Below are 57671 nucleotides of genomic sequence, written 5' to 3'. Positions count from 1 at the left end.
CGTCATTCCGACCGTCCCTGGCTTCCGGCGATGCTGTGCCCTGGGTTCAGAAAAGCATCCGTCCCGGCGCGGCCGGGGCCGAACAGCGGATTTCACTCGAACAGCCCAGCACCGGCGGCCCGGTTCGGGCGTGCGCGTGGCACAGTTCCGGCTGTGTCGTCGGACGATCTCCCGGACTGGTTGCCCGCCTGGTGCCTGGACCGGCTGGGCGGCGAACCCGCGGACGTGCTGTTCCACCGGCACGGGATGTCGACAGTGTTCGGCCTCCGATTGATCGGCGGCCGGGAGGTCGTGGTCAAGGCACGCGCCGATGACGGCCGCGCCGCATCATGTGTCGCTGCACAAGCCTGGCTGGCCGGGCGCGGGTTTCCTTGCCCTCGGCCGTTGACGCCAGTGGTCGGTGCCGGTTCGCTGGCGGTGCACGCCGAGGAGTTCCGGCCCGGCGGCGAGGTGCTGCGAGGGGACTCGCCGGAGGTGGCGGTCGGCTACGCCCGGGTTTTCGCCCGGCTGATGGCCGGACTGGCCGACCTGACGGTGGTCCCGCCGCTGCCCAATCCCCGCTGGATCCGGTGGGACCACTCGGATCCCGGGCTGTGGCCGTCGATCGGCTTCCTCGACGAACGGGACCAGGGCGCCGTGCCCGCGTACGTCGTGGACACCGCCGCCCGGGTCCGCGAGCGGCTGCTGGCCGCACGCCTGCCCTGCGTGCTGGGGCACGCCGACTTCGAGGCGCAGAACCTCCGATGGCACGGCCGGGAAGTGTGGGCGGTGCACGACTGGGACAGCCTGGCGTGGCAGCCGGAGGCGGCGCTGGCAGGAGCGGCGAGCGGCACGTTCGCGAGCGCCGGGCCGCCCACGCTGGCGCCGATCGCCGGCTCCGAGGCGTTCCTGCGGTCCTATCAGGACATCCGGGGGCGCCGGTTCACGGCCGCGGAGCTGGAGGTCGCGTGGGCGGCGGGCCTGTGGGTGGCGGCGCACAATGCCCGATGGGAAGCGCTGCACGGAGACCGTCCGGTGACCGGTGACGCGCTCAAGGTGCAAGCTGACGAACGCCTCCGCCGAGCACACTGCTAGTGCCGAGCGCGGCGAGGTAGCCCGATACCGCCGAGAAGTCGCCCGTGTCGGAGATCAGCGCGACGTATCCGTCGGGGCGGATGAGCACGAGGGTGTGCTCGCCCGCGCCGTAGGCATCGGCCAGGTGGCCCTCGGTGTCGGCGACGTCGTTCGGGCCGGCCGGTCGTCCGACGACCCGGAACGTCCGGAGACCGGACGGCAAGGCTTCGGCCGCAGGTGCGGCCCCGAAGTCCAGCAGCGAGAAGCGGCCGCCGCGCGTCAGGTCGAACAGCCGGCATGAACCGTCCACAGTGGTCAGTTCGGGTGCGTCGGGGGCGCGGTCACCGGCACGGAGCGAGGCTGTCTCGTCGCGGTCGTCGCGCGCCAAGGCGGAGTCGCGATAGCCGATGCCGAGCTGCAGCGTGCTCGTGTCGCGACGGGATGGGAAGCCCTTGTCCTCGGTCGTCTGCTTGAGGCGCGCGTTCGAGAGTGCGAGTACGCCGGCCGCGACCGGTCGCCGCTCGGCGCCGTAGCTGTCGAGCAGCGCCGGCGAGGCGCCGTGCACCACCGCCGCCAGCTTCCAGCCGAGGTTGTGCGCGTCCTGGATGCCGGTGTTCATCCCCTGCCCACCGGCGGGTGAGTGGATGTGCGCCGCGTCGCCGGCCAGGAGGACGCGGCCCTCGCGATAGCGGTCGACGAGGCGGATGTTGGCGCGCCACAACGAAAGCCAGGCCGGTTCGTGGAGCCGGAGGTCGGTGCGGCCGGTGCGCCGTTCGAGGATCGCCTGCAGGTTCGCGAGGCCGGGGCTGGGATCCTGGCCCGGTGCGATACTGGCCTGGTACTGGAAGACGCCGGTGGAGGGCAGCGGGCAGAGGCTGAAGAAACCCTCGTGGTGCCGCCACATGTGCCAGGCGTCGCGATCGAGTCCGTCGACCTCGACATCGGCGACGATCATCCGTATCTCTTCACGGGTCTCGCCCACGAACGCGATTCCGGCCTGCTTGCGGACGACGCTGTGCCCGCCGTCGCAGCCGACCAGCCAGCGCGCGGTGACCGTCTCGGCCACGCCGTCCTTGACGACGACCGCCGACACAGCCTCGGCCGACTGCGTGAAGCTTTCCAGCCGTGTGCCGAATTCGAGCGTGCCGCCGAGCTCCGCCAGTCGCAGCCGCAGCGCCTCCTCGATCCGCCATTCGGGGGTGAGCAGGCTGGCCGGATAAGGGATGTCGGGGCGGCCGCGGAGCGGCTCGGCGGCGTCCAGCGTCTCCTGGCCGTCGCGAGCGACCGACCGGATCGGCATGGACATCCGGCCATGGGCGAGCACCCGGTCGACGAGGCCGAGGTCGTCGAACACCTCGAGGGTGCGCGGCTGGATGCCCTTGCCGCGTGAGCCGGGCTGCGGGCCGGGGGAGGCCTCGGCCAGGCGGAAGGAGACCCCGCTGCGGGCGAGTTCGCAGGCCAGCGTCAGCCCGGTCGGCCCGGCGCCGATGATCAGCACCTCCGGCACGTCCCCTGGTGACGGCCGGCCCGGGTTCGTCGTCTCGGTCATCGTCTCGTTCCCCCTGATTCAAGAAAGTGATTCCTTTCTATCAAAGCTAAGCGCGCTTGCTAAGAAAGGCAAGTCTCTCTATCGTGCAGGGGTGGCCACTGAACCAGTCCGACGGCGCCGGCACGGCGAGCAGCTCGAGTCCGAACTGCTCGCCGCGGGGTGGGACGAGCTGGCCGAGGCCGGTTACGCCCGCCTGACGATGGAGTCGGTCGCCGCGCGCGCCCGCACCGGGAGCGCGGTGCTGTACCGCCGCTGGGCCAACAAGGACGAGCTGGTGCTCGCCGCCATCCGGTACCACCGGAAGACCAACCCGGTCGCCGTCCCCGACACCGGCAGCCTGCGCGGGGACCTGATCGCCCACCTGACGGCGGTGGGCGAAGCACTCGCCGGCTTCTTCGCCATCGCCGCGGCCGCCGCCTTTTCGGGGCTGCTGGCCAACACCGGCCTCAGTCCCGCGCAGGCTCGCGAGCTGGTCATGGACGCCCGGCCGCTCCCGGACGTCCGGATCGCCTACCAGCGCTCCCACGACCGCGGGGAGATCGACCTCGGCCGCGTGCCGCCGGCCGTGCTCGCCCTGCCGTTCGACCTGGTGCGCCACGACCTGCTCATGGACCTCAAGCCACTGAAGCGCGCCCGGGTCGAGTCGATCGTCGACGAGCTGTTCTGGCCGCTTCTGCGGAACTACCAGGACTCAACAGTCAAGTACCAAACTATCAACGAGCTGTTCCGCTCGATCATGTCGACGCAGCGCAAGGCGGCCGAGGAGTGGGCGCGCTCCCGCGACCTCACCTTCGAGCAGGCCATGGTGCTCGGGTTCCTGGAACGGCAGCCGGGTGCCATCCAGCGTGACGTCGCGGCGATGAGCCACACGACCGCGTCGAACGTCTCACTGCTGCTCAAGGGACTCGAGCGCCGCGGACTCGTCGAGCGCCGCACCGAAAACGGAAACGAGCGCAGCAAACGGGTTTACGCCAGTCCGGCGGGCAGCCGGCTCATCGCCGGACTGGACGCCGCGATGGCAGAGGTCGACAAAGCGGTTTTCGCCCCGCTGGACGAAGCCGAGCAGGCCGGCCTCGAAGCGCTGCTCGGCAAGGTCAACGCGCGGCTCCCGTAGCCGTCGCGGTCCGGGGCTACGCTGAGAAGGTCTTCTTCGCCGGCCGGGTGGACAGGGCGTCCTGGTTGAAGGTCACGGTCACGCCGCGTCCCCGCAGCCGGGAGGCGCGCTGGTCGAGCTTCCAGCCGTCGACGCGCACCCCGATTTCGTCCGCCCGCGGCGGGGTACCCAGCCGGACGGTGGCCGTGGCCGACTCGCCGCCGGCCAGGTTCAGGTAGTTGTCGCTGAACGTCGCCGGCAGGATCCGCTCGCCGGTGCGGGTGTTGTACGCCTGGAGGTGCACCATCAGCGCCATGGCGTGGCCGGTGTTCTCGACCTCCACCGCGAGACCGAGGCCGTCCCGCCCGCGCTGCGCGGTGGCCGTGACGGAGACCGCGGCCGGAGCCAGGTCGTCCAGGCCGGCGAATCCCTTGGCCCGGGCCGGGTTCTCGGCCCAGTAGAAGTTGCGGACCAGCTCCGTGCCCTGGGGATCGGTGAAGGACAGGCGGGCGAAGGCGACGTCGCCGGGCGCGGTGTTCAGCTGTGCGGCGACGTTGCCGATCACCGTGTGGCCGGACGGCCCCGCTTCGTTGACGCGTAAGGAAGTGCTGGCGAACGCGGTCCCGTCGAGGCCGTACAGCGTGATGGCGACGGTGCCCTGCAGCGCCGCCCGGGTGTGGTTGGCCACGACCACGTCGAACGTCTTGCTGTCGAGGATCACGTTGACCCGCCGGCACGCGTGCTGGACCGCGTAGAACGACGAATGCGCCTCGAGGTCGTGGCTGTACATCTGCCAGACGAAGCTGGGCTGCGCGGGATTGGTCATCCACATGATCACACCGGTGCGGGGGTACGGCCGGCCCGGCGCGGCGCCGGTCATGCTCGCGGCGTGCGACTCGAAGATCGACTTGATGCACTCGTAGTTCATCAGCTGGGACTTGCGGGCGAAGTCCGCGAGGTTCCGCACCTCGCCGTACCGCTGCGCGGTCAGCTTGAGATAGCCGGCGCCGCCGCCGTTGCCCCCGTTGCCGTTGACGTCCCGGTCGGCCCAGAAGTCGTCCGGGTGCTCCCACGACGCCTCGGGCAGCATCTTGCGGACGAATTCCAGCGTCGGGATCGAGTACGAGCCGACCTCGTTGTGGAACGGCGGCCAGTGCGTGCCGTCGTTGGTGCCGAAATGGGTGGCCGGGGTGACCCAGTGGTACGGCCCGCCCGAGGTGTAGCCGTTGATCGGGTCCTGGCCGGTGTCGCCGGCCGAGCTGGTCAGCACCGCGCGCTGCGGGTCCAGCTCGGCGACCAGCGCGTCCAGGCCGTCGATGATCGGCTGCGGCGGCGGGCCCTCGTTGCCGCCGCACCAGAGCAGGATCGACGGGTGGTTGCGGAACCGCACGATGCAGTCCCGGATGTCGTCGAGGTCGCGGGCGGCGTTCGCCGGCCCGGGGCCTTCGGTCGAGCTGAAGAAGTCCTGCCAGACCAGGATGCCGTGTTCGTCGCAGGCCTCGAAGAAGTCCTCGCTGCTGCTCTGGCCGTTCCAGTTCCGGATCAGGTTGAGGTTGGCGTCGCGGTGCATCCGCACCTGCTCGCGCAGCCGTTCGGCCGAGTTCCGCTTGAGCGCCTCGTCCAGGCCCCAGTTGCCGCCCATCACCAGGATCGGCTGGTTGTTGACGGTGATCGCCAGTCCGTTCACCGCGGCGCCGGACGGGTCCGTGAACGGCTTGCTGTACTCGATCCGCCGGACGCCGAAGTCCACCGTGCGCTCGTCGCCGACCTGCCCGCCGGACTCGACGCCGATCGTGAGCCGGTAGCGGTGGGGTTCGCCGTAACCGTTGGGCCACCACAGTTTCGGCCGGTTCAGCCGCAGGGCGGGGAGGTCCTTCGCGGTCAGCGTGATCGTGGACGCCCCGGCCGGCGCGGTGACGGCCTTGGTGAACTCGCGGCCGTCGAGGGCGCCTCTGACCACGATGGACTTCGCCGACGCGCTGTCGAGCGCGAGGTCGACGGTGATGTCGGCCGTGCCCAGGTCCGCCGACAGCACCGGGTCGACGCGCACGTCGGCCAGCCGGACCGGGCCGGTCGTGGACCAGGTGACCGGCTGCCAGATGCCGAGGTCCCGGTCGGGGATGGTCGGGAGCCAGTCCCAGCCGGCCGTGCAGAAGAACGTCGGCCCGTTCTCGAGCGTGATCCCGGTCGGGCCGCCGTTGCGCCCGCCGCGCGTCACGCCGCTGGTGTAGCTCGGCTTCAGCGGGCCCTCGGAGTAATCGAGCTTGCCGATCAGGACCGCGAGGTGAGCAGTGCCGTCCGCCTTCGCGACGATGTCCGTGACCTCGAAGACACCGCGTTTGAACGCGCCCTCGATGGTGCCGATTTCCGTGCCGTTGAGCCAGATGGTCGCCAGGTAGTTGATACCCGCGAACTCCAGCCAGAACCGCTGGCCGGGGATCAGCCGGGGTACGCCGAACGCGACCCGGTACCAGTAGTCCGTGTCCTTCAGGGTGTCCGGGACGGTGTCGGTGACGATGTGGCCGTACAGCGGATCGGGGTACTCGCCGTTGGCGATCATGCTCGTGAGCGGAGTGCCGGGCACCACGGCCGGCTTCAGCCCGTCGACGGCTTGCGCGCCGGACAGCTGGTTGCCGGACAGGTTCCCGGCCGCCGTGTAGGTCCAGCCGCGGGTGATCTCGCGGCCGTCGGTGTGCAGCGCCGGGGCGCCCGCGGCGTTCGCGGTGCCGGACAGGGCGAAGACGCCGAGAGCGCCGCCACCGGCGATGGCGATTCCGCTGGACAGAAACCGCCTGCGGTTCAACTGGGTCACGTCGCTCCCGATGACATCGTTGTCAGCCTGCCTGCGAATCTATGATCGGCGGGTCCGGATCCCTTTGTCAAGCGGTCCCGGCGCAGGTCTGTCCACTTCGGACGGACCAGGGCCGGACGTGGGCCGCCTCCCGGGAGAGACGGCCCACGCGAGGTGTCAGCCCTGAGCCGCGGCCGGCGGCATCAGCTTCGGGTACTCCTTCTGGAAGTTCGCGATCATCGTGGCGGACGGGACGATCCGGTTCGGGTTGCCCTGGCTCGTCGCCTGCTTCTCGCCCCACGCGCCCGCGGCCTTGCGCTGGTCGGGGGTGCCGTGGCTGTGGAAGCAGTCGCCGATGGAGGCGTCGAGGTAGGTGGCCTCCTGCTGGGCGCGGGCGTCCCACGCGTCGCCCTTGGCGTGCGCGACGAAGTAGCCGCCGTACGCGTCGGGGCCCATCTCGGACGACTCGTTGCGCGGGTAGTTGTCGTGCGCGAAGTCGACCTGGTGGCCGTACTCGTGGCCGACCACGGACTCGACCGAAACGTCGTCGAAGCCGAGGGTGTTGACGACGTCGAGCAGGCCGTCACCGAGCGCCACTCGCTTGCCGCCGAGGCTGTCGGCCGGGGCGGAGAACGCGTTGAGGGTGAGCAGCGGGTTGCGCCCGCCCTGCAGCGCCGGCACCTCGTAGAGCACCTTGGTGGCGAGCGCGGCGGCGGCCTGCACCCGCGCCGGCGCGAGGCCGAGGCTGAAGGTCTGGGCCATCTTCGCCTGGCTGCCCAGGTCGGTGCCCTTCCAGGCGACGAGCTGGACGTTCCAGCTTTCGATGTCCCAGAACCCGCGCAGCTTGGCGATCGTGGCGGTGGCGCGCGGGGTGTACTGGCCGTCGGTGCCGAAGACCTGCGGCGTCTTGTCGGTCGCGACGCCCTGGGTGTAGAGCGAGCTGAGCCCGGAAAGCACGCCCATGGCCTCGTTCTCGAGCGGGGTCAGCTTCGACGCGAGATTGTTCGCGTACGTCAGCAGCGATCCCTCGGTGCAGCCCGGGATCGGGCCCTGCGCGGCGCGGCTCTGACGGCCGGTCTGCGGGATCGGCGACTCGATGAGCGGGTCGACGTTCTTCAGCGCGCTCGCGGGCAGCCCGGCGTACAGGTCGTTGACGTCCTGGGTCAGCTGCGCTACGTCCTGCTCGACAGTCGACGGCGTGTCCGCGGACGCCGGCACGGCCAGCGCGAGCCCGAGCGCCGCCACGGTGCCCGCCGCGGCGAGCGTTCTGCCGAGGAATCTGGTCCGGTTGTGCAAGGTGGTTCCCCTCTTCGATTCCGGTTTCAAGATCACGAAGAATCGCCACATTAGGACGGCGGCCAGGCCGGAAACCGGTGCCGGGACAAGAACCCCGGGATGGCTCACGTCTTTCGGAGGGTTCTCACCGTGCGGGCATCGGCCGAAAGTACTAGAGGGCGCCCCTGCTCTGCCGAGGTGTGTCCGGTCCGCTCGTAGTGAGTACTCACCGCGAAACCGGGCAGGTCTCGACTGGTGCGATGGGTGACGGCTCCCCTCAAGGTGGCGCGGTTTCGGCCACGAGCACGGCCTTTCCGGGACACGCCGGCCGCGGCGAGGGTCGTTTGACCCCCGCCGCGGCCGGTCGTGGACGGTCGGGTGTTCAGGCGCCGGTCGTCGTCGTGACCGACACCGGTGCGCCCACGCCGACGCCGGTCACCGCCGCGATGGTGAAGGTGTAGCCGGTGGTGGGCTTGAGCCCGGCGACGACCCGGGTCATGCCCTTCGCGGTCGGCTGGCCCACCAGCGCGTCACGGCCGGTGACCGCGATCGTCCGGCCGTCGGAGACCGTGATGCGGTAGCCGATCACCGGGGTGTCGCCCATGGCCGTGGGCGGGGTCCAGTGCAGGCTCACGGCATCGGCGGCCGGCAGGGCCTTCGCGCCGGTCGGTGCGTCGGCGGTGCGGGTGCCCGGCGAGCCCGCCGTCACGGCGGCCGACGGCAGCGACGAGAGGCCGGTGCCCAATGCGCTGCGCGCGGCCACTGTCACGGTGTACGCCGTGCCGTCGGTGAGCCCGGGCACCTCCGCGTAACCCGTCTGCTGGAACTGCGTGGCGGGGATCGTGGTGGTGACCTGGTGCCCGCCGCCGGTCGCGGTGAGCACGTACGACGTCAGCGGGGAGCCGTTCTCCGCGACCGTGGGATTCCAGGTGGCGTAAAGCTTTCCGGCCACGGCGAAGGTGCCCACGCGGGACGGTGCCTCGGGTGCCGACCGGCCGTCGACCGGACGGTGCAGCACCCAGCGGAACCCCGGTTCGACGCCGGCCGCGTCGACGATCGACGCGGGGGCCGCGGAGGGACTGGTCAGCAGGTGGTTGCCGGTGGTCACGACGCCCTTGTTGTTGCCGTCGCGATCGCCCTGCTCCCAGTAGTTGCCCTGGATCAGCGTGGGGTCGTTGTTGCCGAGGCCGTCGCGGTAGTCCACGTGCGTGCTGCCGACGTTGGCGTACGCGGCGTGGTACAAAACGTTGCCGGACACCGTTTCGTAGGTGTTCCCGTTGTCGGTGTACACGGATTTGCCCAGGCCCCACTGGTCGTGGATCACGTTGCCGGTGACCTTCTCGCCGTCGGCGAGCGAGGTGCCGGTGATGCCCTGGGTGTAGATGCCGCCGCCGTCGTCCAGCGACAGCATGTAGTCGTGGATCAGGTTGTCCGAGACCACGTTGTCGTGGGAGATGTTCGGCGTGGCCGGCTTCTTGATCTTGTCCGGCCAGCCGCCCCAGCCGACCGAGATCCCGGAGTAGGCCACGTGGTCGATCTGGTTGTGGGCGATGGTGTCGTGCTGCGTGTAGCCGTTCACGATCGGCACGCCGCCGTGGAACTCGCGCGGCAGCCCGTAGAGGTGGTTGTCGACGACCCGCACCCCGCTGGTCACGTCGCCGCCGGCCGGCTGGCCGACCCCGCCGACCTCGACGCCGTTGCCGGAGATGTCGGTGAACACGTCGCCGGCCACCGTGGTGTCCTTCGCCCCGTCACCGAGTTCGAGGCCCGCGGCCCCGAGGTGGGCGAACACGTCGCTGCTGAACTCGACCCGCTGGGCATGGGAGACGGACACGTTGCCCGGTTCCTTCGTCCAGTCGGCGTACGGGCACGTGCCGCCGGGCACGAACTGGCACAGGCCCTGGGTGGCGTAGCCCTTCGGGCCGGTGATCGTGTAGCCGGCCTGGATCTCGGAGAACCCCTCGGGTGACGACGGTATCAGCCAAGTCGCGTAGGAGAACTGGATGCCGCGGAAGGCGACGTCGTGGATCGGCGCGGCGGCGCTGCCCTGGCCGTCGACCAGCTTTTCCAGCGCGGGCATCTCGACGTCGGCGTGGCGCAGGTCCTCGCCCGGGCGCGGTTGGTAGTAGACCGTGCGGGCGGCGCGGTCGAGGTACCACTCGCCCGGGGTGTCGAGGAGCTCGAACGCGTTGTCCACATAGGACGGCTGACGGTCGTTGGTGAGGTCGCCCGGGCCGACCATGTTCACCGTGCGCCCGGGATGTCCGGGAAGACGACCCGCCGGGTGGAGTTGTCCCAGCACGGCTGCGCCATGGTCACGGTCGTGCCGGAGACCGAGCCGATCGGGCAGCGCGGCTCGGTCCACTGGCCCAGCCCGGCCCGCTCGACGTTCCACAGCGCTTCACCGGCGGTGTACACCATTTCGATGTCGCCCGGGTTCCGCCAATGGGCGAGGGTGTCGGCGGACGCCGTGTACCCGGTCGAGGTGGCCTTGAGCGAGACCGGCAGCGGTCCCTGGGCCCGCTGCTCCCGCACGCCGTTGACGTAGAGCTGCCGGGTGTTGTCCGAACCGGCCGGTTCGGGGGCCGAGTAGAGGCCGGGCCGGCCCGGGACCGGGCGCCAGCCGGTGACCTGCCGCCCGCCGCTGAGCACCGTCTGGCCTGAGCCCTGCCAGATGATCCGGTGCCCGTTCGCGCCGGAGTCTCGCGCGTCGAGTGTCAGGGGCCGGTCGAGCCGGAAAACGCCGGGGGCCAGGTGCACCGTGAGGTCGGACGTCAGCCGGGGAGCGCGTTGGCGGACCAGCTCCTGCGCCCGTTCGACGGTGCGGACCGGCCGCGCCTGCGTGCCCGGCGCGCTGTCGGAACCGCGGGGCGTGACGTAGACGTCCTGGCGGGATCCGCCCTGCTGGTCCGCGACGGCGCTGCCGGTCCCCAGCAGTGCCGTCGCCAGGAACGCCGCGCCCCCGAGTGCGAAGGCCCGCCGGCCCCGGGTCCGTCTTGATGGTGCTGGCATACCGACCTCCGTGTGATCCCCAGTGATCGCCGGTCGACTCGGCGCGAGTCAGGCAGGCTCAAACATAGGATCTCTGGCGCTGGTTGTCGATAGCAAGGAAGGCTTCTTTACTTGTCCGTTCAGCGGGCTGACAAGGGGATACTCGTACCGTCGACCGGGACTTCGGTGGTCGCATCGGTTAAGTAGCGAAGATTCCTGCGCAGACCTGGTGTTTGATCGGAGTATTCATCCGATGAATCGTTGACGGCCGGTGAGCCGCGGGCGTACAAAGGCAACGGTTTCCACCGGTGCGGCAGTGGGGCCGCCCGGGCAGGTGAGAGGGCGGTCCGGCATGACCAGAGCACAGCGGAAGAGATACCTGGGAGCCGCGTTCACGGCACTGACGGCGCTGGCCGCCGTGGTGCCGGGGACGGCGGCAGCGGCTCCGGGGGGCCACGGCCGGCCCGTCGTCGCCGCGACGCCGCCGATGGGGTGGAGCAGCTGGAGTTCGTTGCACGGCAACATCAGCGAGCAGGTGATCGAGGCCCAGGCGAAGGTCATGCACGACTCGCTGGCCCGCTACGGCTACCGGTACGTCAACATCGACGCCGGCTGGTCGGACCACGTCGACGCCTACGGCCGCAACGCGGAGAACACCGCCAAGTTCCCGCACGGCATCGCGGCGGTGGCCCGGTACGTCCACGGACTCGGCCTCAAGTTCGGCATCTACCTCGTGCCGGGCGTCCCGGCGGCGGCGGTCAAGGCCGACTCGGCGATCAAGGGAACTCCTTACCACGTCAGCGATATCCTCGTGCCGGGGGCGAAGGGCAACACCGCGGACGACGGCTCCGGCCTGATCGACTTCGGCAAACCCGGCGCGGACGCGTACGTGCGCTCGCAGGCCGAGCTGCTCGCGTCGTGGGGCGTCGACTACATCAAGATGGACTTCGTCGGCCCCGGCGGCGGCCGCGTCCCGGCCGACAACCGCGCGGACGTCCAGCACTGGCAGGCGGCCCTGCGCGCGACCGGACGGCCGATCCACCTGGAGCTGTCCAACTCGCTGAGCTTCCCCGACGCCGCCACCTGGCAGCGTTACAGCAACGGCTGGCGGATCGAAGGCGACATCGAGTGTTACAGCCACTGCGTCGGCCTCACCAACTGGGATGTGCGGGTGAAGCAGCGGTTCACCGACGTGCCGAAGTGGATTCCCTTCGCCGGTCCCGGGCACTGGAACGACCTCGACTCGGTCGAGGTCGGCAACGGCGACGCCGACGGCATCTCCCCGGACGAGCGGCAGAGCATGATCACGCTGTGGGCGGCCGAAGCCGCGCCGCTGCTGCTCGGGACCGACCTGACCAAGCTCGACCCGGCGGACCTCGCGCTGCTGACCAACCGCGAGGTGCTGGCGGTGGACCAGGCGGGCAGGCCCGCGCACCCGCTGTCGCAGGCGACGCCGCAGCAGGTCTGGGTGAGCGAGGACGGCCACGGCGGCTACACCGTCGCGCTGTTCAACCTCGGCGCGGACACCGCGAAGGTCACTGCGAACTTCGGCGACCTGGGGTTCCGCGGGCCGGCCGCGGTGCGGGACCTGTGGAGCCATCGTGACCTCGGGGTCGAGCGCACCGCGTTCAGCGCCTCGCTGGCCCCGCACGCTTCCCGGCTCCTGCACGTCGAGCGACTGGGCTGAACGCGGCATCGGGCCGTCCGAAGTGGACGGCCCGATGCACGGTCCGGTCAAGGCAGCCGATCAGCCTCCGGTCAGCGCGATCCGGAGGATCTTGTTGTCGAGCTTGCCGGGGGTGCCGCTCTTGTCGCCGTTGGTGGTGGTCAGCCAGAGACTGCCGTCGGGGGCCGCGACGATCGTGCGCAGCCGGCCGTATTCGCCGGTGAAGTATGTCTTCGCGGTGGGCAGCGAGTCACCGGAGATCGGCATCCGCTGCACTTCCTGGCCGGTCAGCTCCGACATGAACAGCACGTCGCCGACGATCGCCAGGCCGCTGGGGGAGTGCTTGGCGGTCGGCGAGAACGTCCGTTTCGGCGCGATGAAGCCGGGCTGGCCGCAGCTGCCGGTGGTGCCTTCGCAGGCGGGCCAGCCGTAGTTGCCGCCCTTGACGATCAGGTTGACCTCGTCCTGCTTCGAGTCGCCCAGCTCGGACTCCCACAGCCGGCCCTTCGAGTCCCACGCCAGCCCCTGGACGTTGCGGTGCCCGTAGCTCCAGAAGTACTTGCCGGACTGGGGATTGTCCGCGGGCACGCTGCCGTCCGGGTTCAGCCGGAGGATCTTTCCGTTGAGGGAGTTGAGGTTCTGCGCGTTGTCGCCGTTCTGCGCGTCGCCGGTGGTGGCGTAGAGCTTGCCGTCCGGGCCGAACGCCAGCCGGCCGCCGTTGTGGTAGCGGTTGCGGGCGATCCCGGTGAGCAGGACCTGCTCGCCGCTGATCTTGTCGTTGACGTACTGGAATCGCACGATCCGGTTGTCCGACGAGCTGGTGTGGAACACGTACAGCCAGTGGTCGGTGGCGAAGTCCTTCGACACCGCCAAGCCGAGCAGGCCGCCCTCGCCGCCGGTCGTGTCGACGCCGGGCACCTTGCCGACCACGGTCTTCTTGCCCGCCGGGGTGATCCGGACCAGCTGGAAGGTGTCCCGTTCGGAGACCAGGGCCGACCCGTCGGGCAGGAACGCCAGCCCCCACGGGATGTCGGAGTCGGTGGTGATCTGGGTGACCTCGCCGGGATTCGTGCCACCGCCGCCGTTCCCGCCGGTGGTCGTGACGGCCACGGCCTTGCTGGGATCGGAGGCGTTGCCGGCCGCGTCCTTCGCCCGCACGGTGAAGGTGTACGCGGTCGCGGGGGCCAGGCCGTCGATGGTGCCCGAGGTGTCAGGGAAGGTGCCGGCCTTGGCGGTGCCGTTGTAGACGTCGTAGCCGACGACCCCGACGTTGTCCGTGGACGCGCTCCACGCCAGCGAAACGGTGTTGGCGGTGACCGCGGTCGTGTGCGGATCGGCGGGCGCGGTCGGCGGCTGGGTGTCGTTGGACGCGGCGGTCTTCACCGGCAGCTCCGCCGACGGCGGGGAAATGCCGCCGGAACCGTCCTCGGCGAAGATCGTGAAGTAGTACTGCGTGTTCGGCGTCAGGCCGGTCGCCTGGTAGGACAGCGTCTTCCCGTCCACGGTCGCGATCTGCGAACCGTGCTGGAACACGTCGTACTTGGTGACGGCGCCGCTGCTGCCCGCGGTGGCGGCGTCCCAGGCCAGCGACACCGCGGTGTCGGTGACCGCGGTGGTGCGCAGGTTGGTCGGCGCGGCCGGAGTCGTGCCCGTGGTGAGGTGGCCGGTGACCTGGAACTCCCACAGCGAGTAACCGTAGGAGGTGCCGCGGGCGGTGCCGTAGAGCCGGACGTAGCGGCCGGACGCGCCCGTGGTGGTCGCCGTTTCGGTGCCGCCCTTGCCGTTCTTCGTGGAGTACACGGTGTTCCAGGTGGTGTTGTCCGCCGAGACCTGGATCTCGTACGACTTCGCGTACGCGGCCTCCCAGTTCAGCACCACCTTGCTGATCTGCGCGGTCGAGCCGAGGTCGACGCTGAGCCACTGCGGGTCGGCGCCCTCCTTGCTGGCCCAGCGGGTGGTGGTCTTGCCGTCGACCGCGTCCGCCGCCGCATAGGCGGAGCTCTCCGTGGACGAGGCGGTGGCGGGTTTTCCCTTCGACAGCAGGGTATCGGCGGCGGGCTGGGCCAGCGACGGCGGCGCGATCAGCGCCATCGCCATGACCAGTGCCGCGGCGCCGCTGCCGGCCGTGCACCATCGTTTGAAGCGGGTCACTGCTTCCTCCCAGACGACTCGGGGTTCGGGCGTGGGCATGGGGACGGCGGACCCAAGTAAAGAAACTTTCCTAACAGCGAAGGTGATTACAGCACCGGCCACGGTGGGGTGTCAATCGCCCCTGCCCGCCCAGTGGAAGCGCTTTCTCGCGCGACGCCGAAACGCCCCTCGTCCGGGTGTGGACGAGGGGCGCTGCGACGCGGGGTACCGGTCAGCGGGGGATCTGGGCGCAGTTGTCCGGCGCGGCCTTCCCGGCGAACCGGCCGTCCAGCCAGGTCAGGGCGAGCGGGAGCCAGGCGGCGGCCGTGCCCACGTGCGAAAGGAGGTTGTACTGGTTGTACTGCACCGTGGTCCCGTCGGCGCAGAACTGCCGGGCGAGCGCCCGCACGTCCGCGGTGACCATGACGCCGTCACCGGCGCCGATGCCGGGCTTGTTGCCCGGGGTGCCTTCGAGGATGCCGTTCGCGCCCTGGCCGATGAGCATCGGCACGGTGGGGGAGGCGGCGCCCAGCATGGTGATCTTCTTGATGGTGTCGACGAAGACCGGGATGCTTTCCGGGCTGGAGGCGTATTCGGGCTTGACGAGCTTCTGCCAGGTGATGCCCGAGGTCTGCGGCAGCGCGTCGATGATCGAAGAGTTCTGGAGCTTGTTGTACAGCGCCAATCCCTGGCTGTTGAGGTACGGCGTTAGGTCGATGTCGTACGCGCGGCCGGCGCCGATCAGGGCCATCGCGAGCGCGCCGGCCCACACCGGGGTCCCGCTGACGTAGTCGAGGTTCTTGCGCGGGTTGGCCAGCACCCCGCCCTCGGCCGCGCCGACCAGGTTGCGGTTGACGTCGGGGGCGTAGGCCGGGGCGAGCTGCGCGGCCCAGCCGGTGGCGATCGCGCCGCCGGAGTAGCCGATCGCGCCGACCTTCGTGTCCTTGGTGAGGCCCGTGGCCGGCGACTGGTCCGCGGCCCGGATCGAGTCGAGGGTGTTCATCCCGTATTCGGGCCCGGCGGCGAAGTCCGCGGTCTGGCCTTCGGTGTCGGGGAACAGCACGGTGTAGCCCTGCGTCAGCCACGGCACGAGGAAGACGCTCTCGAAGTTGGCGATCAGCCCGGGGATCCGGACGTCACCGGCGATGGCCCGCGACGGCCCGTCCTCCGGGTTCAGCGAGTCGTAGAACGATTGGTAGCTCACGGCTTTGGGCGTGGCCGGGGCGACGGGCGGCTTCACCACCGAGGTGACGTTCGCGGTCGGCTGTCCGAGCGGGCCGGTGGAGCGGTAGAGCAGCTGCACCACCTGGAGCGGCAGCGGGATTCCGACGACGTGGTACGGAATGGTGCGCGTCTTCAGCACCGCGCCCGGCGCGAACGAGGACAATGGGGCGCTGCCGGAATAGGCGTAGAACGGATCGCTCCCGGCCGAGGCCGCGCTCGCCGCCGGGTTTCCGGCCAGTGAAGCCAGGATCAGCGTGATCACGGCAGCGAGAACAGAACGTGGTTTGACCTTCATCGGGTGCCCCCAGAGAGAGACGTCGTCGTCACCTACTGGCGAGTAGCATGCACCGGGGCGGGGGAGATATCAAGGGTTCGAACGCTCGGCCGGGTCCATGATCGGTCAAGCCCGCGGTCAGCGGCCAAACGCGCGGCCGCGGTTAGGGTGACCGATATGGACACTCACGACCCGGCGGCGCCGGGCGAGGCGGTGCTCGGCTGGGTCTCGGGTTTGCTGCAGGGCCATGGCGGACTGCTGGACGGTGTGGCGGTGCGCCCGCGGGTCCGGGCGGACGGCCAGGTGTGGCTGAGCTGGCCCGGCGGCCCGGCGGCCGACGCGGTCGCGACGGCGCTGCTTACGCTGCGAGACCCGGACTTCCCGGTCGAACCGGTGCCCAGCAGCCAGTTCTGGCAGGCCCGGCTGCGCGTCGGCGGGGTCCTGGTCGTGCTGGACACCCCGGACCGGGCCCACGGATAGCGGTGGGCGAGTCGTCTTTCCCGGGCTGTGGTATTCATGGCGGCGCCGGATTTTCCCGGTACCGGTGAAAGGACCGTCGATGACTCAGCTCGGCCATTCCGGAATCGAGGTCTTCCCGCTGGCGCTCGGCGGGAACACGTTCGGCTGGACCAGTGACGAGGCGGCCTCGCACCGGGTGCTGGACGCGTTCGTCGCGGGTGGCGGCAATTTCATCGACACCGCCGACGGGTATTCCGCTTTCGTGCCAGGCAATTCCGGTGGTGAGTCGGAGGCGATCATCGCCTCGTGGCTGGCCGCTCGCAAGAACCGCGACGCCGTGGTGATCGGCACGAAGGTGAGCACGCACCCCCAGTTCAAGGGGCTGGCCCCGGCCAACGTCGCGGCGGCCCTCGATGCCTCGCTGAAGCGGCTGGGCACCGACTACGTCGACGTGTACTACGCCCACTTCGACGACCCCAAGACGCCGCTCGCCGAAACCGCCGACGCGTTCAACACACAGCGCAAGGCCGGCAAGATCCGCGCGGTCGCGCTTTCCAACTACACCGGCGCCCGGATCGCCGAATGGCTGGAGATCTGCCGCCGCGAGGGGTTCGAGCTGCCGGCTGTCGTGCAGCCGCACTACAACCTCGTGGCGCGTCAGCCGTACGAGCGCGAGATCGCCCCCGTCCTCGCGGAAGCGGGCATCGCCTCGGTGCCGTATCTGGCGCTGGCCAGCGGGTTCCTCACCGGGAACTACCGCAAGATCGGGCTGTCCCGCAAGGTCGCGCCGTACCTCTCGGTGGTCGGCGGGCTCCTGACCGGCAAGCACCGCACGAAAAAGCAGGAATTCGGCCGGGGCCCGCGGCAGATCCTCGCCTCCCGGTACTTCACCGCGGCCGGGCTGGCGGTGGTCGACGTGGTCGAGCGGATCGCCGCCGCCCGCGGCGTCGAAATGGCCACGGTGGCGATCGCCTGGCTGCGCGAACGGCCGGGGGTGACCGCGCCGCTGGCGAGCGCTCGCACGGCCGAGCAGCTTCCGGCGTTGCTGGCCGGCGCGGAGCTGAAGCTCACCGCGGAGGAAACCGCCGCGCTGGACGAGGTTTCCGCCCGCGTCGGGTAAGGCTCAGCCGCCGATCCGGACCAGGGGCAGGTACACCTCGTCGACGATTTCGACGATCGCCGCGTCGTCGACCGGTGCGCCGTAGAGCAGGAACTGGTTGCGGATCAGGTCGGTGGCCACCAGGGCGCGCCGGGAGCCGGGGATCCGGGGCTCGACCTCGCCGCGTTCGACGGCCCGGGCCAGGATGGCGCCGATCGCGGTCGGACCCGCGGTGTGGATGCGCTCCCGCACCAGCCGGGCGAACTCCTCGTCGCGGGTCAGCTCGGCGAGCAGGCCGCGCAGGACGCCGCCGAGCGGGCTGTCCATCTTCGCCGCCATCTGCCGCAGCAGGGCGAGCACGTCCGCCCGCAGCTCCCCGGTGTCGGGCACCTCCAGCGTGGTCAAGCCCTGCGTGCGGCACGCCTCGATGACCAGGTCGGCGCGGCTGGGCCACCGGCGGTAGAGCGCGGCCTTGCTGGTGCGGGCCCGGGCGGCGATCCGGTCCATGGTCAGCGCGCTGTAGCCCGTTTCGGTGAGTTCCTCGAGCGCCGCCTTCAGGATGGCGTGCTCCAGCTCCTCGCCGCGCCGACGTGGCCCTTTGCGGTGGTCGACGGGTGAGTCGAGGGTCTGCTCGACGTTCGGTGACAGATCGACTCCTGAGAGTTTACTGAGAGTTCGGTGCGTTCTCTGGAGCATACCCCAGTCCGGAGTTAGAGTACTGACAGTTCTTTAAACGCCCAGCGCTTCGCTGGCTGAAGACTCGAGGGGATCGATGACCGAGACTGCTCTGACACCGCAGACCGAAGACGCCCCGGCCTTTCCGGACGACCGCACCTGCCCGTACCAGCTGCCCGGCGGATACGTCCGGCTGCGCGACGAGGAGGGCGCGCTGCGCAAGGTGAAGCTCTTCGACGGGCGCGAGGCCTGGGTGGTGACCAAGCACGGGGCGGCGCGCCGGCTGCTGGGCGACCCCCGTCTGTCCTCGGACCGCAGCCGCGAGGACTTCCCGGCCGCTTCCCCGCGGTTCAAGGGGTTCCGCAACGGACCGAAGGCGTTCATCAGCATGGACCCGCCGGAGCACGGGCCGCGGCGGCGGATGGTGCTCGGCGACTTCACCGTCAAGCACGTCAAGGGGATGCGCGGCGACATCGAGCGGATCGTCCACGGCTTCATCGACGACCTGCTCGCGGCCGGCCCGACCGCCGACCTGGTCAGCCAGTTCGCCCTGGCCGTGCCGTCGATGGTGATCTGCCAGCTGCTCGGCGTGCCCTACGCCGACCACGAATTCTTCCAGGACGCCAGCAAACGGCTCGTGCAGGCGATGGACGCCGAAGGGCTCATCGCCGCGCGCAAGGACCTGACCGGCTACCTGGACGGGCTGATCACCCGGCTGCAGGCCGAGCCGGGACCCGGCCTGCTCGGCGGTCTGGTGGCCGGCCGGCTGGCGAACGGGGAGATCGAGCGGGAGGAGCTGGTCGCGTCCGCGATCCTGCTGCTCGTCGCCGGGCACGAGACGACGGCGTCGATGACCTCGCTGGGCGTGATCACCCTGCTGGAGCACCCCGATCAGCTGGCGGCCCTGCGCGCCGACCCCGGCCTCGTCCCGGGCGCGGTCGAGGAGCTGTTGCGCTATCTCGCCATCGCCGACCTCGCGGGCAGCCGCATCGCGACGGCCGACATCGAGATCGCCGGTGAGGTCATCCGGGCCGGCGAGGGCGTCATCGTGCCCAACTCGATCGCCAACCGCGACGGCTCGGTGTTCGAGGACCCGGACCGGTTCGCCGTGCGCCGCTCGGCCCGGCACCACATCGCGTTCGGCTACGGCGTGCACCAGTGCCTCGGCCAGAACCTGGCCCGGCTGGAGCTGGAGGTGATCATCACCGCGCTGTTCGACCGGATCCCCACGCTGCGCCTCGCCGTTCCGGTGGAGGAGCTGACCCTGCGGCCGGGCACCACGATCCAGGGGGTGAACGAGCTTCCCGTCACCTGGTGACCGCTCAGCCCTGCCGGGCCGGCCGGATGGTGATGTCGCCGATCTCCACGTCGTCGGGCTGCTCGATGGCGAACGCGATGGCGCGCGCGACGGCGTCGGGGCTGATGCCGAGCGCCGCCATCGTCCGCTGGGCCTGCTGGCGTTCCGCGGCGTCGTCGAGGTAGTCGACGAGCTCGGTGCGGACGAACCCGGGGGACACCGACGTCGTGCGCAGGACCCCGTCGGTGGACTCCTGGCGCAGGGCTTCGAGCAGGGTGCGCACGGCGTTCTTGGTGCCCGCGTAGACGGCCTGGGTCGGGACGATCTTGAGGCCCGAGGTCGAGACGGTGGTGACGAAGTGGCCGCGGCCCTGCTCGCGGAACACGGGCAGGGCCGCGGCGATGCCGTTGAGGACACCGCGCAGATTGACGTCGATCATCGCGTCCCAAGCGTCGACGTCGAGGTCGGCCATGGGCGCGATCCGGGCGACCCCGGCGTTCGCCACCAGGACGTCGAGGCGCCCGAACCGGTCGACGGCCCGGGCCACCAGCCGGTCGAGATCGGCGCGCCGGGTGACGTCCGTTTCCACTGTCTCCGCGCGGCCGCCGCTGTCCCGGATCCGCGCCGCGAGCGAGTCGAGCCGGTCGGTGCGCCGGGCGCCCAGCACGACGGCCGCGCCGCGGTCCGCCAGCTCCAGCGCGGTGGCCTCGCCGATGCCGCTGCTGGCTCCGGTGACGGCCACGACTTTGCTGTCCAGCGTGCTCATCGGTAGGTCTCCTGTTCTAAACTGACAAGTGTCCGCTTGCCGTTTCCACGGTACCGGACACTTGTCCGTTTGGCTACGCAGGAGGGAGGCGGCGTGATGACGAGCCGTGAGCGCAGGTCGGACGCGGTCGCCAACCGGGACCGCATCGTCGAGGCCGCGCGGGCGGAGCTGAGCGAGTCCAACGGCGCCGCGGCCGAGCTGAAGCTGCACCGGGTCGCCAAGTCGGCGGGGGTCGGGCAGGGCACCCTTTACCGGCACTTCCCGACCCGCGAGCACCTGCTGGCGGAGGTGTACCGGTACGAGCTGACCCAGCTCGTCGACGCCGTGCCGCCGCTGCTGGCGGAGTTCCCCCCGCTACGGGCGCTGACCGGCTGGTTCGAGCGGCTGGTCGAGTACGCGCGGGTCAAGCGCGGGGTCATGGCGGCGATCGAGGCCTCGGCGTGGCACGACCTCTACGCCGGCCACCACCACCGGCTCGACGAGGCCCTCGGGATGCTGCTCGGCCGGGGCAAAGACGCCGGCGAGATACGTGCGGACGTCGACGCCACGGACGTCATCCTGCTCCTGGGCGCGTTGTCGCGGATCCCCGAAGCCGAGTGGGACGCGCGGGCGCGGACCGTCGTGGCGGTCATTGTGGACGGTCTGCGCCCGCGCTGAGCCGGTCCGCGGCCGGGGCTCGCTCGTCTTCGGCGGCCGGAGTCTTGAGGACCGCCAGCGTGATCAGCAGCGCCAGCACGGCGAACACGGTGCTGGCGACGAACCCGTGCCGCATGCCCAGCGCGATGGCGTCGTGGCTGAGCTCCACCGCCGACTGCGAGTCCGCAGTGGACGCGTAGATCGCGGACAGCACGGCGATGCCCAGTGCGGAGCCGGTCATCATGGTGGTCTGGAGGACGCCCGACGCGGCGCCGGCGTCGGACGGGTCCACAGTGGACATGACGGCCAGGTTGATCGGCACGATGATCAGCCCCAGGGCGAGGCCGACCAGCAGCATCGGCCCGAAGACGCCGCCGAAGTACGTCGTCGACGCGCTGATCGTGACGAGCCAGCCGGCGCCGGCGGCCAGCAGGACCAGGCCCGCCGCCGCGGTCGGCTTGCCGCCGTAACGGCCGAGCACCTTGATCGCGGTGCGCGAGGTGATCAGCAGGCCGATCGCCATCGGCAGGAACGCCAGACCCGCCCGCAGCGGCGAAAAGCCCAGTACCAGCTGCAGGAACTGGATGATCAGGAACTGGAAGCCCATCGTCACCATCGGCACCAGCAGCATGTTCGTGAACCCGGCCGCGCGGGCCCGGCCGGCGAACAGGCCCAGCGGCATGATCGGCTGCGCGGCCCGGCGCTCGATGGCTGCGAAGACGGCCAGCAGCACCACACCGGCGGCCAGGATCACGAGCGTGACCGGGTCGCCCCAGCCGTGGTCGGCGGTCCGTGCCAGCGCGAAAACCACGGCCAGCACACCGATCGCGGACGTCAGCGCGCCGGCGAGGTCGAAGCGGCCGCTGTGGCGCGGCGACTCGGCCACGTGCTTCGGCGCCAGCAGCAGCACGAGCAGGCCGATCGGCACGTTGATCAGCAGCACCCAGCGCCAGTTCGCCAGCGTGGTGATGATCCCGCCGAGGATCAGGCCGAGCGTCATCGCCGAGGCGGTCACCGACGAGTACACGCTCAGCGCCCGGCCCTGCCGGTCACCGGTGAAGTTGGTGGTGAGCAGCGCCAGCGTGCTCGGCCCGGCCAGCGCCGCGCCCGCCCCCTGCAGCGCGCGGGCGGCGATCAGCCACGCGGGGTTCTGCGCGACCCCGGCCAGCAGCGAAGCCGCGGTGAACACCGCGACGCCGACCAGGAACGCCCGGCGGCGGCCGAGGATGTCCCCGGCCCGCCCGCCCAGCAGGAGCAGGCCGCCGAAGGCGAGCAGGAACGAGTTGGTCACCCAGGACAGCCCGCCCGGGCTGAACCCGAGGCCCTGGCCGATCATCGGCAGCGCGACGTTCATGATGGTGCTGTCGAGCATCAGCATGAGCTCGCCGGAGACGATGATCGCCAAGGTGAGCGCGGTGACGCGGGCGGGCGGCTGCGGCGGACTCGACATGGGAACTCCCCGGGTACGGTGGGGCATGAACGGGTGTAGTGAACGGTACCGTACACTATGCAGGCTGGTCGTCACGCGGGCAATGGGGCGCACCCGGTCGAACGCGGAGGAGGGACCATGACGGAGGCGGCCGCGCCGCGCAAGACCCGGCGCCGGGGCGAAGACCTGGTGCACGCCGTCTACACCGCGACCGTGGAGCAGCTCTGCTCGGTGGGCTACGCCCGGCTGAGCATGGAGGGCATCGCCGCGGCGGCGGGCACCGGCAAGGCGGCGCTGTACCGGCGATGGAGCTCGCTGGACGAGCTGGTCCGCGACACGCTGGGTGACATGCTGCCTTCGCCGCCGGAAGTGGCCGGGGAGACCACTTTGCGCGCGGGCATGATCGAGCTGGTGTCGTATCTGAACGCCGCGCTGTTCGACTCCAAGCGGGCGGCGTTCCAGGCGGTCGCCGCGCACAGCGGCGAGGACACCTCGATGCTGCGCGAGCTGTTCCGGGAGCGGGTGCTCGACCCGTGCCAGGATCGCTTGCTGGAACTGATGAAACGCCGCGGTGTGGACGCCGGCCCCCGCAACGCGCGCATCGCTTCGGTCGCCCCGGCGATGGTGATGTACGACTGCACCCTGGGCCGTCCGATGCTCACCGCCGCCGAGCTGGAGTCCATAGTGGACGACGTGCTGCTGCCGCTGGCCGGCGGTGGCGTGACCACCGTCAGGTGATCAGCGCGATCCTGGGGAAGCCGCGTGCGGTGCTGGGCGGCATCAGCGTGGCCCGGGCCGGACCAGGCCGGCTTCAACCGACAGTTCCGTGACCTGGCCGCCCACTACGCCGAACCGACGGCTCGCAGGGGCGCGCCGAAGCGCGGTGCCCGGCCTGGGGAACCCGGCACCGCGCCAGACGGTGGAGAACCGCTCAGCCGACGGTGAACCGCTGGCGGAGGTTGCTCTGGTCGGGAGGCATCGTCCGGTAGGTGCCGTTGGCCTCCTGCTCGAGGTTGCGGTGGGTCTGCGCGTTGACGATCCAGGGCGTGCCGCCCGAGGGCAGGTGGACCTGCCACACCTGGTAGAAGCTGCTGGAATTGCACGGGAGGGCGTAGACGTCGCCCTTGTCGTTGCTGTCGAGGCAGCGGCCGGAGGCGAGGTTCACCAGCTTGGTGTTGCCGTTGAAGACGCCGGACCAGGTCCAGAACTGCAGGCGGAGCGAGGTGCTGCAGGCTCGGGGGTAGAGGTTCGCGTTCGCGGCGTCGCCCTGGATGCACTGCTGGTAGGTCCAGTTCGCGAAGCGCTGCGACTTGGACTCGACGGTGGCGCTCGCCGTTGCCGTGCCGGACAGCAGGGCCGCGACGGCCAGTACGGCCCCGGCGCCGAAGCTCGCCTTCTTCAGTCTCATGGACGTGCCTTCCTGTGCTTGGGAGTTCACGTCGGGAGCGTGCCGCCAGGTGCTAAGGATCCGCTAAGCACGCGGCGCGAGATTCGGTTCGGGCACTGGCCGTTACGCGGGGAACAGGTTTTCGGGGTCGTAGCGGGCTTTGGTGTCGAAGAGGGGCTGGTAAGTCTCGCCGAGGTGATTTCGCCAGTCGGCGTCGGTGAAGGGGAGGGCGCCGATGGGATACCGGGTGCCGCCGAGATCGAGGGCGGTGCCGTGCCAGCGCCCATTGCTCTCGACCATTTCGCTGGCGATTCCGGGAGAGCCGGCGGTGCGGAGCGCGGCGACGAGGAAGATGGTGTCCCCGCCCGGAATGCGGAACAGCCGGGTGTTCAGCACGGCGGCCGGGACCGGGTAGACCAGGATGAGCCCGGACGCGCCGAGGTCCGCGAGCTTCAGGCCGTCCATGATGCCCTCGACGAAGGCATCGGTGGCGCGGTCGGGCAGGAAGAGGTCGATCCACGGGTGCGGCGCCCGCCAGTCGCCGGTGCTTTCGAGGTAGGTGACGGTGTCGTCGAGCCGGGTGGCGAACTCGCGGTAGCCGAGGTCTTCGATCGTGTCCCGGCCGGCGTCGTAGCCGATTCCCTCGGCCAGGGCGCGGTCGTCGGGTTCTTCGGCAGCGGTGTAGTAGGCGGCGGCATCGAGCAGGTACAGCCAGCCTTCCTCGCTCGGGAGGATCTCGCCCTGGAGGAAGTCGAACCGGCCGTCGGCGAGCAGTTCCCGTTGCCGCGCCAGCAATTCGGCGGCGGTGGGGTAGTAGACCTTGAGCCGCCGGACCCGGTCGGGCGCGGGGACGAGCGGGAGGGTGGCGCGCACGATCACCCCGCAGCGGCCGAACCCGGCGAGCACCGCGTGGAACAGGTCCGGCGATTCGGTGGGGGAGCAGGTGCGCCGGACACCGTCGCCGGTGACGACGTCGAGGGAGAGCACGTTGTCGGTCTGGACGCCGTAGCGGTGGCTGGTGCCGCCGATGCCGCCGGCCGACAGCGTGCCGCCGACCGACGTGCCCAGGTAGTCGGTGAGCACGCGCGGGGTGAGGCCGTGTTCCAGGGCCTTGGCCAGCAGCGCGTCCCAGGTGATGCCCGCGTCCACGACCACGTGGTCCTCAGTGATGCGGTGGACCGTGTCGAGGCCGCCGAGATCGAGGACGACGCCGTCGCGGACCTGGGCCTGCCCGTAACTGGTGTGGCCGCGTCCTCGTGCCACCACAGGGATTCCGTGCGCCGCCGCCACGCGGAGGACCGCGCTGATGTCCTCGGCCGAGCCGGCCCGGAGCACGGCCGCCGGGGTGTGGGAGACGATCCCGCCGAAGTCGGCCGCGGCGTAGGCCGTCTCGGCCGGATCGGTGTGGAGGGTGCCGTCCAGGCTCAGCCCGGCGAACCTGCTTGCGGTCATGTGCGCTGCCCCCTGCGTCGCGTCGGCCCCGGCGCGTCCAGGATGCCATGGCGCCGCAAGGAGTACGGCGCCGCGCAACCTGGCCGGGCCTGTCGCGTCCACCCGATATGAGCGAGATGTCACGGGCGCTGACGCGGCCGCGCGCGGTGCTGACCGTCCTCGGTGTCGCGGTGGCGGTCATCATCGCCCCGGCCGCCGCGGCGAGAGCCGGCAGCGGGCAGGTCGTGACCACGGTCGCCGCCGCGGACCGGGCGGCGGCCCTGTCCTACTGGACGCCGGAGCGGATCAAGCAGCAGGGCGAGTCCGACGGGCTGCCCCCGGCCGAGAAGATCGGCAAGGTGTGGCCGGGCCCCGTGCCCGCGGGCGTCGGGCGGCTGTTCTTCACCGCGGTGCCCGGCGGCGACGAGTCCTGCACGGCGACCGTGGTGCCCAGCCCGAGCAAGGACGTGCTGTTCACCGCCGGCCACTGCCTCGACGGCGGCACCGACCGGCACGACCAGCCGATCAAGATGACGAACCTGGTGTTCGTGCCCGGCTACGACCACGGCCGGCAGCCGCACGGGATGTTCGCGGCGCGCGCGTTCGCCTGGTCCGACACCTACCAGGGGCCCTCCAGCGCGCTCGACGACGACGGGGTGATCGCGCTGGACCCGGCCGGCGGCAAGCACGTCGCCGAGGTGGCCGGGATCCAGGACATCTCGTTCGAGAAGGTGGCCGGGCCGGTCGACACGACCATGCTCGGCTACCCGGTGTCGCAGCTGGCCCACGGCGAGGCTCTGGTGTCGTGCACCCGCCCGGCCACCCTCGACGTCAACTCGGCCGCTGCCGACTGGACCACCGGCTGCGACCTCGCGGGCGGGGCTAGCGGGGGCCCGTGGCTGCGGAACTTCGACCCCGCGACCGGAAAGGGCACCGTCTACGCCGTGACGAGCCGAGGCGCGGTGAACGTCGACGGCGTCACCGAGAACCTCTCCGGCGCCGAACTCGGCGACGCCGTGCGCGCGCTCTACCAGCGCGCCGGAGGGCTTTGAGCCGGGAAGGTCGTCGAGCGGGTGCCACCCCCAGTGACTGGGCACCCGCCCGACGACACCGCCGGTGATCCGCAGGCGAACGGCGGGAGCAAGCGCCTGCGGTCGTTTCGGCTCGGCCTTCCCCCGGGTGCGCCGGCCTGACCCGGTGAACGTTATCGACGGCCGCTTACAGTTGCCTGTCAGTGCGGCGCCGGGGCGGGAGGTCAGCCCTGCGAGCCCCGGGAATCCGGCTGCTCCCGGTGCTCCCGGAACCGGTCGCGCAGCAACGCCCGGTGCGATTCCTCCAGCTGGGCGGCGAGCTCGTTCGCGGCCTCGAAGTGCGCCTCGGCCTCGGCCTGCTGCCCCAGCTCCAGCTCGATTTCGGCCAGGCTGTAGGTGATCCGGGCGGTGTCCAGCCCGTTGCCCATCTCCTGGCACAGCACGAGCGCGCGCAGGTAGCAGTCCTTGGCCTCCCGGGGGTTCGCCGAGCTGCGGTACGCGTCGCCGAGGCCTTGGAGGCACCGCGCCTCCTGGTAGCGGTCCCCGTGCTCCCGGTGGATGACCAGGGTCCGGTGGTACATCCCGATCGCCTCGTCGTGCTCGCCCATCGCGTTGGACACAGTGGCGAGGCTGGTCAGCGAAAACGCGTGCAGCCAGGTGTTCCCGGTCGCTTGGCCGAGCGACACCGCCTTCTCGAAGTAGGTCCTGGCGAGTTCGTAGCGACCGGCACGCCGATTTCCCTCACCGAGGTTCGCCGTGGACACGCCCGTAACCCAGACGTCCCCCAGCTCGGTGCCGAGGGCGAGCGCGCGCTGGTGGTACTCGACTGCCCGGTCGAATTGGTATGCCTCCAGATAGGCCGTGCCCAGGTTGCACAGGGCCGGCGCCTCCACCGCCGGGCCCATCGCCCTGGCCGAGCCCAGCGCCCGCTGATGTGTCGTGATCCAGTCGCCGGTGTAACCCCGAACCTGGAAGAACCCCCACAGCGCGGCCGGCAGCTGGGACGCCAGGTCGTGCAGCTCGTGCCGGACGCAGTGGTCGGCGACCGCGATCAGCGTGACCCGCTCCGCCTCGCACCAGTCCAGGGCCTGCCGGTAGCTGCCGAAGGTCAGCGGCTCGATCCCGGGCTCCTGCCGCACCGGCACCGCCCTTCGCGGCCGGGACGGCGGCAGGATGGCCATGGCGGCGTTGCGCGCGGTGCTGAGGTACCAGCAGGCCAGGCGGGTGAGGGCCCGGTCCGGATCGGTGTCCGCGGGGTCCAGCTCGGCCTGCTCCCGCGCGTAGTCCCGCAACAGGTCGTGCAGCCGGTACCGGCGGTCCGCGACCTCCTCCAGCAGGTGCACGCTGACCAGTGACTCCAGCAGGTCCAGCGCTTCGCCCACGCTGACCCCGGCCAGCGCCGCCGCGGCCGGGACACTGGTGTGCTCGCCGGGGAACAGGCCCAGCAGCCGGAACATCCGGCGGGAAGCCGGGCCCAGCATCGAATAGGACCACGAGAAGACCGTGCGGACCGAGCTGGTCGCGTCCTCCGGCAGCGTGAGCGTGGCCAGTGCGCTCTGCCGGCTCCCGATCTCGTCGACCAGGTCGGCGAGGGTGCCGTGGCGGCGCAGGGTCAGCCGTTCCGCGGCCACGCGCAGCGCCAGCGGGATCCGGCAGCACAGCCCGATCAGCGTGTCCAGGGGTTCGCCGGACACGTCCGAGCGGGCCGGTCCGCTGATCCGGCGGACCAGCGCGGCCGCGTCGTCGGAGCCCAGCTCGCCGAGGGTGAGCCGGACCGCGCCCTCCCGCGCCACGAGGCCGGACAGGCGCTTGCGGCTCGTCACGATCACCGCGCACGAGGACGATCCGGGCAGCAGCGGGCGGACCTGCTCGGCGTCGGCCGCGTTGTCCAGCACGACGATCATGCGGCGGTCGGCCAGCGCCGTCCGGTAGAGGGCCGCCCGCTCCTCCAGTCCGCGCGGGATCTCCTGCGGGCTGATGTGCAGGGCCCGCAGCAACTGGTCGAGCGCCTCGAAGGGGTCGGTCGGGGCGCCGGTCGCGTCGAACCCGTGCAGGTTGACGTAGAGGTCGCCGTCCTCGAAGCGGCTGCGCGCCCGGTGGGCCCAGCGGACCGCGAGCGCGGTCTTGCCGATGCCCGCCCCGCCGTCGACCACGAACGCCATGGGGCCGCCGTCATCCGCCGCGGCCCGGCCCGCGGTCAGCCCGTCGAGCCGGTCCAGTTCCCGTTCCCGGCCGACGAAGTTCACCACGTCGGCCGGGAGCTGGCGCGGCACCGGGCGGGTGGTCACGGGCGCGCCGGGATCGGCGGTCGAGACGTCCAGCAGCGCCGCGTCGTTGTCGAGGATGCGGCGGTAGAGCCCGCACAGCTCCGGCCCGGGCTCGATGCCGAGCTGATCGACCAGCGTGCGCCGCGCCTCGTGGAAGGCGTCCAGCGCCTCGGACTGCCGGCCGGTGCGGTACAGCGCGAGCATCAGGTGCTCCCACAGCCGTTCCCGGAACGGGTGCCGGGCGACCAGCCCTCGCAGCTCCTCGGCGACGGCGTCGGCCTGCCCGGTCATCAGCCGCGCCCGGGCCAGGTCCTCGGTGGCGGACAGGCGCAGGTCGTCGAGCGGCGCCCGCAGGGATTCGACGAACCAGCCCGACATCCCGCTGGCCGCGGTGCTGCCCCGCCACAGGTCCAGCGCGCGCTCCAGGGTGACCACGGCCTCGGCGCCGCGGCCGCTTTCCAGCGAGGCCCGGCCTTCGGCGACGAGCCCGCGGAAGACCGACGCGTCGAGTTCGCCGTCGAGGACCCGGATCGAATAGCCCATGGTGTCGGTGACTATCCGGTCGTAGCCGGCCGGGTCGACGGAAACGGACAGCATCTGCCGGAGCCGGCTGATCGTGGTGTGCACGGCGGCGTTCTCGGCGGCCGGCGGATTCTCGCCCCACGCCGCCTCGACCAGTTCCCCGATGGAGACCGGGGAGTTGGCGCGCGAGAGCAGCGTGACCAGAAGTACCGATTGCCGGGACGGCCTCGGGGAGATCCCGCCGAGCGTGCCGCGCACCTGCAGCGAACCGAGCAGCCCGAACTCCACGCCGAGCTCCTTCCCACCAGCCGCGCGTTTCGGAGGCGACTTTACCGTCGTCGGCGGACCGTGTGCCGTAACGTTTCGAAACGGCGTGAACCGGTGGTGGTGGCCTGCTAGGCTCGCTTGCGTCATCGGCAAATTCAGGGGAGAAACCATGCATGACGTGGACAGCTGGTTCAATCTGGACGTGCGAATCGATGAGCCGACGCGGCGGAGGCAGAGCTTCAACGGCGGTTCGCTCACGACGCAATTTACGTTTACCGTCGATCTGACTATTCCGGCGGCCGTGGCGCCGGCTGACGAGCTCGAACGTCCGCGCCGCTGAGCGGTGGTGACAGTGGATCCGTCGGCGTCCGCGCCTGTCACGGCCGCCGGCGGGCCACTGCCCCCGCTTTCCTACCGTCCCGCGGGGTTTTTCCTGCTTCGCGCCCCGACCCTGCCCGCGGAGACCGCCCGCCGGGTCCTTTCGGGCCCCGTTGACGATGCTGTTGATGATGCCGGTGCTGCGCGATTGTGGGACCAGGCCGGTGATCCGCTGGTCCGCGCGGCGCTCACCGTGGCCTCCGCCGACCTCGTGGACGCGCTGGACCGCAACGCACAGGGCCGGCTCCCGGCGGCCCGGCGGCGCCGGCTCCGGTCCGGGCTGCTGCGCTACCTGACCCGGATGTCCACCCGGGCCACCCCGTTCGGCCTCTTCGCCGCCGTCTCCTGGGGTGAGTTCGGTGAAGACTGCACCGCGGTGATCGACGGCCCGCCGCGGCGGCACACGAGGGCGGACCTCGGCTGGCTGCTGGACGTCGTCGAGGCCGTCGAGGCGGACCCGGCCGTGCTGCCGTTCCTGCGCCTGACGGCGAATCCGCTCGCTTACCCGGTGGGGGAGCGGCTCGTGCTGCGGCCCGCGGACGTCTACGGGAAGGACGATCTGCGCGGTGTTTCCCTGCGGGCCACCGAAGTGGTGCGCTACCTGCTCGACGAGGCGGTCACCCCGGTCCCGTACCGGGAACTCCTCGACCGGATCGCCGCCGGGTTCCCCGGCCTGCCGGGTCACCGCGTCGAAGCGCTGATCGGACGGCTGCACGAGCTGCGGTTCCTCACCACGGACCTCCGCCCGCCGCTGAACCAGCCCCGTCCGGAGCGGCACGTCGTCGACGTGCTCGCCCGGGTGCCCCCGGCCCGCGCGGCCCATCAGGCACTGCAGCGGGTGAGCACGCTGATGGCCCGGTGCGATCAGGAACCGCTCTCCCCGTCCGCGCCGACGCGGGAATTGCTTGCGGCGCAACGGGAACTGCTCCCCGACGGCGACGGCCGCACCTGCCAGGTCGACGCCGCGCTGAGCGTCGACGGCTGCACCGTGCCTGCGGAAGTGGCGCTCGAGGTGGCCGACGCGGTGGCCTGGCTCGGCCGGGTGATCGGGCCGGCTCCCCGGTTCCCGCACCTGGTGGACTACCGGAGCGCCTTCGCCGAGCGGTACGGCCGGGAAGGGCTGGTCCCGCTGACCGACCTGCTGAGCCCCGAGCACGGCCTCGGCAGCCCGTCGACCTACCTCAATCCCGGTGGGGCGCAGATGTTCGCGGCCACGAGCCCGGCCTCGCCCGGCCGGGAGCGGCCGTACGCGCTGCCGCTGTTCGCCGAGGCCCTGCGCACCGGGCAACGGGAGATCGACCTCACGGACCCGCTCTTCGCCGCGCTGATGCCCGAGCGGGCCGGCGACGACCGCCGTCCGCCGGCCCCCGGGCTGGACGTCACGGTGCAGATCGCGGCCGCCTCCCCGGAAGCGGTCCTCCGCGGCGAGTGGAGCGCGGTTCTCGCCTCGGGCGCGTTCGCCCTCTCCGGACGAACGCTGGGCCGGTTCGTCCACCTGCTGCCCGGGCCGGCCGAAGACCGGGTGCGCGAGCACCTCGCGGCCCAGGACGCCACCGCCGGACCCGGCGTCGTGCACGCGGAGCTGAGCTACCTGCCGGTGCAGGGCCGGGCCGCGAACGTGACGGTGCACCCGCTCATGCGGACCCACGAGATCCCGGTCAACGTCACGCCCTCGGTCCCCGCGGACCGGGTGATCCCGTTGCGGGACATCGTGATCGGCCTCGACGGCGACCGGTTCGCGGTGTACTCCGCCCGGCTGGGCCGCCGGGTCCGGATCCACCAGGGGCACATGCTCAACCCGCGGACCGCCCCGGACGTCTGCCGGTTCCTCCTGGAAAGCGCGCAGGACGGGGAAGCGGCGCCCGCCGGCTTCGACTGGGGGAGCCTGGAGACGGCGCCGTTCCTGCCGCGGGTCCGGCGCGGCCGGATCGTGCTGCGGCTCGCCCAGTGGAACATCGAGGTCGCCGCCACGTTCGGACGCGCGGCGCTCGAAAGCGACGAGGCGCTGGCCGCCGCCGTGCGCGCGTGGCGCTCGCGGTGGCAGGTCCCCCGGTGGGTGTACGTGGCCGACCACGACCGCCGGCTGCTGCTCGACCTGGACCACTCACCGTCCATAATGGAGCTGCGGACCGAGCTGAACCGCGCGGCGGAGCGCGGTCTCGCCTGGCTTCCGGTGCAGGAGATGTACCCGGGCTTCGACGAGCTGTGGGTTTCCGGGGCCGACGGCCGCCGGCACGTCAGCGAGGTGGTGATTCCCCTGAGCACGCGGTCGGCGCCCCGCCCGCCGGCGCCCGCGGTTCCGCGGGCCGCGCTGACCGCGTGCCGGCGCCCGCAGCGGCATCTGCCGGGCGGGGACTGGCTGTCGCTGAAGCTGTACACGGCCGAGGCGGCGATGGACCCGGTGCTCGCCCGGATGTGGTCCAAACCACCGGTCCGCCCGGGCGAAGACTGGTTCTACCTGCGGTACGCCGACCCCGCGCCGCATCTGCGCGTCCGGGTGCGCGCCGGGCGGGACGACGCGGCCGCGCTGTTCGACGGCTGGACGGGCTGGGCCCGCGAACTCGTCGGCGAGGGGCTGGCCGCGGACTTCGTGGTCGACACCTATTCACCGGAGCTGGTCCGGTACGGCGGCCCGGACACCCTGGCGGCCGTCGAGCGGGTGTTCTGCGCGAGCAGCGCGGCCACCGCGCGGTTCCTGGCCGAGCCCGGCCCGGACGACCTGCCCCGCTTCGTCGTCGCGGGGTACGCGCTCGACTGCGTGTACCGGGGCTGGGGCTTCGACCTCGACCAGCGCCTGGCCCGCGCGGCCGCGGTTCCCCGGCCCCGCGCGGAAAACGACCCGGCCCGGCCGCACCGCCGCCTGCTCGCCGACCTCCTCGCCCCCGAAGCGCAGCCCGGCTCGCCGGCCGACAAGATGCGCGCGGAACTGGCCGAGGTCTTCGGCGCCCTGCGGCTTCCCCTCGCGGAAGCCGGCGCGCTCGCAAGATCCGCGGCGCGCGGCGGGACCCTGACCACGGCGGAGCGGACCGTCGTCGACGGCATCGCGCACATGCAGGTCAACCGCCTGCTGGGCACCGACCGCGACCTCGAACTGGCCTGCCACCGCCTCTGGTGGCACGCGCTCCGGACAATCCGGAACCGGCGGTCTGCTTAGGACTGGACCGGGCCGGTGTGAATGCAGAGCATCGCCCACGACGAGATGACGGCGGCCGCTCGGCAATCAGCGCACCTCCGGGCTGCGCACCGTGGTGCGAGGCCCGGCATCAACCGGCCGCCCGGTTACGCCGGGGCGACCACCACGGCCGCGTGACCACAACGTTCAGCGGCGGAGGCTGATCGGCGGCACTGTCGCTCCTCGCAGGGTCAGTGCGTCGATCGTTTCCGGGCGGTAGGGCAGGGTCGCCAGGCGGGCCGCCATCGTCTCCTCCGGACTGTCCACTTCGGTGCCGAAGAAGAACGCCCACTCGTGCTCGTCGGAGCCGAAATAGACCGGTGAGCCGAACGTCTCGGTGAACCGGCGCCAGCACTTCACCAGCGTCGGGTTGCGCCACAGCGTCGGGCAGCCGCCCTGGTACGCGACCACTCCGCCGGGCGCGAGCAGGCCCTGGCACAGGCTCAGGAACTCCTTGCCGTACAGGCGATTGTGCTGTGCGTCGGTGCCGTCCTGCTCGTCCGGCAGGTCGACCAGGACGATGTCGTACTCGTCGGCGCAGTCGCGGGCGAACTGCCAGCCGTCGGCGTAGTGCACGCGGATCCGGCCGTCGCCGCGCTCGGCCTCGGCCAGCTCGGCGGCCGAGTAGCCGTACGGCAGATGCTCGGCGCAGAGCCGCACGGCCTGGCTGTCGATGTCGACGTGGTCGACGACCGAAGCTCCCGCCGCCACCGCGATCTGGCACACCACGCCCTCACTCGAACCGATCACCAGCACGCGGTCCACGCGCGCGGCCAGCAGCAGCGCGGGCACGAGCAGGGCCTCGTGATAGACGAGCTGGCTCAGCTCGGTGCTCTGGCGCTCGTCGTCGCAGAACAGCGAGATGCCCTGGGCGGTCTTGCCGATCACCAGGTGCTGGTAGCCGGTGCGGGTGTCGGCGAGCACGTCCGAGACGTGCCAGACGCGGGTCAGGCCGGCGCCGGCCGGTTCCTCGATTTTCAACCGTCTTCCTGTCCTCTGTGGATGGTCTGGGTCCGGGCCGCGCCCGCGCCGAGCAGCTCCTGCAGCAGGTGCACGGCCAGCTCCGGGTCGGCTCGGCGGCCGCAGGTGAACACGTCGACGAACACCGACCCGCGCTCGGGGTAGGAGTGGATCGAAGCGTGCGACTCGGACAGCAGCGCGAGCACGGTGATGCCCTGCGGCTCGAACCGCTTGAACGTCAGCTCGCAGACGGTCGCGCCCGCCTTCTCCAACGCGCGTTGCAGGCTGTCGCACAGGAACCCGGCGTCGTCGAGCACCTCGGGTGAGACCCCCGAGAACTCCGCGAGCACGTGCCGGCCGGCGAACTCGCCGACCTCGCCCGGCTCGCCGCCGAGGAAATACGTCCGCAACGGGGGAAAGCCGTTGAACGACACCGACGAGTAGCTCTGCGTGTACGCGCCGGTCTCCAGGATGTCCACGAAGTCACCGGCCCGCAACGCCAGCGGCAGCCGGTACGGGGTGCGCTGGTAGAGGACGTCGTCGCCGTCGCAGGTGGGGCCGGCGATCACGACCGGGCCGTCCGGGGTGCCGTCGTGGGCGGTCTCGAGGCGGTACGCGATGGCTTCGTTCTCGGTCTCGGCCATCCCGCCGTAGCGCCCGATGTCCAGGTACACCCAGCGTTTCTCGTCCGTCGGGGACTTGCGGGACACCAGCACGACCTCGCTGCGGATCAGCCCGGCCCCGGCGACCACCGCCCGGCCCGGCTCGAAGGCCAGCTCCGGCGCGACGGGAAAATGCCGCTCGACCGACGCGCGGATGGCGGCGGCGTACTCGGCGAGCGGTGGCGGCTCGGTCGCGTAACGGCCGGGCATCCCGCCGCCGATGTTCAAGCCGCGCAACGAAACCCCTCGCGCCGCCACCGCGCGGGTGACCCTCGCGGCGGCGGCGATGCCGTCCTCCCAAGCGCCCGGGTCGAGGTGCTGGGACCCGACGTGAAACGCCACTCCCTCCGCGTCCAGCCCGAGGGCGGCGGCGCGCGTGAGCAGGTCGGCCGCCATTTCGGGGCTACAGCCGAACTTCTGCCCGAACGGGGTCTGCGAACCGGGGCTGTCCACGAGAATCCGGCACGACACCGTCGACCCGGGCGCGTGCCCGGCGATGTTCTCGAGGTCCGGGAGGCTGTCGAAGGTGAACCGGCGCACCCCGGCCCGGTGGGCGAACGCGATGTCGCGCGCCTTCTTCACCGTGTTGCCGTAGGAGATCAGCTCCGGCCGAACCCCCTGGGCGAGGCAGAGTTCGATCTCCTCGCGCCCGGCCACATCGAAGCCCGCCCCCGCGCGAGCGAGCAACCGCACCACCTCCGGCGCCGGGTTCGCCTTCACCGCGTAGTACAGCCGAGCCTCCGGCAGCGCTTCCCGAAGCCGCACATAGCTTTCCCGCACCACATCGAGGTCGACGACCAGACACGGCGTCGGCGGACTGCGGTCGTCCAGGAACGCACGGCACCGTAACGACGCCTGCGGGAGCGCTTCGATCACGCGATCCAGGGTAGCTCCAGGCTAACCTCGGGCCGGTGATCGTATGGCTCAACGGCACTCACGGTGCCGGCAAGACCACAACCAGTGCGCTGGTGCAGGAGTTGATCCCGGATTCACGGGTGTTCGACGCCGAGAAGGTCGGCGAGACCCTGATGGACATCGCACCGGGGCTGCCCGCGACGGACAACTTCCAGCACTGGCCGCCGTGGCGCCCGCTCGTGGTCGAGACCGCCCGCCGCGTGCTCGACTACACCGGGGGCACCCTGGTGTAGTCCATGACGGTCCTGGTCGAGCCGTACTGGCGCGAGATCAGCACGGGCCTCGCCCGCCATGGCATCCCGGTCCGGCACTTCGTCCTCCACGCCGACCAGGACACCCTCCGCCGGCGCATCGAGGACGCGCATCCCGTCCCCTCGCGCTTCCGGCTCCAGTACCTCGAGCCCTACGCCGAGGCGGCCCGCACCTGGTTGCACCGCGAGGCCGAGGTCGTCGACACCACGCAGCTCACCCCGGCACAGGCCGCCCGGCGGATTGCCGACGCCCTCACCCCACGGTGACCGCAAGCCGTCCGTCGTGGACTTCGGTGAGCTGGTCGGCCGCGGTCAGGTGGGCGCGGTCGTGGGTGACCAGGACGGTGGCGGTGGCCTGCTGGTGGGTGAGGCGGGTGATCAGGTCGATCACGGCGGCGCCGCGCTCGTGGTCCAGGGCGCTGGTGGGCTCGTCGACCAGCAGCACCGTCGGGACGTTCATCAGGGCGCGGGCGATGCTGACGCGCTGGCGCTGCCCGCCGGACAGTTGGTGCGGGCGGCGGCCGGCCTGGGCGGCGAGGCCGACGGCGTCGAGCAGGTCCATCGCCCGGCCGCGGGCCTTGGCGGGGGAGCGGCCGTCGATCCGGGCCATCACCTGGAGCTGTTCGGCGGCGGTCAGCGAAGGCAGCAGGTTGGGCTGCTGGAAGACGATGCCGATCTTGTGCCGGCGCAGGTCGGTCAGCTCGGCGCGGCTCAGGCCGGCGGTGGCGGTGCCGTCGACGGTCACGGTGCCGGAATCGGGCGTGATCAGGGTGGCGGCGACGGCCAGCAGGCTCGACTTGCCGGAGCCCGACGGGCCGGCCACGACGGTCAGGCTGCCCCGGGGAACGTCCAGGCTGACCTGGTCCAGCGCGGTGAGACGGGCGTCGCCGTCGGGGTAGGTGAGGGTGACGCCGGTCAGGTTGAGGCTCATCGGGCACTTCCCAGTGCGGTCAGCGGGTCGACCGCGGTGATGCGGCGGATGGACAGGGCGGCCCCGAGCGCGCCGAGCAGGATCATCACGGCGGCCGGGAACAGGATGGTGGCGGGCGTCAGCGCGAACGGCACGGCCGAGCCGGAGACGACGGCGCCCAGCGCGGCGGCGAGGCCGGAGCCGGCCAGCGTGCCGCCGGCGAGCAGGACGACGGCCTGGCCGAGGGCGTCCTTCAGCAGCCCGGCGGTGGTGGAGCCCAGCGCCTTGAGGACGGCGATGTCACCACTGCGCTGGATGGTCCAGACGGTGAAGAAAGCACCGATCACCAACGCCGAAATGGCGAACAGGAAGCCGCGCATCAGCTGCAGGGAGCCGTTTTCGGAGGTGTAGGAGCCGATCGCGGACAGCGAGTCGTCCTTCGTGACGGTCCGGGTGCCCGCGGCCCGGTCGACGGCCGCCAGGTCGGCGCCCGAGGTGTTGAGCGCGAGCACGGTCGCGGCCGGGCGGTCGGCGGCGCCGCTCGGGGGAGCGGCCTTCGCCCAGACGTCGAGGCCGGTCCAGATCACCGGGGTGTGGCTGAACGAGGCGTCGCCCGACACCGCGGCCACGCCCAGTCGCTGCCCGGCCACGGTGACGGTGCCGCCGGCCGTGACGCCGAGGTCGTCGGCGGCCGTGGTGGACAGCACCACCGACGGCCCGGCGAGCCGGCCGCTGTCCGGGGCGAGGGCGGAGCCGGGCCGGACGCCGAACACCGAAACGGCGGCGCTGCGGTCGCCGGCGACGGCCTTGGTGGTGGTGATGCCCAGCGGTTCGGCCCTGACGACGCCGGGCGCGCCCGCCCACTGCTGCCACTGCTTCGAGGTGACAGTGGAGTTGGCGTAGGAAAGGCTTTGGCCGCCGCTCGGCGCGGCGAAGGCGATCTCGTCGGCGGGCAGGCCGGTGATCGCGGAGATGTTCTGCCGGCCCAGCCCGGCGGTCAGCCCGGACAGCAGGCCGACCAGCAGGGTGATCAGCACGACAACGGTGCCCATCAGGGCGAAGCGCCCTTTGGCGAACTTCAGGTCTCTCCAGGCGACGTACACGGGTTCTCTTTCTCACGGCGGGGGATCGATGTGCCCTCAACGGTCCCCGCCAGTCCCCTGTGGACGCATCTGGCGGCGGACCGCACTTCGCGCGCCGTAAGGGGGCTCGCCGGTTCTACCTTTTGATGGAGGCGTCGCGCGGCCGTCCTCCGTAACCTGGACTCACTGTGAACGCCGCCGCCCCCTCGCTGACCCCGACCAGCCGCACCCTGTCGTGGTGCCTGCACCTGCTGTTCGCGGGGCTGCTCGTGCTGGCCGGCGCCCGGGCGGTGGCCGACCGCCTCCCGCAGGCCGGGGCGGTCGTCGCGGTGGCGGCAGCGTGCGGGCTCGTGTACGCGGCCGGGCCGCTGCTGCCGCGCGTCCGCGCCTCCCGCCGCGCCGCCGCCGGGTGGCTGGCCGTGGTGGGCGCCGTGTGGCTGGCGCTGCTGGTGCTGACCGCCGACGGGGTGTGGGTCGCCTTCCCGCTGTACTTCCTCCAGCTGCACCTGCTTTCACGCCGGGCCGGGCTGGTGGCAGTGGCCGTGACCGCGCTCGCCGCGGTCGGCGCCTTCGCCGCGCACCGGGGATCCTTCAGCCCGGCCATCGCGATCGGCCCGGCGCTCGGCGCGGCGGTGGCGGTCGCGGTGGTGTGGGGGTACCAGGCCCTGTACCGGGAGAGCGATCGCCGACGGCGCCTGATCGAGGAGCTGACCGCCACCCGCGCCGACCTGGCCGAGGCCCAGCACGAAGCCGGGGTGCTGGCCGAACGCGAGCGGCTGGCCCGCGAGATCCACGACACCCTGGCCCAAGGGCTGTCCAGCATCCAGCTGCTGTTGCGCGCCGCCGCGCGCGACCTGCCCTCGGAGAACGCCGCCCGCTACGTCGAACAGGCCCGCCAGGCCGCGGCGGACAACCTCGCCGAAGCCCGCCGTTTCGTCGCCGCCCTCACCCCGCCCGCCCTGGACGACACGACGCTGGCCGGCGCCCTGGAACGCTTGTGCGCCACCACCAGCGCCCGTCACCGGATCACGGCGCGCTTCCACCTGACCGGCGACGTCGTGCCGCTGCCGACCGCGCACGTGGTCGCCCTGCTGCGCGTCGCTCAAGCCGCGCTGGCGAACACCGTCCGGCACGCCCAGGCCACCACCGCCGAGGTCACCCTCAGCTACCTCGGGGACGAGGTCTCCCTCGACGTCGTCGACGACGGCACCGGCTTCGACCCCGCCCGGCTGGTGACCCCGGACGCCGGAAGCGGCTTCGGCCTGGCCGCGATGCGGACCCGTGCGCAGGCGCTCGGCGGCACCGTCACCATCGAATCCGGCACCGGTCACGGCACCGCGCTGGCGGCCCGGCTGCCCCTTCTCACGCCCACTGAACCCGAGGCCCGCCCATGACCGGCACCCCGATCCGCCTCCTGCTGGCCGACGATCACCCCGTGGTGCGGGCCGGGCTCCGGGCCGTGCTGGAGGCCGAGCCGGACCTCGTGGTGGTCGCCGAGGCCGCGACCGCGCGGGAGGCGGTGGCCCGCGCGGCCGAGGGCGACATCGACGTCGTGCTGATGGACCTGCAGTTCGGCGCCGGCATGAACGGCGCCGAGGCGACCGCCGCGATCACCGCCCGGCCTGGCGGCCCGCGGGTGCTGGTCGTCACCACCTACGACACCGACGCCGACACCCTGCCCGCCATCGAGGCCGGCGCCACCGGCTACCTCCTCAAGGACGCCCTGCCCGAGGACCTCGCCGCCGCGGTGCGCACCGCCGCGGCCGGGCGCACGACGCTGGCCCCCAGGGTCGCCGACCGCCTGATGAACCGGCTGCGCACCCCGGGCGCCGCGCTGACCCGGCGGGAGATCGAAGTCCTCACCCTGGTCGCCGACGGGCTGTCCAACCAGGCGCTGGCCCGTCGGCTGCACCTCACCGAAGGCACCGTCAAATCCCACTTGGCCCGCGTTTACAGCAAACTCGGCGTCGATTCGCGCACCGCCGCCGTCGCGGCCGCGACCGACCTCGGCCTGATCCGGCGCTGATCCGGCGCTGAAGCGGGTTCGTCCGGCTGGATGGATCTGCCGCCCCGGATTCGTCACGCGCTACGAACGGACGGTCCGCGAAACCTCCTAGTGTCGCCGGAAGCGAGGTGACACGAGGCGAGGAGACGGAGCATGCGGACACTCTTGCGCGGCGGCCGCGTCATCGATCCGGCGACGGGATTCGACGGGATCGCCGACGTCCTGGTGACCGACGGGGTGATCACCGCCGTCGGCGCGGGCGGGCCGGGCGGCGCGGGTGACACGGAGATCGACGTCTCCGGGCTGGTCGTCGGGCCCGGGTTCATCGACCTGCACAGCCACGTGCACACCATCGCCGGCCAGCGGCTGCAGGCGATGGACGGGGTGACCACGGCACTCGACCTGGAAGCCGGGCTGATGCCGGTCGAGCGGGCGTACGCCGAGGCCGCCGCCGCGGGACGCCCGCTGCACTACGGCTTCTCCGCCTCGTGGGGCAGCGCGAGGGCCAAGGTGCTCGCCGGGATCGAGCCCGACGCGAACATCGGCAGCGGGCTCGCCGTGCTCGGGAACACCGCCTGGCAACGGTCTTCGTCGCCGGGCGAGCTGGCCGCCTGGCTGTCCCTTGTGGACGGTGAGCTGGCCGCGGGCGCGCTCGGCATCGGCGTGCTGCTCGGTTACGCGCCGGCCACCGACCCGGGTGAGTTCCTGGCCGTGGCCCGGCTCGCCAAGGAGGCCGGCGTGCCCACGTACACCCACGTGCGCGAGCTGGTCGAGGTCGACCCGGCCACTCCCGCCGACGGCTCGGGGGAGATCGCGATCGTCGCGGCCGAGACCGGCGCCGCGATGCACCACTGCCACGTCAACAGCACCTCCGGCCGGCACGTCGACCGGGTGCTCGCCGAGCTGGAGGCCGGCCGCTCCGCCGGTTCACGGGTGACGGTCGAGGCGTACCCGTACGGCGCGGGCAGCACCGCGATCGGCGCGGCCTTCCTCTCGCCCGAGCGGTTGAAGATGAAGGGACTGAGCCCGTCGAGCGTGGTGATGCTGGAGACCGGGGAACGGTTCTCCGACGAGGCCCGCCTGCTCCAGGTCCGCGCCGAGGACCCGGGAGCGCCGTGCATCCTGGAATTCCTCGACGAGAAGGACCCGCTCGACCGCGCGCTGCTGCACCAGGCGCTCGCCTTCCCGGACGCGATCGTCGCCAGTGACGCGATGCCCGTCTTCTGGAAGGACGGGGTCAGCGAGTCGGCCGAATGGCCGCTGCCGCCGGGTGGTACGACCCATCCGCGCACGGCCGGGACGTACGCCAAGACGTTGCGCCTGATGGTGCGCGAGAGCGGGGCGTGGACCTGGCTGGAGGCGTTCCGGCGCTGTTCTTACCTGCCCGCGCGGGTGCTCGACGAGGTCGCTCCCGCGGCGCGGGCGAAGGGCCGGCTCGACGTGGGTGCGGACGCCGATATCGTCGTCCTCGACCCCGCCGCGATCACGGACGCGGCCACTTACTTCGATTCGACCCGGCCTTCGGTCGGCGTCCGGCACCTGTTCGTCGCGGGCGTTCCGGTGGTCAGCGACGGGCACTTGCGCACGGACGCCTTCCCCGGCCGTCCGCTGCGGGGCGAGCCGCGATGACCGGGCCCGACGTGCGCGCCCTCCTCGCGGACATCAAAACGCTGGTGTGCTGCGAATCCCCGTCGTCCGATCACGCGGCCGTGGCCCGCAGCGCCGAGGTGCTGGCCGGGATGGGCCGGGCGCTGCTGGGCGCGGAGCCCGAGCGGATCGTCCTCGACGGCTGCACCCACCTGCGCTGGCGGTTCGGCGACGGCCCGCCGCGCGTGCTGCTGCTCGGCCACCACGACACGGTGTGGCCGCTGGGATCGCTGGCCTCCCATCCGTTTTCGGTGGCCGACGGCGTGCTGCGCGGTCCCGGCTGCTTCGACATGAAGGCCGGGGTCGTGATGGCGCTGCACGCCGCCGCGGCCCTGCCCGATCGCGCCGGACTGTCCATTTTGGTCACCGGGGACGAGGAACTCGGCTCGCCCTCGTCCCGCGGGCTGATCGAAGAAGAAGCGAGGGGCTGCGACGCGGCGTTTGTGCTCGAAGCCTCGGCCGACGGGGGCGCGCTGAAGACCGGCCGCAAAGGCGTTTCGCACTACCGGATCGCGGTGACCGGCCGGGCCGCGCACGCCGGGCTCGAGCCCGAGCGGGGGGTCAACGCCGGGATCGAGGTCGCACACCAGGTCCTCGCCATGGCGGCGCTCGCCGATCCGGCGCGGGGCACGAGCGTGGTGCCCACGGTGATCTCGGCGGGCACCACCGTCAACACCGTGCCCGCGGCGGCCGGCGTGGAGGTCGACGTGCGGGCGCCGGACGGGGCCGAGCAGCTGCGCGTCGACCGGGAGCTGCGGGAACTGCGGCCGGTGCTGGAAAACGCGCAGGTGCGGGTCCACGGTGGGATCAACCGCCCGCCGCTGGAGACCTCGTCCTCGGCGGGATTGTTCCGGCTCGCCCGGGAACTGTCGGCCGGGCTCGGGCTCGGCGAGCTGAGCGCGGCTTCGGTCGGCGGCGCCTCGGACGGCAATTACACCGCCGGCATGGGGGTTCCGACGCTCGACGGCCTCGGCGCCGTCGGCGGCGGCGCGCACGCCGACCACGAACACGTCCTGGTCGCGGAATTGCCGCGCCGCACCGAACTGCTCACCGCGCTCGTCGAAAACGTGCTCGCGAAACGCGAAGCGAAATGACTTTGGCGGGGGAGCCGGGAAAGGGGATCGTCCCGTGACGAATCTGACGACGAATGCGGAAAGCCTTCCCGCCCGGGCGGTGCGCGACGAAGCGGTCGCCGTCGCGCGGGCCGCGGCCGGGGCCGCCGGCGTCGAAATCCGTGAGCTGACCGAGGTCGCGGAGCTGACCGCGGCCGGCGACCTGTTCGAGTCGATCTGGCGGTCCGCGCCCGGCGCCCGGCCGCTGACCACGGAACTGCTGCGGGCGATGTCCAGCGCCGGGAACTACGTCGCCGGCGCGTTCGGGCAGGGCGAACTCCTCGGCGCCTGTTTCGGCTTTTTCGGGCACCCCGGGAAGGGCGGCCTGCACAGCCACATCGCCGGGGTGGCCGCCTCCGGCGCCGGCCGGGGGATCGGCCAGGCGCTCAAACTGCACCAGCGCGGCTGGGCGCTGGCCCAGGACGTGTCGGTGATCAGCTGGACTTTCGACCCGCTGGTGCGCCGCAACGCCTATTTCAACCTCGGCAAGCTCGGCGCGCTGCCGCTGCGGTACCTGCCGGACTTCTACGGGCCGATGGCCGACCGGATCAACGGCTCGGGCGAGACCGACCGGCTGATGGTCGGCTGGGACCTGACCAGCCCGGCCGTGCGGGCCGCGTCCTTCGGCGAACCGGTGCCGGCCGACGCGCGCGCCTGGCGGGAGCGGGGCGCCTCGATCGCGCTCTCGGCCGGTCCCGACGGCGGGCCCGTGACGGGATCGACGAGTTCCCCGGTCGTGCTTGCCGCCGTCCCGTCCGACATAGAACGCCTTCGCCACGACGATCCCGGCCGCGCCGCGGCGTGGCGCTCGGCGCTGCGCGAGGTGCTCGGCGGGCTGATGGCGGACGGCGCCCGGGTCACCGGTTTCGATCGTGCCGGCTGGTACGTGATCACTAAGGAGCAGTCGTGAAACTCAGTGGTGTGGAACTGCGCCGGGTACGGATGCCGCTGGTGGCCCCGTTCCGGACCTCCTTCGGTACCCAGACCGAACGGGAACTGCTGCTCCTGCGCGCGGTGACCCCTGCCGGCGAGGGCTGGGGCGAGTGCGTCACGATGGCCGGCCCGCTCTACTCCTCGGAGTACAACGACGGCGCCGAGCACGTGCTGGTGAACCACCTGATCCCGGCGCTGCTGCACTCCGGCGACGTGACCGCGAACAAGGTGGCGCCGACCCTGGCGAAGTTCAAGGGCCACCGGATGGCGAAGGGGGCGCTGGAGATGGCGGTCCTCGACGCCGAACTCCGCGCCGCCGACCGCTCGTTCGCCGCCGAGCTGGGGTCCACCCGCGACTCCGTGCCCTGCGGGGTCTCCGTCGGGATCATGGACTCCGTCCCGCAGCTGCTCGACGTCGTCGCCGGCTACCTCGACGAGGGGTACCTGCGGATCAAGCTGAAGATCGAGCCCGGCTGGGACGTCGAGCCGGTGCGCGCGGTGCGCGAGCGTTTCGGTGACGATGTGCTGCTCCAGGTCGACGCGAACACCGCGTACACGCTGGGCGACGCGCCGTTGCTGGCCCGGCTCGACCCGTTCGGCCTGCTCCTGATCGAGCAGCCGCTGGAAGAGGAGGACGTGCTCGGCCACGCCGAACTGGCCCGGCGCATCCGGACGCCGGTCTGCCTCGACGAGACGATCGTTTCGGCCCGGGCCGCGGCCGACGCCATCAAGCTCGGCGCCTGCCAGATCGTGAACATCAAGCCGGGCCGCGTCGGCGGTTACCTCGAAGCCCGCCGGGTGCACGACGTCTGCGCGGCCCACGGGGTGCCGGTGTGGTGCGGCGGGATGATCGAGACCGGGCTGGGCCGCGCGGCCAACGTCGCGCTCGCCTCGCTGCCCGGGTTCACCCTGCCCGGCGACACCTCGGCGTCGGACCGGTTCTACCGCACCGACATCACCGAGCCGTTCGTGCTGGACGCCGGGCACCTGCCCGTGCCGGCCGGGCCGGGGCTCGGGGTGGCGCCGATCCCGGAGCTGCTCGAGGAGGTCACCACGGCGAAGCGGTGGATCGCTTCGTAGCCGGGGACGAACTCCGGGGGTGGATTTGGTCGCGCCGGACTATTCGGTCCGGGGCGATCGGGGGCTAGCGTCGGGTGATGGTGACACCGGGCCCCTCTCACACCACCCTCGGGCGTGTCCTGGACGACCTCGGGGAAGTGCTCCTGGAGCCGGTCGCGGTCGCCCGGCTCACCCGCCGGCAGCTCGGCGGGGTGGTGATCCACGATCCGCACGACGACGCCGAGTTCCCCCGCCACGCCGTGGTGCTCGGCGTCGGCGTGCGGGAGCCGGACGAGGTCGTCCGCCTGATGCACGAGGCCGGCCGGCGGGGCGCGGCGGCGCTGGTCGTCCGCTCCCCGGTCGTTTCGTCGCCGGCGCTGCGGCAGGCGGCGGACTCGTCCGGCGTCGCGCTGCTCGGGCTCGCGTCCGGCGCGTCCTGGACCCAGCTCGCCGCCATGCTGCGGACGCTCCTGTCCGAAGGCGACATCGGCGACGTCTCGCCGCAGACCCTCGGCGGCCTGCCCTCGGGCGACCTGTTCGCGCTCGCCAACGCGGTGGCCGCGCTCCTGGACGCGCCGGTGACCATCGAGGACCGCAACTCGCGGGTCCTCGCGTTCTCCGGCCGCCAGGACGAAGCGGACTCGTCGCGCATCGAGACCGTGCTGGGCCGTCAGGTCCCGGAGCGGTTCACCCGTGACCTCGAGCAGGACGGCGTCTTCGAGCGGCTCTATCGCGACCACGCCCCGGTGTACGTCGACCCGCTCCGCTACGAGCACGAAGGGATCAGCCTGCCCCGCGTGGCCGTCGCCGTCCGGGCGGGTGACGAGGTGCTGGGGTCGATCTGGGCGGCAGTGCACGAGCCGTTGAGCGAAGAGCGGACGCAGGCGCTGGTCGACGCGGCCAAACTCGTGGCGCTTCACCTGCTCCGGCTGCGGGCGGGCGCGGACGTGGAACGGCGGCTGCGCGCCGATCTGGTGAGCACGGCGCTCGAAGGCGGCGCCGGGGCGCCGGAGGCCATCGCCCGGCTCGGCCTGCTGGGCCAGCCCGCGGTGGTGCTCGCGATGGGGCTGCTCGGCACGCCGGAGTCCGAGTCCGACGACGGCCTGCGCCTGGTCGCGGAACGCCAGCGGGTCGCCGACGCGCTGGCCATGCACCTGAGCGCGGTCCAGCCGCGGGCGGCCGTCGCGCTCGTCGGCGATGTCGCGTACGGGATCGTCCCGATGCCCGCCGACGGCCCGGCGCGCGCGGTGCGGATCGCGTCGACCTTCTTGGAGCGCACCGGAAAGCGGGCGGCCGCGGCGATCGGCATCGGCGGGCTCGCGCTCGACGGCTCGGGCCTGCGCGCCTCGCGTGACGGCGCGGACCGGGCGTTGCGGGTACTGCTCACCGGCGGCGGCGCCAAGCGGGTGATCACCGCCGAGGACGCCCACGTCGACGCGTTGATGCTGGAACTCGCCGATCTCGCCGCGGCCCGGGGGGACGGCGCGACCGGCCCGGTCGCGCGGCTGCTGGACTACGACGCCCGCCACCGGTCCCAGCTCGTGCACACCCTGCGCTGCTGGCTCGACGCCTTCGGGGACATCACCGCGGCGTCCGCCGCCGCCTTCGTCCACCCGAGCACCTTCCGGTACCGGCTGCGGCGGCTCGCCGAGGTCGGCGAGATCGACCTCACCGACCCCGGGGACCGCTTCGCCGCCATGCTCCAGCTGCGGCTGCTGCCGCCGGGGACCGGACCGTCACACGCCGAGGCAGGCTGACCACACCGGGCCTGGCAACACAGGGGAATTCGTCGCCCCGGCTCGAAAGGGCTCCGGATGTTCGTGTGAACGCACGAACTCCGGGCGGAAAGCGCTGATCAGAATGAGGGACCGGCGCGCTGGCCCGTGCCGTTCACCTTCTCTCACGCTCCCGTGGAGGCGCCATGACGGCAGTGGTCGACGAAGACACCTGGACAGCGCGGCGGATCAACCGGACGGCGCTGCTCACCATGACGGTGATGGTGTTCGCCTGGTCGGTGGACTACATCGACCGGTTCTCGATCGGGATGGCGCTGCCCCTGATCGGCCGGGAGTTCGGCGTCGGCAAGACCGGGCAGGGCTGGCTGGTGACGGTGTTCGCCCTGGTCTACATGGTCTGCCAGATCCCGGCCGGGTTCCTCGCCGACCGGTTCGGCGCCCGGGGCCCGATGCTGGTCACGCTCGTGCTCTGGTCGGCGTTCACCGCGCTGACCGGAATGGCGGGCACGTTCGGGATGCTGCTGGTCGTGCGCGGGCTTTTCGGGGTGTGCCAAGGACTTTTCCCGGCGGCCTCGTTCAAGGCGGTCGCGGAGCGGACGACCCCGGCCAACCGGGCGACCAGCGCCGGGGTGATGCTGTCCGCGAGCGGGATCGGCACGGGGGTGGCGCCGCTGATCGTCGGGCCGCTGCTGATGGCGGTCGGCTGGCGGCACACGTTCTTCTGGATGGCGGGCGTCGGCGTGGTCATCGGCGTCGTGGTCTGGGCGATCCTGCCCAAGGCGCTGCCGGAACGGCTCCGCAGCCTGCCCCGCACCGAGGTGAAGACCCCGGAGGTCTCGCGCAAGCAGCTGCTGAAGTCGCCGGTGGTCTGGAAGTTCACCCTGTTGTTCTGCACCACCAACATGCTGAGCTACGGCCTCGTCACCTGGGTGCCGAGCTACCTGCAGGAGGCGCGGGGCCTTTCGCTGACCCAGACCGGCGTGGCGGCCGCGATCCCGATGCTGGTCAGCATCGGCACCACCATCCTCGGCGGCTGGCTGTTCGACCGGTACTTCCACGATCGCGGCCGCTGGTACCTCGGCTCGGTCGCACTGGTGACCGTGGTCCTGCTGGTGCTCATGGTGAACGCGGGCAGCACCGTGGAGTTCACCGTCTACGAGACGCTGGCCGTCGGCGTCTTCGGCCTGGCCACGATGGGCGTTTTCGGCCTGCCGCTGCGGGTGCTGCCCACGGCGCTGACCGGGATCGGCATGGGGGTGATGAACTTCGGCGGCCAGGTGGCCGGCGCGGTCGCCCCGCTCGCGATGGGCTGGCTGGCCGACACCTTCTCCTACACCGCCGCGTTCGGCTTCCTCATCGGCAGCACGCTGCTCACCGTGCTGTTCGCCTTCTGGGTCCCGCAGACCCCCGCGCAGTTCGCCTTCGCCAGCCCCCGGCCGACAGGAGTGTCATGACCACCGCAGCCGAAACGATCGCCACGATCACCCGCCGCGCGAAGGAGGTGGGCGTCCGGGTCTGGCTGCACGCGGCCGAAATCGGCGGCCCGCGCCGGCTCGGCATCGGCGAGGACGAGCCGGTGGTCACCGCGTCGGTGTTCAAGGTCCCGGTCGCGCTGGAGCTGGCCCGGCAGGCCGCCGAGGGGGCCTTCGACCTGGCCGGGCGGGTCACCGTCGCGCCGGGGCACCCGACTCCCAGCCCGTACGGCCTGGCCACCTTCCGGCACGAGGCGGTGCTGTCCTGGCACGACCTGGCGACCCTGATGATCGGCATCAGCGACAACGTCGCCACCGACCTGATCCTCGCCGAAGTGGGCCGGGAGGCGGTCAACGCGTCCTTGCGGCGCCTGGGCTTCGAGCACACCGCCGTCCCGCAGGACTGCCGCGAGGTGCTGGACAGCATCGGCGAGGACCTCGGACTGTCCTATGAGGACGACGAGGGGTGCTCGCCGGGCTGCCGTACGAGCAGGTGTCCGCGTTGCGCGCGCTGCGGCCGGAGCACACGTGCCGGACGACGGCCGCCGAGATCACCCGGCTGCTCGGGATGATCTGGCTCGACGTGGCGGCGCCGCCCGCCGCGTGCGCCGAGGTCCGGCGCTGGCTGGACCTCCAGGTGTGGCCGCACCGGCTGCGGGCCGGGTTCCCCGACGACGGGATCCGCGTGAGCGGCAAGACCGGGACCCTGCCGTCGGTGCGCAACGAGGTGGGCGTGGCCGAGTACCCGGACGGGCGCCGTTACGCCGTCGGGGTCTTCACGCGGGCCGAGGACACGCGCTCGAGGGTGCCGGAGCGGGACGCCTTCATCGGCTTCGCCGCGGCCGAGGCCGTCGGGTGGCTGAGGGCGGCCGCGTGATTCGTCGGCCCGGACGAATTTTCCCGCCGCTCTCCTCGGTTCCGACGAACAAGTGACGCCGGTCACCGACCTAGCATTCCGGAGACGCCGGACCACCCGTTGCCGGCCCCGCCGTTTCCCGGAGACCCCTTCCCGGACCCCTTCCCCTCGACAATGAGGTGCACATGTCGAAACTTCCCCAGATCGAAGCCTGGCTCCAGGACAACCTGGCCGCACTGCTGGCCGAGCACCGGGTGCCGGGGGCGGCGATCGCGGTACTCGCCGGCGGCGAGGTGATCGACCACGCGGCGGGCCTGCTGAACACCGGCACCGGCGTGGAGTCCACAGTGGACTCGGTGTTCCAGATCGGCTCGATCACGAAGCTCTGGACGACCACGCTGGCCATGCAGCTGGTCGACGAGGGCCGGCTCGACCTCGACCGGCCGGTCCGGGACTACCTGCCGGAGTTCGCGCTCGCCGACGAGGGCGCCGCGGCGCGGATCACCGTCCGGCAGCTGACCTGCCACACCGCCGGGTTCGAGGGCGACATCTTCACCGATACCGGCCAGGGTGACGACTGCGTGGCGAAGCTCGTCGAGACGCTCTCCGACGTGCCCCAGCTGTTCGCCCCGGGGGAGATGTTCTCGTACAACAATGCCGGCTACTGCGTGCTCGGCCGCGTGATCGAGGTGCTGCGCGGCAAGTCCTACGACGACTGCGTGCGTGATCACCTCTTCGTGCCGCTCGGCCTGACGCACGCGGCCGCCGGGCCGTACGACGCAATCCGCTATCGCGCGGCGATCGGCCACATCCAGCCGACGCCGGAGGAGTCGCCGCAGCCCGCGCCGGTCTGGGCGCTCGCCCGGTCCAACGCCCCGGCCGGTTCGACGCTCGCGATGCGCCCGCGGGACCTGCTGGCCTTCGTCCGGATGCACCTCAACGGCGGCCGCGCCGACGACGGCACCCAGGTGCTGACGCCGGAATCGGTCGCCGCGATGCGGGAGCAGCAGGTCGCGCTGCCCGACCTCGGCCTGATGGGCGGGGCCTGGGGCCTCGGCTGGATGCTCTTCGACTGGCCCGGCGGCCCGGTGATCGGCCACGACGGCGGCACCATCGGCCAGTCGGCGTTCCTGCGGGTGGTCCCGGGCCAGGACGTCGCGGTGGCCCTGCTGACCAACGGCGGCTCGCCGACGCAGGTGTACCTGGAGGTCTTCCGGAAGGTGCTGGGCGAGCTGGCGGGAGTGGAGATCCCGGCGCTGCCGGAGCCGAATCCCGCCGAGACCCCGGCCGACGGCACCCGTTACGTCGGCGAGTACTCCTCGGCGGTGGCGGACACCGTGGTCAGCCAGGACGCCGACGGCAGGCTGTGGATCGAGCAGACGCCGAAGGGGGTCTTCGCCGAGGCCGCCGGCGGGGCACCGGACAAGGCCGAACTGCTGGGCTGGAAGGGCGACACACTGGTCGCCACGCACCGGCAGCTCCCGGGTGTCTACCTGTCGCACGCCTTCGTCGGCGATGACGGCGACGGGCGCGCGCTGTACCTCCACACCGGCCGGGCCGATCGGCGGGTCAGCCGATGAGCGTGGTCGGCGAGGAGATCGAAGCGGTTTTCGCCGGCGCGGGGGCGCAGGGGTTCGTGCACGCGCGAGAGGTGGGCGTGCCGGACGGGCCCGAGGTCGGGGTCGGCGCGGACGCCCCGGTGGTGCTCGCGTCGGTGTTCAAGATCCCGGTCGCGCTCGCCTACGCCCGCGAGGTCGTGGCCGGCCGGCTCGACGAGACCGAGCGGACCCGGGTCACCGCGCGGTACCGGATCGGCGGCATCGGCACCGCGGGCAGCGCCGACGACGTCGAGATGACCTGGCGGGACCTGGCGCGCTTCATGCTGACCATGAGCGACAACGCCGCGACCGACGTCGTCTTCCACCGCGTCGGCCAGGCGGCGGTGGACCGCGTGCTCAGCGACCTCGGGCTCTCCCGGACCCGGCTGATCGGCTGCTGCGAAGACTTGTTCGCTTCCGTCGCCGCCGATCTCGGCGCTTCCGGAGACATGGCTTCCGGCGATATCGAGGAGATCCTCGCCGCGGCCACCCCGGAGCAGCTGTGGAAGCTCTCGGCGCTCGACCCGGAGCGCACCACGTCCTCGACCCCGCGTGAGATCACCACGCTGCTCGACGCCGTCTGGACCGACCGGGCGGGTGAGCCGGCCGCGTGCGAGAAGGTGCGCGCGATCATGGCGCAGCAGATCTGGCCGCACCGGATCTCGTCCGGGTTCCCGTCCGGCGTGACGATCGCGGCGAAAACCGGGACCCTGCCGGCGATCCGCAACGAAGCGGGCGTGGTGACCTATGCGGACGGCCGCCGCTTCGCCGTGGCCGTGTTCACCCGCGCCGCATCACTCGAAGACCGCCTGCCCGCGGTCGACCGGTCCATCGGCGAGGCCGCGCGCCTGGCCGTCGGCCATCTTCACGCGTTGCCCGTGCACCCGTAGGAGGACCCATGAGAACAGCTCGGCTCACCGCCGCGATGGCGGGTGTGGTGGTCCTGGCCGTGAGTGCCTGCGGGACGCCGGCTTCGTCGGGGCCGGACCGGACCGCGAACCAGAAGCTGGCCGACGGCAAGACGTTCACCCTGGCGCTCCCGTCGGACCCGGGTTCGCTCGACCCGGCCATGACCGTCCTGTCGGTCACCCGCCAGCTCGACCAGTTCCTCTACGACGGCCTGGTCACCATCGACGCCACGGGCAAGCCGGTCGCCGGCCTCGCGCAGAAGTGGGAGGCCACCACGACCACGGCGTCGTTCACCCTGCGGAGCGGGGTCACCTGCGCCGACGGCACCCGGCTGACCGCGCGCGACGTGGCCGCGAACATCAACTTCGTGGGGGACCCGGCGAACAAGTCCCCGATCGCCGGGGTCACGGTCAAGCCGGGGACCAAGGCGGTCGGCGACGACACCGCCGGGACGGTCGCGGTGACCAGCGGTTCGCCGGACTCGTTCCTGCTCCGCAACGTCGGCAGCGTGCCGATCGTCTGCGCCAAGGGCCTGGCCGACCGGTCGTCGCTGGCCAAGGGGCAGCAGGGCACCGGCATGTTCACCGTCACCGAAATCGTGCCGAACGACCACTACACGCTGACCCGGCGCAAGGACTACACCTGGGGCCCCGGCCAGTGGCCGGCCGAGCAGCCCGGCCTGCCGGACAAGGTGGTCGCCCGGGTCATCCAGAACATGACCACCACGTCCAACCTGCTGCTGTCCGGGGAAGTCAACGCCGGTTCGATCACCGGGCAGGACACGCGGCGGCTGAGCGCGCAGCGGCTGTTCCACGCCGACACCACGATCACGCTCGGCGAGCTGTTCTTCAACCAGTCGCCCGGCCGGCCCGGCGCCGATCCGGCCGTGCGGCGGGCCTTGGTGCAGGCGCTCGACCTCGGCCAGGTCGCCAAGGTGCTCACCAGCGGCGCCGGCGTGCCCGTCAAGGGACTGGTCACCGGGGAGCCGCTGGCCTGCCCCGGCGACTCGGTCAGCGGGAAGCTGCCCGGCTTCGACGCGGCCGCCGCCAAGACCGCGCTCGACGCCGCGGGCTGGCGGCCCGGCGCGGACGGCGTGCGCGTCAAGGACGGCAAGCGGCTCGCCCTCAGCACCATCTACGGCACGCAGGTCGGCCCGACCATGGCCCCGGCCGCCGAGCTGGTCCAGCAGTCCTTGAAGGGCATCGGCGCCGACGTCACGCTCAAGGCGGTCGACAGCCCCGGGCTGAGCCGGGTGCTGTTCGACACCGGGGACTGGGACCTTTCGATGGGCCCGCTGGGGCTCACGCTGCCGAGCCAGCTGGTGCCGTTCGTGTCCGGGCCGCTGCCCCCGCAGGGCACCAATTTCGCGCACATCCGGAACGCGCAGTACGACTCCCTCGTCGGCCAGGCGGCGGCGTCGGCCGGGGACGCCGGCTGCCCGAGCTGGCTGGGCGCGGAATCCGCGCTGTTCGCCCAGCTCGACGTGGTGCCGTTCGCGAACACGGTGGTGCCGACCTTCGGCACCGACGCGCGGTTCGGGATCAACCAGGGCGCCATCCAGCCGTCGACGATCCGGATGTACTCCTGATGACCGAAACGGCCGTCACCACCGCGGTTTCCGGTCCGCGGGCCGGGCCGTGGCTGTCGTTCGGGCTGCGCCGCCTCGGCCGGTTCGCCGTCTCGGTGTGGGTGCTGGTGACCATGGCGTTCCTGATGATCCAGCTGATCCCGGGCGACCCGGTCCGCGCGGCGCTCGGCCTGACCGCCCCGGTCGAGCTGGTGAACGCGCGCCGGGCCGCGCTCGGCCTCGATCACCCGTTGTGGCAGCAGTACCTCGACTACCTCGGCGGGCTGGTCCGGGGCGACTTCGGCACGTCGATGCTGAGCGGGGTGCCGGTTTCGCAGGTCATCGGCGACCGGCTGCCCGCGACGCTGGAGCTGGCGGTGCCCGCCTTCGTGGTGGTCATCGTCGTGGCGATCCCGCTCGGCCTGCTGTTCGCCATGCTGACCCGCGGCGGCCGGCGCCGCGGCAGCGAGCTGGCCTTCACCTCGACGACGGTGCTGCTCGCCGCCATCCCGGAGTTCCTGGTCGCGGTGGCGCTGGTCGCGTTCTTCGCGGTCCGGCTCGGCTGGTTCCCGGTGGCCGGCAGCGAGGGGACGACGTCGCTGGTCCTCCCGGTGATCGCGCTCGCACTCGGCCCGGCCTCGGTGCTCTCCCGCATCGTGCGGGTGGAGACGCTTTCCGTGCTGGGCAACGACTTCATCCGCACCGCGCGGGCGAAACGGCTGCCCGCGCGGCTGGTCTACGCGCGGCACGCGCTGCCGAACGCGCTGACCGCGACGCTGACCCTCGGCGGGATGATGCTGACCGGGATGGTCGCGGGCACCGTGCTGGTGGAGAACGTGTTCGCCTGGCCGGGACTCGGCTCGACGATCGCGCAGTCGATCCTGCAGAAGGACTACCCGCTGGTGCAGGGCATCGTGCTGGTCTACGGCGTCGGGGTGCTGCTGGTGAACCTGCTGGTCGACGTCCTGCTGGCCGTGCTCGACCCGCGCTCGACGATCCGGGAGGGCTGATGGTGAACCGGCGCGCGAAGTGGCTGACGGCCCTGCGCACCCCGCTCGGCGCGTTTGCGGCCGCCCTCCTGGTCCTGGTGCTCGTGCTCGCGGTGCTGGCCCCGATCCTGTGGCCCGGCCAGGCTTCCGCGGTGGACACGAACGCGATCAGCCAGGGCCCGTCCGCGGCGCACTGGGCCGGCACCGACGAACTCGGCCGTGACATTCTCTTCCGCGTCCTCGTGGCGACGCGCTTGTCGATCGTGCTGGCGCTGCTCGCGATGGTGCTTGGCGTGGTGAGCGGGCTCGTCCTCGGCACGCTGCCCTCGGTGCTGCCGCGCCCGCTCGGCCGGCTGCTGATCGCCGCGGTGAACATCGCGGTCGCGTTTCCCGGACTGTTGCTGGTGTTGTTCTTCTCGGTCATCTTCGGGGTCGGCACGCGGGGCGCGGTGTTCGCGGTCGGGTTCGCGCTGGCGCCCGCCTTCGCGCGGCTGGCGCAGACGATGGCGGCGTCGGTGGCCGGCCGTGACTTCGTGGCGGCCGCGCGGGTCGCCGGAGTGGGCCGGATCCGGCTGCTGTTCCGCCATGTCCTGCCCAACATCGCGGAGCCGCTGGTGGTCAACGCCACGATCGGCGCCGGGAGCGCGCTGCTCGCCTTCTCCGGGCTGTCGTTCCTCGGGATCGGGGTGCAGGCCCCGGACTACGATTGGGGACGGCTGCTCGGCGAGGGCCTCAACGGGATCTACCTCAACCCGGTGGCGGCGCTGGCACCCGGCGTCGCGGTGGTGCTGGCCGGGCTCGCCTTCAACCTGGTGGGCGAGACGGTCGCCGGCGTGGTCGGCGTGCGGACCCGCGCCCGGGGGCTCGGGCCACCGCCGGTTGCGGCCACGCGGGCGGACACGCCGGCGGAGCACGAAGACGCCGTGCTGGTGGTCGAAAACCTCCAGGTCGCGTTCCCGGGCCCGGCCGGGTGGACGGTGCCCGTCCGGGGCGTGAGCTTCAGCGTCGGCGCGGGCGAGGCGGTCGGCGTCGTCGGCGAGTCCGGCTCGGGCAAGAGCCTGACCGGGCTCGCGGTGTCCCGGCTGATCGAGGCGCCCGGCGTGGTCACCGCGGACCGGCTGGAGTTCACCGGCCGCCCGCTGCTGACGACGCCGGAGCGCGAGCTGCGCGGACTGCTCGGCACCTCGCTGGCCATGGTGTTCCAGGACCCGATGACCTCGTTCAACCCGGCCCGGCGGATCGGCAGGCAGCTCGCCGAGGTTTCCGAACAGCACCAAGGCCTTTCGCGGGCCGACGCGTTCGCGCGGGCCGTCGACCGGCTGCGCGCGGTGCGGATCCCGGCGGCGCGCCGCCGCGCCCGGCAGTACCCCCACGAGTTCTCCGGCGGCATGCGCCAGCGCGCGATGATCGGCATGGGCCTGATGGGCGACCCCCGGCTGATCATCGCCGACGAGCCCACCACGGCACTGGACGTCACGGTGCAGCGCCAGCTACTGCGCCTCCTGGCCCGGACGCGGACCGAACGGGGCACCGCGATCGTCCTGATCAGCCACGACATCGCGGTCGTTTCCCAGACCTGCGAAAGGATATTGGTGATGTACGGGGGACGGGTGGTGGAAGACCTGCCGTCCGATCCCGGCGTGACCCCACGCCATCCCTACACCCGCGCCCTGCTGGCCACGACCCTGGACCTCGAGACCGACCGCGAAGCACCCCTCCCGGTGATCCCCGGCCGCCCCCCGGAACCGGGCCGCATGCCGTCCGGCTGCGCGTTCGCAGCCCGCTGCCCGGCGGTGAGCGACCGGTGCCGCACGGAAGACCCGGTGCTGGAACGGGTGACGACGGTGCACCGGGTGGCTTGCTGGCATCCGGATGGCTCGCCGCTTGCTGTGCCGGTCAAGGAAGCTGTGACCACTGGAGGTGGGGAATGACGGACCTCGTCTTCGACGCGGTGAGTGTGCGCACGGAAGACGCGGTGCTGGACCGGGTGGCGCCGGTGCGCCGGGTCGATCCGGATGGCACGCCGCTTTCCATGCCAGTCAAGGAAACCGTGACCACTGGAGGTGGGGAATGACCGACCTCGTCTTCGACGCGGTGAGTGTGCGGTACGGCGGGCGGCGCGGCCTCACCGCGGTCGACCGGGTCGGGCTGACCGTCCCTTCGGGACAGGTTGTCGGGCTGGTCGGGGAATCGGGGTCGGGGAAGTCGACGCTTGCGCGCGCGGCGGTGGGGCTCGCCCCGGTCAGTTCGGGACGGGTGCTGCTCGGCGGGGTGGACGTGCGGCGGTTGCCGCGGCGCCGGCCGTTGCAGCTGGTGTTCCAGGATCCGTATTCCTCTTTGGACCCGCGGATGAGCGTCGGCGAGTCGATCACCGAGGCGATCGGCCCTGGGGTGCTGCCCGGCCGGGCCGCGCGGCGGGCCGAGGTGGCGCGGCTGCTGGAACTGGTCAACCTCGACCCGGACCGGGCGGGGCAGCGGCCCGGGCAGCTCTCCGGCGGGCAACGCCAGCGCGTGGCGCTGGCCCGGGCCCTGGCCGGACGGCCCGAGGTGCTGATCGCCGACGAGATCACCTCCGCCCTCGACGTTTCGGTGCAGGGCGCGGTGCTCAACCTGGTGCGCTCCGTGCAGCGGCAGCTCGGCCTGTCGATGCTGTTCATCTCGCACAACCTCGCGGTGGTGCGGTATGTCAGCGACCTCGTCGCCGTGATGTACCTCGGCCGCATCGTCGAAGCCGGTCCCGCGCACCAGGTGCTCACCGAGCCGCAGCATCCCTACACCCGCGATCTGCTCGCCGCGGCGCCCTCGGCGCACAAGTCCCTGTTCGACATCGGCGCCGACGAGCCGGGCGAGATCGCCGACGCCGAGCCCGCCGACCCGCATCACCCGCCCGGCGGCTGCCGTTACCACACCCGGTGCCCGGTCGGCCCGCTCGTGCTGGCCGGCCGGGAGCTCTGCCTCCGGGCGGACCCGGCCGAAGGCGCGGCCCACCGGCCGCACTCGGCGGCCTGCCACTTCAGCGAGGACCAGTCCCATCCGACCGCGATCTCCCGAGGAGCCAGCGCATGACCCGACGTCTGGGCATCGAAGACCTGTACGACCTCGCCGTCCCCAGCCAGCCGGCGTTGTCGCCGGACGGCAGCCGGATCGTCTACGTGCTGCGGACCGCCGACCGGGACGGGGACCGCAACACCGACACGCTGTGGGAGGTCGGCTCACGCTCCGGCGAGCCCCGGCAGCTCACGCGGGGAACCGCCGACGCGGCGCCGGCCTGGGCGCCGGACGGCACCCGGATCGCCTTCCTGCGTGCCGAAGACGCGCCGCCGCAGGTGTGGCTCCTCCCGGCCGCCGGCGGGGAGGCCGAGCCGGTCACGAAGCTCCCGCTCGGCGCGGGCGCGCCGGTGTGGAGCCCGGACGGGAGCAGGATCGCGTTCGCGGCGGCCGTCGACCTGACCGCGGCGGACGGCGAGCCGAACGTCCCGGTGGTGACCGACCGGCTGGGCTTCAAAGCCGACGGCGCCGGGCTGCTCAAGACCGTGCGCAAGCACTTGCACGTCCTGGACATCGAGACCGGCGAGGTCCGCCAGGTCACCTTCGGCGACTGGCACGCGGGCGATCCCGCCTGGTCGCCCGACGGCTCGCGGCTGGCCTTCTCCGCGGCCCGCGACCGCGACTCCGACCTCACTTTCCGTTCCGGGGCCTATGTTCTCGACGCGACCGCGCGGATCGCCGAGCCGCGGCTGATCGGGTCCGGCGAAGGGATGGCCGGCCCGGTCACCTGGACCGCCGACGGCCGGTCGCTGCTGGTCGTCGGCCGGGCCGACACCGCGGCCGGCCACCTCGGGCTCCTGCGGGTGTCGCTGGACGGCGGCGAGACGGCCGACCTGGCCGCTTCGCTGGACCGCAACGTGATGTCCGGCGGCCCCGGCTACCCGGGCGCGCTCCCGCAGCTGACCGGCGACACCGTGGTGTTCGCCGTCCGCGACCGCGGCTGCACCCATCTGTACGAAGTGGACCTGGCCGGTGGCAGTCCCCGCCCGGTGTTGACGGGTGACGGCCACGTGGTGTCCGGAATGGACATCGCGAGCGGCACGATCGCCGCCGTGCTGGCCACGGACACGTCGTTCGGCGAGGTCGTGGTGCTCGACC

General features: G+C 72.0%; 47 protein-coding genes and 2 pseudogenes (2 of these 49 running past the window's edge). 30 read left to right on the top strand and 19 right to left on the bottom strand.

Annotated features, from left to right (window positions below; all coding sequences use genetic code 11):
• Positions 1-6, bottom strand: the beginning of a protein-coding gene (locus BMY97_RS18700) for a YbaB/EbfC family nucleoid-associated protein (protein ID WP_091618140.1). Its footprint begins 540 nt before the window's first position; 6 of the gene's 546 nt are visible here — the first part of the coding sequence; it begins with the start codon at positions 4-6; its stop codon lies beyond the left edge, outside the window.
• Positions 7-153: 147 nt separating this feature from the next.
• Between BMY97_RS18700 and BMY97_RS18695 the strand changes: the two genes are divergently transcribed.
• Positions 154-1074, top strand: a complete 921-nt coding sequence (locus BMY97_RS18695; protein ID WP_091618139.1) for an aminoglycoside phosphotransferase/kinase family protein — start codon at positions 154-156, stop codon at positions 1072-1074.
• On the opposite strand, the gene BMY97_RS18690 is transcribed toward BMY97_RS18695, so the two are convergent.
• Positions 1031-2602 (bottom strand): FAD-dependent oxidoreductase, encoded by a 1572-nt coding sequence (locus BMY97_RS18690; RefSeq protein WP_091618138.1) that lies wholly within the window; start codon positions 2600-2602, stop codon positions 1031-1033. The genes BMY97_RS18695 and BMY97_RS18690 overlap by 44 nt on opposite strands.
• 91 nt (positions 2603-2693) lie before the next feature.
• Here BMY97_RS18690 and BMY97_RS47785 point away from each other — a divergent pair, with 91 nt between their 5' ends.
• Positions 2694-3716: a TetR/AcrR family transcriptional regulator C-terminal ligand-binding domain-containing protein gene (locus tag BMY97_RS47785; RefSeq protein ID WP_245787381.1), complete on the top strand. Its 1023-nt coding sequence runs from the start codon at positions 2694-2696 to the stop codon at positions 3714-3716.
• 16 nt (positions 3717-3732) lie between these two features.
• Here the strand turns inward: BMY97_RS47785 and BMY97_RS18680 are convergent, their stop codons facing one another.
• From BMY97_RS18680 to BMY97_RS48455, 4 genes are all read right to left on the bottom strand, one after another.
• Positions 3733-6507, bottom strand: a complete 2775-nt coding sequence (locus BMY97_RS18680) for a glycoside hydrolase family 2 protein (protein ID WP_091618137.1) — start codon at positions 6505-6507, stop codon at positions 3733-3735.
• Between the two features lie 156 nt (positions 6508-6663).
• Positions 6664-7782, bottom strand: a complete 1119-nt coding sequence (locus BMY97_RS18675) for a hypothetical protein (protein WP_091618219.1) — start codon at positions 7780-7782, stop codon at positions 6664-6666.
• A gap of 361 nt (positions 7783-8143) precedes the next feature.
• Positions 8144-10003, bottom strand: coding sequence for a fibronectin type III domain-containing protein (locus BMY97_RS18670; RefSeq protein ID WP_245787380.1), 1860 nt, complete (start codon positions 10001-10003; stop codon positions 8144-8146).
• 2 nt (positions 10004-10005) lie between these two features.
• Positions 10006-10773 (bottom strand): hypothetical protein, encoded by a 768-nt coding sequence (locus BMY97_RS48455; RefSeq protein ID WP_245787379.1) that lies wholly within the window; start codon positions 10771-10773, stop codon positions 10006-10008.
• A 331-nt stretch (positions 10774-11104) separates the two neighbouring features.
• On the opposite strand from BMY97_RS48455, the gene BMY97_RS18665 reads away from it, so the two are divergent.
• Positions 11105-12439 (top strand): glycoside hydrolase family 27 protein, encoded by a 1335-nt coding sequence (locus BMY97_RS18665; RefSeq protein WP_091618136.1) that lies wholly within the window; start codon positions 11105-11107, stop codon positions 12437-12439.
• Between the two features lie 60 nt (positions 12440-12499).
• Here the strand turns inward: BMY97_RS18665 and BMY97_RS18660 are convergent, their stop codons facing one another.
• Both BMY97_RS18660 and BMY97_RS18655 read right to left on the bottom strand, forming a co-directional pair.
• A complete protein-coding gene (locus BMY97_RS18660; RefSeq protein WP_245787378.1) occupies positions 12500-14569 on the bottom strand; it encodes a PQQ-dependent sugar dehydrogenase in 2070 nt (689 codons plus the stop codon).
• Between the two features lie 211 nt (positions 14570-14780).
• A complete protein-coding gene (locus BMY97_RS18655) occupies positions 14781-16034 on the bottom strand; it encodes a lipase family protein (protein ID WP_245787377.1) in 1254 nt (417 codons plus the stop codon).
• Positions 16035-16223: 189 nt separating this feature from the next.
• Here BMY97_RS18655 and BMY97_RS18650 point away from each other — a divergent pair, with 189 nt between their 5' ends.
• Together BMY97_RS18650 and BMY97_RS18645 are read left to right on the top strand one after the other, a co-directional pair.
• A complete protein-coding gene (locus BMY97_RS18650; protein WP_091618134.1) occupies positions 16224-16526 on the top strand; it encodes a hypothetical protein in 303 nt (100 codons plus the stop codon).
• A 79-nt stretch (positions 16527-16605) separates the two neighbouring features.
• Positions 16606-17625, top strand: a complete 1020-nt coding sequence (locus BMY97_RS18645) for an aldo/keto reductase (protein ID WP_091618133.1) — start codon at positions 16606-16608, stop codon at positions 17623-17625.
• A gap of 3 nt (positions 17626-17628) precedes the next feature.
• On the opposite strand, the gene BMY97_RS18640 is transcribed toward BMY97_RS18645, so the two are convergent.
• Positions 17629-18300, bottom strand: a complete 672-nt coding sequence (locus BMY97_RS18640; protein WP_091618132.1) for a TetR/AcrR family transcriptional regulator — start codon at positions 18298-18300, stop codon at positions 17629-17631.
• Between the two features lie 76 nt (positions 18301-18376).
• Between BMY97_RS18640 and BMY97_RS18635 the strand changes: the two genes are divergently transcribed.
• Positions 18377-19597: a cytochrome P450 gene (locus BMY97_RS18635; RefSeq protein ID WP_091618131.1), complete on the top strand. Its 1221-nt coding sequence runs from the start codon at positions 18377-18379 to the stop codon at positions 19595-19597.
• Between the two features lie 4 nt (positions 19598-19601).
• Here BMY97_RS18635 and BMY97_RS18630 read toward each other — a convergent pair whose 3' ends face one another.
• Positions 19602-20342 (bottom strand): SDR family oxidoreductase, encoded by a 741-nt coding sequence (locus tag BMY97_RS18630; RefSeq protein WP_091618130.1) that lies wholly within the window; start codon positions 20340-20342, stop codon positions 19602-19604.
• Between the two features lie 96 nt (positions 20343-20438).
• Here BMY97_RS18630 and BMY97_RS18625 point away from each other — a divergent pair, with 96 nt between their 5' ends.
• The gene (locus BMY97_RS18625) at positions 20439-20999 is read left to right on the top strand and encodes a TetR/AcrR family transcriptional regulator (protein ID WP_091618129.1); all 561 of its coding nucleotides are present in this window, start codon (positions 20439-20441) and stop codon (positions 20997-20999) included.
• Here the strand turns inward: BMY97_RS18625 and BMY97_RS18620 are convergent.
• On the bottom strand, positions 20971-22428 hold the full coding sequence (locus BMY97_RS18620) for an MFS transporter (RefSeq protein WP_177231422.1): 1458 nt from the start codon (positions 22426-22428) through the stop codon (positions 20971-20973). The genes BMY97_RS18625 and BMY97_RS18620 overlap by 29 nt on opposite strands.
• Before the next feature lie 117 nt (positions 22429-22545).
• Here BMY97_RS18620 and BMY97_RS18615 point away from each other — a divergent pair, with 117 nt between their 5' ends.
• Positions 22546-23145, top strand: a complete 600-nt coding sequence (locus tag BMY97_RS18615) for a TetR family transcriptional regulator (protein WP_177231421.1) — start codon at positions 22546-22548, stop codon at positions 23143-23145.
• Between the two features lie 193 nt (positions 23146-23338).
• On the opposite strand, the gene BMY97_RS18610 is transcribed toward BMY97_RS18615, so the two are convergent.
• Together BMY97_RS18610 and BMY97_RS18605 are read right to left on the bottom strand one after the other, a co-directional pair.
• Complete coding sequence (locus tag BMY97_RS18610) at positions 23339-23815, bottom strand: RICIN domain-containing protein (RefSeq protein WP_091618126.1); 477 nt, start codon at positions 23813-23815, stop codon at positions 23339-23341.
• Positions 23816-23917: 102 nt separating this feature from the next.
• Positions 23918-25246 (bottom strand): FAD-binding protein, encoded by a 1329-nt coding sequence (locus tag BMY97_RS18605; RefSeq protein WP_091618125.1) that lies wholly within the window; start codon positions 25244-25246, stop codon positions 23918-23920.
• A 107-nt stretch (positions 25247-25353) separates the two neighbouring features.
• Between BMY97_RS18605 and BMY97_RS18600 the strand changes: the two genes are divergently transcribed.
• A complete protein-coding gene (locus BMY97_RS18600) occupies positions 25354-26277 on the top strand; it encodes a trypsin-like serine peptidase (RefSeq protein WP_245787376.1) in 924 nt (307 codons plus the stop codon).
• A 203-nt stretch (positions 26278-26480) separates the two neighbouring features.
• Here BMY97_RS18600 and BMY97_RS18595 read toward each other — a convergent pair whose 3' ends face one another.
• Positions 26481-29333, bottom strand: coding sequence for an AfsR/SARP family transcriptional regulator (locus BMY97_RS18595; RefSeq protein ID WP_177231420.1), 2853 nt, complete (start codon positions 29331-29333; stop codon positions 26481-26483).
• A 148-nt stretch (positions 29334-29481) separates the two neighbouring features.
• Here BMY97_RS18595 and BMY97_RS47095 point away from each other — a divergent pair, with 148 nt between their 5' ends.
• Positions 29482-29652 carry a hypothetical protein gene (locus tag BMY97_RS47095; protein ID WP_177231419.1) on the top strand — a complete coding sequence of 57 codons (171 nt, stop codon included), beginning with the start codon at positions 29482-29484 and terminating at the stop codon, positions 29650-29652.
• A 6-nt stretch (positions 29653-29658) separates the two neighbouring features.
• Positions 29659-32844 carry a lantibiotic dehydratase gene (locus BMY97_RS18590; RefSeq protein ID WP_177231418.1) on the top strand — a complete coding sequence of 1062 codons (3186 nt, stop codon included), beginning with the start codon at positions 29659-29661 and terminating at the stop codon, positions 32842-32844.
• A gap of 165 nt (positions 32845-33009) precedes the next feature.
• Here the strand turns inward: BMY97_RS18590 and BMY97_RS18585 are convergent, their stop codons facing one another.
• From BMY97_RS18585 to BMY97_RS18580, 3 genes and pseudogenes are all read right to left on the bottom strand, one after another.
• Positions 33010-33843, bottom strand: a complete 834-nt coding sequence (locus BMY97_RS18585; protein ID WP_091618122.1) for a spermidine synthase — start codon at positions 33841-33843, stop codon at positions 33010-33012.
• A complete protein-coding gene (speD, locus tag BMY97_RS48450) occupies positions 33840-34232 on the bottom strand; it encodes an adenosylmethionine decarboxylase (RefSeq protein WP_245787390.1) in 393 nt (130 codons plus the stop codon). The genes BMY97_RS18585 and speD overlap by 4 nt, the downstream gene beginning before the upstream one ends.
• 60 nt (positions 34233-34292) lie before the next feature.
• Positions 34293-35264: pseudogene (locus BMY97_RS18580) on the bottom strand (type III PLP-dependent enzyme); the annotation flags it as partial.
• A 131-nt stretch (positions 35265-35395) separates the two neighbouring features.
• Between BMY97_RS18580 and BMY97_RS47780 the strand changes: the two are divergent.
• Together BMY97_RS47780 and BMY97_RS47775 are read left to right on the top strand one after the other, a co-directional pair.
• Positions 35396-35632, top strand: a complete 237-nt coding sequence (locus BMY97_RS47780; RefSeq protein ID WP_218156809.1) for a DEAD/DEAH box helicase family protein — start codon at positions 35396-35398, stop codon at positions 35630-35632.
• Positions 35633-35635: 3 nt separating this feature from the next.
• Positions 35636-35917, top strand: coding sequence for a hypothetical protein (locus BMY97_RS47775; protein ID WP_218156808.1), 282 nt, complete (start codon positions 35636-35638; stop codon positions 35915-35917).
• Here BMY97_RS47775 and BMY97_RS18570 read toward each other — a convergent pair.
• Together BMY97_RS18570 and BMY97_RS18565 are read right to left on the bottom strand one after the other, a co-directional pair.
• Positions 35904-36581 carry an ABC transporter ATP-binding protein gene (locus BMY97_RS18570; RefSeq protein WP_091618120.1) on the bottom strand — a complete coding sequence of 226 codons (678 nt, stop codon included), beginning with the start codon at positions 36579-36581 and terminating at the stop codon, positions 35904-35906. The genes BMY97_RS47775 and BMY97_RS18570 overlap by 14 nt on opposite strands.
• The gene (locus BMY97_RS18565; protein WP_091618119.1) at positions 36578-37663 is read right to left on the bottom strand and encodes an ABC transporter permease; all 1086 of its coding nucleotides are present in this window, start codon (positions 37661-37663) and stop codon (positions 36578-36580) included. The genes BMY97_RS18570 and BMY97_RS18565 overlap by 4 nt, the downstream gene beginning before the upstream one ends.
• Positions 37664-37830: 167 nt before the next feature.
• Here BMY97_RS18565 and BMY97_RS18560 point away from each other — a divergent pair, with 167 nt between their 5' ends.
• From BMY97_RS18560 to BMY97_RS18485, 17 genes and pseudogenes are all read left to right on the top strand, one after another.
• Positions 37831-39036 carry a sensor histidine kinase gene (locus tag BMY97_RS18560; protein ID WP_091618118.1) on the top strand — a complete coding sequence of 402 codons (1206 nt, stop codon included), beginning with the start codon at positions 37831-37833 and terminating at the stop codon, positions 39034-39036.
• Positions 39033-39668 (top strand): response regulator, encoded by a 636-nt coding sequence (locus BMY97_RS18555; protein ID WP_091618117.1) that lies wholly within the window; start codon positions 39033-39035, stop codon positions 39666-39668. Before BMY97_RS18560 ends, BMY97_RS18555 begins: the two co-directional genes overlap by 4 nt.
• 132 nt (positions 39669-39800) lie before the next feature.
• Positions 39801-41276: an amidohydrolase family protein gene (locus BMY97_RS18550; protein WP_091618116.1), complete on the top strand. Its 1476-nt coding sequence runs from the start codon at positions 39801-39803 to the stop codon at positions 41274-41276.
• Entirely contained in the window at positions 41273-42388 is a 1116-nt protein-coding gene (locus tag BMY97_RS18545; protein ID WP_091618115.1) for a M20 family metallopeptidase, read from the top strand. The genes BMY97_RS18550 and BMY97_RS18545 overlap by 4 nt, the downstream gene beginning before the upstream one ends.
• 34 nt (positions 42389-42422) lie before the next feature.
• A complete protein-coding gene (locus BMY97_RS18540; RefSeq protein WP_091618114.1) occupies positions 42423-43316 on the top strand; it encodes a GNAT family N-acetyltransferase in 894 nt (297 codons plus the stop codon).
• Positions 43313-44419 carry an o-succinylbenzoate synthase gene (menC, locus tag BMY97_RS18535; protein ID WP_091618113.1) on the top strand — a complete coding sequence of 369 codons (1107 nt, stop codon included), beginning with the start codon at positions 43313-43315 and terminating at the stop codon, positions 44417-44419. The genes BMY97_RS18540 and menC overlap by 4 nt, the downstream gene beginning before the upstream one ends.
• A 77-nt stretch (positions 44420-44496) precedes the next feature.
• A complete protein-coding gene (locus BMY97_RS18530) occupies positions 44497-46155 on the top strand; it encodes a PucR family transcriptional regulator (RefSeq protein ID WP_091618112.1) in 1659 nt (552 codons plus the stop codon).
• A 164-nt stretch (positions 46156-46319) separates the two neighbouring features.
• Complete coding sequence (locus tag BMY97_RS18525) at positions 46320-47588, top strand: MFS transporter (protein WP_091618111.1); 1269 nt, start codon at positions 46320-46322, stop codon at positions 47586-47588.
• Positions 47585-48483: pseudogene (locus BMY97_RS18520) on the top strand (serine hydrolase). The gene BMY97_RS18525 and the pseudogene BMY97_RS18520 overlap by 4 nt, the downstream one beginning before the upstream one ends.
• Before the next feature lie 164 nt (positions 48484-48647).
• A complete protein-coding gene (locus BMY97_RS18515; protein ID WP_091618110.1) occupies positions 48648-50042 on the top strand; it encodes a serine hydrolase domain-containing protein in 1395 nt (464 codons plus the stop codon).
• Entirely contained in the window at positions 50039-50950 is a 912-nt protein-coding gene (locus tag BMY97_RS18510; RefSeq protein ID WP_091618109.1) for a serine hydrolase, read from the top strand. Before BMY97_RS18515 ends, BMY97_RS18510 begins: the two co-directional genes overlap by 4 nt.
• A gap of 8 nt (positions 50951-50958) precedes the next feature.
• Positions 50959-52557 (top strand): ABC transporter substrate-binding protein, encoded by a 1599-nt coding sequence (locus BMY97_RS18505; protein ID WP_091618108.1) that lies wholly within the window; start codon positions 50959-50961, stop codon positions 52555-52557.
• On the top strand, positions 52557-53546 hold the full coding sequence (locus tag BMY97_RS18500) for an ABC transporter permease (protein WP_091618107.1): 990 nt from the start codon (positions 52557-52559) through the stop codon (positions 53544-53546). Before BMY97_RS18505 ends, BMY97_RS18500 begins: the two co-directional genes overlap by 1 nt.
• Positions 53546-55456: a dipeptide/oligopeptide/nickel ABC transporter permease/ATP-binding protein gene (locus tag BMY97_RS18495; protein ID WP_091618106.1), complete on the top strand. Its 1911-nt coding sequence runs from the start codon at positions 53546-53548 to the stop codon at positions 55454-55456. The genes BMY97_RS18500 and BMY97_RS18495 overlap by 1 nt, the downstream gene beginning before the upstream one ends.
• The gene (locus tag BMY97_RS47090; RefSeq protein WP_177231417.1) at positions 55453-55599 is read left to right on the top strand and encodes a hypothetical protein; all 147 of its coding nucleotides are present in this window, start codon (positions 55453-55455) and stop codon (positions 55597-55599) included. Before BMY97_RS18495 ends, BMY97_RS47090 begins: the two co-directional genes overlap by 4 nt.
• Positions 55596-56591, top strand: coding sequence for an ABC transporter ATP-binding protein (locus BMY97_RS18490; RefSeq protein ID WP_091618105.1), 996 nt, complete (start codon positions 55596-55598; stop codon positions 56589-56591). The genes BMY97_RS47090 and BMY97_RS18490 overlap by 4 nt, the downstream gene beginning before the upstream one ends.
• Positions 56588-57671 carry the beginning of a serine hydrolase gene (locus BMY97_RS18485; RefSeq protein ID WP_091618104.1) on the top strand. 2231 nt of this gene lie beyond the right edge of the window, so the window shows 1084 of its 3315 coding nt (coding positions 1-1084); the start codon lies at positions 56588-56590; its stop codon lies beyond the right edge, outside the window. The genes BMY97_RS18490 and BMY97_RS18485 overlap by 4 nt, the downstream gene beginning before the upstream one ends.

The sequence above is a fragment of the Amycolatopsis saalfeldensis genome (genome assembly GCF_900110575.1).
Taxonomy (GTDB): Bacteria; Actinomycetota; Actinomycetes; order Mycobacteriales; family Pseudonocardiaceae; genus Amycolatopsis; species Amycolatopsis saalfeldensis.
The sequence above is the reverse complement of the archived record's forward strand: the minus strand, read 5'-3'. Positions and strand labels throughout refer to the sequence as shown.

Coding starts and splice junctions, on each gene's coding strand:
- BMY97_RS18500 (WP_091618107.1), top strand. CDS start 52,557: ATGACCGAAACGGCCGTCACCACCGCGGTTTCCGGTCCGCGGGCCGGG.
- BMY97_RS18650 (WP_091618134.1), top strand. CDS start 16,224: ATGGACACTCACGACCCGGCGGCGCCGGGCGAGGCGGTGCTCGGCTGG.
- BMY97_RS47090 (WP_177231417.1), top strand. CDS start 55,453: ATGACGGACCTCGTCTTCGACGCGGTGAGTGTGCGCACGGAAGACGCG.
- BMY97_RS18630 (WP_091618130.1), bottom strand. CDS start 20,342: ATGAGCACGCTGGACAGCAAAGTCGTGGCCGTCACCGGAGCCAGCAGC.
- BMY97_RS18510 (WP_091618109.1), top strand. CDS start 50,039: ATGAGCGTGGTCGGCGAGGAGATCGAAGCGGTTTTCGCCGGCGCGGGG.
- BMY97_RS18605 (WP_091618125.1), bottom strand. CDS start 25,246: ATGACCGCAAGCAGGTTCGCCGGGCTGAGCCTGGACGGCACCCTCCAC.
- BMY97_RS18645 (WP_091618133.1), top strand. CDS start 16,606: ATGACTCAGCTCGGCCATTCCGGAATCGAGGTCTTCCCGCTGGCGCTC.
- BMY97_RS18615 (WP_177231421.1), top strand. CDS start 22,546: ATGACGGAGGCGGCCGCGCCGCGCAAGACCCGGCGCCGGGGCGAAGAC.
- BMY97_RS18670 (WP_245787380.1), bottom strand. CDS start 10,003: ATGGTCGGCCCGGGCGACCTCACCAACGACCGTCAGCCGTCCTATGTG.
- BMY97_RS18570 (WP_091618120.1), bottom strand. CDS start 36,581: ATGAGCCTCAACCTGACCGGCGTCACCCTCACCTACCCCGACGGCGAC.
- BMY97_RS18550 (WP_091618116.1), top strand. CDS start 39,801: ATGCGGACACTCTTGCGCGGCGGCCGCGTCATCGATCCGGCGACGGGA.
- BMY97_RS18515 (WP_091618110.1), top strand. CDS start 48,648: ATGTCGAAACTTCCCCAGATCGAAGCCTGGCTCCAGGACAACCTGGCC.
- BMY97_RS18635 (WP_091618131.1), top strand. CDS start 18,377: ATGACCGAGACTGCTCTGACACCGCAGACCGAAGACGCCCCGGCCTTT.
- BMY97_RS47775 (WP_218156808.1), top strand. CDS start 35,636: ATGACGGTCCTGGTCGAGCCGTACTGGCGCGAGATCAGCACGGGCCTC.
- BMY97_RS18495 (WP_091618106.1), top strand. CDS start 53,546: ATGGTGAACCGGCGCGCGAAGTGGCTGACGGCCCTGCGCACCCCGCTC.
- BMY97_RS18555 (WP_091618117.1), top strand. CDS start 39,033: ATGACCGGCACCCCGATCCGCCTCCTGCTGGCCGACGATCACCCCGTG.
- BMY97_RS18530 (WP_091618112.1), top strand. CDS start 44,497: ATGGTGACACCGGGCCCCTCTCACACCACCCTCGGGCGTGTCCTGGAC.
- BMY97_RS18625 (WP_091618129.1), top strand. CDS start 20,439: ATGACGAGCCGTGAGCGCAGGTCGGACGCGGTCGCCAACCGGGACCGC.
- BMY97_RS18525 (WP_091618111.1), top strand. CDS start 46,320: ATGACGGCAGTGGTCGACGAAGACACCTGGACAGCGCGGCGGATCAAC.
- BMY97_RS48455 (WP_245787379.1), bottom strand. CDS start 10,773: ATGCCAGCACCATCAAGACGGACCCGGGGCCGGCGGGCCTTCGCACTC.
- BMY97_RS18490 (WP_091618105.1), top strand. CDS start 55,596: ATGACCGACCTCGTCTTCGACGCGGTGAGTGTGCGGTACGGCGGGCGG.
- BMY97_RS18620 (WP_177231422.1), bottom strand. CDS start 22,428: ATGTCGAGTCCGCCGCAGCCGCCCGCCCGCGTCACCGCGCTCACCTTG.
- BMY97_RS18505 (WP_091618108.1), top strand. CDS start 50,959: ATGAGAACAGCTCGGCTCACCGCCGCGATGGCGGGTGTGGTGGTCCTG.
- BMY97_RS47095 (WP_177231419.1), top strand. CDS start 29,482: ATGCATGACGTGGACAGCTGGTTCAATCTGGACGTGCGAATCGATGAG.
- BMY97_RS18545 (WP_091618115.1), top strand. CDS start 41,273: ATGACCGGGCCCGACGTGCGCGCCCTCCTCGCGGACATCAAAACGCTG.
- BMY97_RS18610 (WP_091618126.1), bottom strand. CDS start 23,815: ATGAGACTGAAGAAGGCGAGCTTCGGCGCCGGGGCCGTACTGGCCGTC.
- BMY97_RS18640 (WP_091618132.1), bottom strand. CDS start 18,300: ATGCTCCAGAGAACGCACCGAACTCTCAGTAAACTCTCAGGAGTCGAT.
- BMY97_RS18690 (WP_091618138.1), bottom strand. CDS start 2,602: ATGACCGAGACGACGAACCCGGGCCGGCCGTCACCAGGGGACGTGCCG.
- BMY97_RS18665 (WP_091618136.1), top strand. CDS start 11,105: ATGACCAGAGCACAGCGGAAGAGATACCTGGGAGCCGCGTTCACGGCA.
- BMY97_RS18600 (WP_245787376.1), top strand. CDS start 25,354: ATGAGCGAGATGTCACGGGCGCTGACGCGGCCGCGCGCGGTGCTGACC.